General features: G+C 59.5%; 45 protein-coding genes, 2 tRNA genes and 1 pseudogene (2 of these 48 running past the window's edge). 17 read left to right on the top strand and 31 right to left on the bottom strand.

The window, feature by feature from the left end; genetic code table 11:
* The 6 genes from ACFQU0_RS08780 to ACFQU0_RS08755 all read right to left on the bottom strand — a co-directional run.
* Nucleotides 1-1,192 carry the 5' portion of an amidase gene (locus tag ACFQU0_RS08780; RefSeq protein WP_382199841.1) on the bottom strand. Its footprint begins 230 nt before the window's first position, so the window shows 1,192 of its 1,422 coding nt (coding positions 1-1,192); the start codon lies at nt 1,190-1,192; the stop codon falls past the left edge of the window.
* The gene (locus ACFQU0_RS08775; protein ID WP_382199840.1) at nt 1,189-2,700 is read right to left on the bottom strand and encodes a M81 family metallopeptidase; all 1,512 of its coding nucleotides are present in this window, start codon (nt 2,698-2,700) and stop codon (nt 1,189-1,191) included. Before ACFQU0_RS08775 ends, ACFQU0_RS08780 begins: the two co-directional genes overlap by 4 nt.
* Nucleotides 2,697-4,328 carry a dipeptide ABC transporter ATP-binding protein gene (locus ACFQU0_RS08770; RefSeq protein ID WP_382199838.1) on the bottom strand — a complete coding sequence of 544 codons (1,632 nt, stop codon included), beginning with the start codon at nt 4,326-4,328 and terminating at the stop codon, nt 2,697-2,699. Before ACFQU0_RS08770 ends, ACFQU0_RS08775 begins: the two co-directional genes overlap by 4 nt.
* A gap of 5 nt (nt 4,329-4,333) precedes the next feature.
* Nucleotides 4,334-5,206: an ABC transporter permease gene (locus tag ACFQU0_RS08765; protein ID WP_382199836.1), complete on the bottom strand. Its 873-nt coding sequence runs from the start codon at nt 5,204-5,206 to the stop codon at nt 4,334-4,336.
* Between the two features lies 1 nt (nt 5,207).
* Nucleotides 5,208-6,161 carry an ABC transporter permease gene (locus ACFQU0_RS08760; protein WP_382199835.1) on the bottom strand — a complete coding sequence of 318 codons (954 nt, stop codon included), beginning with the start codon at nt 6,159-6,161 and terminating at the stop codon, nt 5,208-5,210.
* 98 nt (nt 6,162-6,259) lie between these two features.
* Nucleotides 6,260-7,855 carry an ABC transporter substrate-binding protein gene (locus ACFQU0_RS08755; RefSeq protein WP_382199833.1) on the bottom strand — a complete coding sequence of 532 codons (1,596 nt, stop codon included), beginning with the start codon at nt 7,853-7,855 and terminating at the stop codon, nt 6,260-6,262.
* A gap of 82 nt (nt 7,856-7,937) precedes the next feature.
* On the opposite strand from ACFQU0_RS08755, the gene ACFQU0_RS08750 reads away from it, so the two are divergent.
* On the top strand, nt 7,938-9,377 hold the full coding sequence (locus ACFQU0_RS08750; RefSeq protein ID WP_382199995.1) for an amidase: 1,440 nt from the start codon (nt 7,938-7,940) through the stop codon (nt 9,375-9,377).
* Between the two features lie 295 nt (nt 9,378-9,672).
* Here the strand turns inward: ACFQU0_RS08750 and ACFQU0_RS08745 are convergent, their stop codons facing one another.
* Nucleotides 9,673-10,080, bottom strand: coding sequence for a rhodanese-like domain-containing protein (locus tag ACFQU0_RS08745; protein WP_382199993.1), 408 nt, complete (start codon nt 10,078-10,080; stop codon nt 9,673-9,675).
* 24 nt (nt 10,081-10,104) lie between these two features.
* Nucleotides 10,105-10,797 (bottom strand): annotated as a pseudogene (locus ACFQU0_RS08740) (MBL fold metallo-hydrolase); the annotation flags it as partial.
* A gap of 165 nt (nt 10,798-10,962) precedes the next feature.
* Here ACFQU0_RS08740 and icmF point away from each other — a divergent pair.
* Both icmF and ACFQU0_RS08730 read left to right on the top strand, forming a co-directional pair.
* Nucleotides 10,963-14,256, top strand: a complete 3,294-nt coding sequence (gene icmF / locus ACFQU0_RS08735) for a fused isobutyryl-CoA mutase/GTPase IcmF (RefSeq protein WP_382199831.1) — start codon at nt 10,963-10,965, stop codon at nt 14,254-14,256.
* An 83-nt stretch (nt 14,257-14,339) separates the two neighbouring features.
* Nucleotides 14,340-15,272 carry an exopolyphosphatase gene (locus tag ACFQU0_RS08730; RefSeq protein WP_382199828.1) on the top strand — a complete coding sequence of 311 codons (933 nt, stop codon included), beginning with the start codon at nt 14,340-14,342 and terminating at the stop codon, nt 15,270-15,272.
* 34 nt (nt 15,273-15,306) lie between these two features.
* On the opposite strand, the gene ACFQU0_RS08725 is transcribed toward ACFQU0_RS08730, so the two are convergent.
* The 5 genes from ACFQU0_RS08725 to ACFQU0_RS08705 form a co-directional block, all read right to left on the bottom strand.
* Nucleotides 15,307-18,087, bottom strand: coding sequence for a S8 family peptidase (locus tag ACFQU0_RS08725; protein ID WP_382199826.1), 2,781 nt, complete (start codon nt 18,085-18,087; stop codon nt 15,307-15,309).
* Between the two features lie 151 nt (nt 18,088-18,238).
* On the bottom strand, nt 18,239-19,342 hold the full coding sequence (locus ACFQU0_RS08720; protein WP_382199824.1) for an MraY family glycosyltransferase: 1,104 nt from the start codon (nt 19,340-19,342) through the stop codon (nt 18,239-18,241).
* Between the two features lie 30 nt (nt 19,343-19,372).
* Complete coding sequence (locus ACFQU0_RS08715) at nt 19,373-20,134, bottom strand: galactosyltransferase-related protein (protein WP_382199822.1); 762 nt, start codon at nt 20,132-20,134, stop codon at nt 19,373-19,375.
* Nucleotides 20,135-20,239: 105 nt separating this feature from the next.
* A tRNA-Thr gene (locus ACFQU0_RS08710) sits at nt 20,240-20,314 on the bottom strand.
* Nucleotides 20,315-20,331: 17 nt separating this feature from the next.
* Nucleotides 20,332-20,407 (bottom strand) — tRNA-Gly (locus tag ACFQU0_RS08705).
* Between the two features lie 371 nt (nt 20,408-20,778).
* Between ACFQU0_RS08705 and ACFQU0_RS08700 the strand changes: the two genes are divergently transcribed.
* From ACFQU0_RS08700 to ACFQU0_RS08675, 6 genes are all read left to right on the top strand, one after another.
* Nucleotides 20,779-21,858, top strand: a complete 1,080-nt coding sequence (locus ACFQU0_RS08700; protein WP_382199820.1) for a helix-turn-helix domain-containing protein — start codon at nt 20,779-20,781, stop codon at nt 21,856-21,858.
* Nucleotides 21,839-22,348: a PIN domain-containing protein gene (locus ACFQU0_RS08695; RefSeq protein ID WP_382199818.1), complete on the top strand. Its 510-nt coding sequence runs from the start codon at nt 21,839-21,841 to the stop codon at nt 22,346-22,348. Before ACFQU0_RS08700 ends, ACFQU0_RS08695 begins: the two co-directional genes overlap by 20 nt.
* Before the next feature lie 140 nt (nt 22,349-22,488).
* A complete protein-coding gene (locus ACFQU0_RS08690) occupies nt 22,489-22,932 on the top strand; it encodes a mediator of RNA polymerase II transcription subunit 7 (RefSeq protein ID WP_382199816.1) in 444 nt (147 codons plus the stop codon).
* Between the two features lie 181 nt (nt 22,933-23,113).
* The gene (locus ACFQU0_RS08685; protein ID WP_382199814.1) at nt 23,114-24,682 is read left to right on the top strand and encodes a recombinase family protein; all 1,569 of its coding nucleotides are present in this window, start codon (nt 23,114-23,116) and stop codon (nt 24,680-24,682) included.
* Nucleotides 24,679-25,581 (top strand): plasmid partitioning protein RepB C-terminal domain-containing protein, encoded by a 903-nt coding sequence (locus tag ACFQU0_RS08680; RefSeq protein WP_382199812.1) that lies wholly within the window; start codon nt 24,679-24,681, stop codon nt 25,579-25,581. The genes ACFQU0_RS08685 and ACFQU0_RS08680 overlap by 4 nt, the downstream gene beginning before the upstream one ends.
* Nucleotides 25,578-26,459, top strand: a complete 882-nt coding sequence (locus tag ACFQU0_RS08675) for a plasmid partitioning protein RepB C-terminal domain-containing protein (RefSeq protein ID WP_382199811.1) — start codon at nt 25,578-25,580, stop codon at nt 26,457-26,459. Before ACFQU0_RS08680 ends, ACFQU0_RS08675 begins: the two co-directional genes overlap by 4 nt.
* Before the next feature lie 340 nt (nt 26,460-26,799).
* On the opposite strand, the gene ACFQU0_RS08670 is transcribed toward ACFQU0_RS08675, so the two are convergent.
* Nucleotides 26,800-28,794, bottom strand: a complete 1,995-nt coding sequence (locus ACFQU0_RS08670) for a hypothetical protein (RefSeq protein ID WP_382199809.1) — start codon at nt 28,792-28,794, stop codon at nt 26,800-26,802.
* Between the two features lie 201 nt (nt 28,795-28,995).
* Complete coding sequence (locus ACFQU0_RS08665; RefSeq protein WP_382199807.1) at nt 28,996-32,328, bottom strand: hypothetical protein; 3,333 nt, start codon at nt 32,326-32,328, stop codon at nt 28,996-28,998.
* A 339-nt stretch (nt 32,329-32,667) separates the two neighbouring features.
* On the opposite strand from ACFQU0_RS08665, the gene ACFQU0_RS08660 reads away from it, so the two are divergent.
* The 8 genes from ACFQU0_RS08660 to ACFQU0_RS08625 all read left to right on the top strand — a co-directional run bounded on the left by ACFQU0_RS08660 (nt 32,668) and on the right by ACFQU0_RS08625 (nt 43,832).
* A complete protein-coding gene (locus tag ACFQU0_RS08660) occupies nt 32,668-33,573 on the top strand; it encodes a WYL domain-containing protein (RefSeq protein WP_382199805.1) in 906 nt (301 codons plus the stop codon).
* A gap of 1 nt (nt 33,574) precedes the next feature.
* Entirely contained in the window at nt 33,575-35,653 is a 2,079-nt protein-coding gene (locus tag ACFQU0_RS08655; RefSeq protein ID WP_382199803.1) for a RecQ family ATP-dependent DNA helicase, read from the top strand.
* A gap of 50 nt (nt 35,654-35,703) precedes the next feature.
* Nucleotides 35,704-37,053, top strand: a complete 1,350-nt coding sequence (locus tag ACFQU0_RS08650; protein WP_382199801.1) for a DNA-processing protein DprA — start codon at nt 35,704-35,706, stop codon at nt 37,051-37,053.
* Nucleotides 37,054-37,158: 105 nt separating this feature from the next.
* Nucleotides 37,159-38,907, top strand: coding sequence for a DUF262 domain-containing protein (locus ACFQU0_RS08645; protein WP_382199799.1), 1,749 nt, complete (start codon nt 37,159-37,161; stop codon nt 38,905-38,907).
* A 98-nt stretch (nt 38,908-39,005) separates the two neighbouring features.
* Nucleotides 39,006-40,913 carry a DEAD/DEAH box helicase gene (locus ACFQU0_RS08640; RefSeq protein ID WP_382199797.1) on the top strand — a complete coding sequence of 636 codons (1,908 nt, stop codon included), beginning with the start codon at nt 39,006-39,008 and terminating at the stop codon, nt 40,911-40,913.
* Entirely contained in the window at nt 40,910-41,335 is a 426-nt protein-coding gene (locus ACFQU0_RS08635; protein WP_382199796.1) for an EcoRII N-terminal effector-binding domain-containing protein, read from the top strand. The genes ACFQU0_RS08640 and ACFQU0_RS08635 overlap by 4 nt, the downstream gene beginning before the upstream one ends.
* Nucleotides 41,314-42,963 carry an ATP-binding protein gene (locus tag ACFQU0_RS08630; protein WP_382199794.1) on the top strand — a complete coding sequence of 550 codons (1,650 nt, stop codon included), beginning with the start codon at nt 41,314-41,316 and terminating at the stop codon, nt 42,961-42,963. The genes ACFQU0_RS08635 and ACFQU0_RS08630 overlap by 22 nt, the downstream gene beginning before the upstream one ends.
* The gene (locus tag ACFQU0_RS08625) at nt 42,963-43,832 is read left to right on the top strand and encodes an HNH endonuclease (RefSeq protein WP_382199792.1); all 870 of its coding nucleotides are present in this window, start codon (nt 42,963-42,965) and stop codon (nt 43,830-43,832) included. The genes ACFQU0_RS08630 and ACFQU0_RS08625 overlap by 1 nt, the downstream gene beginning before the upstream one ends.
* 51 nt (nt 43,833-43,883) lie before the next feature.
* On the opposite strand, the gene ACFQU0_RS08620 is transcribed toward ACFQU0_RS08625, so the two are convergent.
* From ACFQU0_RS08620 to ACFQU0_RS08545, 16 genes are all read right to left on the bottom strand, one after another.
* Nucleotides 43,884-44,312, bottom strand: coding sequence for a very short patch repair endonuclease (locus tag ACFQU0_RS08620; RefSeq protein WP_382199991.1), 429 nt, complete (start codon nt 44,310-44,312; stop codon nt 43,884-43,886).
* A gap of 31 nt (nt 44,313-44,343) precedes the next feature.
* Nucleotides 44,344-45,699 (bottom strand): DNA (cytosine-5-)-methyltransferase, encoded by a 1,356-nt coding sequence (gene dcm, locus ACFQU0_RS08615; protein ID WP_382199790.1) that lies wholly within the window; start codon nt 45,697-45,699, stop codon nt 44,344-44,346.
* A 45-nt stretch (nt 45,700-45,744) separates the two neighbouring features.
* The gene (locus ACFQU0_RS08610) at nt 45,745-46,230 is read right to left on the bottom strand and encodes a lysozyme (protein ID WP_382199989.1); all 486 of its coding nucleotides are present in this window, start codon (nt 46,228-46,230) and stop codon (nt 45,745-45,747) included.
* Entirely contained in the window at nt 46,230-46,706 is a 477-nt protein-coding gene (locus tag ACFQU0_RS08605) for a hypothetical protein (RefSeq protein WP_382199788.1), read from the bottom strand. Before ACFQU0_RS08605 ends, ACFQU0_RS08610 begins: the two co-directional genes overlap by 1 nt.
* Nucleotides 46,703-46,996 carry a DUF6127 family protein gene (locus tag ACFQU0_RS08600; protein ID WP_382199786.1) on the bottom strand — a complete coding sequence of 98 codons (294 nt, stop codon included), beginning with the start codon at nt 46,994-46,996 and terminating at the stop codon, nt 46,703-46,705. The genes ACFQU0_RS08605 and ACFQU0_RS08600 overlap by 4 nt, the downstream gene beginning before the upstream one ends.
* A gap of 67 nt (nt 46,997-47,063) precedes the next feature.
* Nucleotides 47,064-47,414 carry a DUF2793 domain-containing protein gene (locus tag ACFQU0_RS08595; RefSeq protein WP_382199784.1) on the bottom strand — a complete coding sequence of 117 codons (351 nt, stop codon included), beginning with the start codon at nt 47,412-47,414 and terminating at the stop codon, nt 47,064-47,066.
* Entirely contained in the window at nt 47,414-49,624 is a 2,211-nt protein-coding gene (locus ACFQU0_RS08590) for a phage tail protein (RefSeq protein ID WP_382199783.1), read from the bottom strand. Before ACFQU0_RS08590 ends, ACFQU0_RS08595 begins: the two co-directional genes overlap by 1 nt.
* Nucleotides 49,625-49,831 (bottom strand): hypothetical protein, encoded by a 207-nt coding sequence (locus tag ACFQU0_RS08585; RefSeq protein ID WP_382199781.1) that lies wholly within the window; start codon nt 49,829-49,831, stop codon nt 49,625-49,627.
* Nucleotides 49,828-50,067 (bottom strand): hypothetical protein, encoded by a 240-nt coding sequence (locus ACFQU0_RS08580; protein WP_382199779.1) that lies wholly within the window; start codon nt 50,065-50,067, stop codon nt 49,828-49,830. The genes ACFQU0_RS08585 and ACFQU0_RS08580 overlap by 4 nt, the downstream gene beginning before the upstream one ends.
* A 10-nt stretch (nt 50,068-50,077) precedes the next feature.
* Nucleotides 50,078-50,875 carry a phage BR0599 family protein gene (locus ACFQU0_RS08575; RefSeq protein WP_382199777.1) on the bottom strand — a complete coding sequence of 266 codons (798 nt, stop codon included), beginning with the start codon at nt 50,873-50,875 and terminating at the stop codon, nt 50,078-50,080.
* A 12-nt stretch (nt 50,876-50,887) separates the two neighbouring features.
* Nucleotides 50,888-52,576 carry a hypothetical protein gene (locus ACFQU0_RS08570; protein ID WP_382199775.1) on the bottom strand — a complete coding sequence of 563 codons (1,689 nt, stop codon included), beginning with the start codon at nt 52,574-52,576 and terminating at the stop codon, nt 50,888-50,890.
* Nucleotides 52,573-53,340 (bottom strand): hypothetical protein, encoded by a 768-nt coding sequence (locus ACFQU0_RS08565; protein WP_382199773.1) that lies wholly within the window; start codon nt 53,338-53,340, stop codon nt 52,573-52,575. Before ACFQU0_RS08565 ends, ACFQU0_RS08570 begins: the two co-directional genes overlap by 4 nt.
* An 8-nt stretch (nt 53,341-53,348) precedes the next feature.
* A complete protein-coding gene (locus ACFQU0_RS08560; protein ID WP_382199771.1) occupies nt 53,349-54,155 on the bottom strand; it encodes a hypothetical protein in 807 nt (268 codons plus the stop codon).
* Nucleotides 54,156-54,158: 3 nt separating this feature from the next.
* Nucleotides 54,159-56,747, bottom strand: a complete 2,589-nt coding sequence (locus ACFQU0_RS08555) for a phage tail protein (RefSeq protein ID WP_382199769.1) — start codon at nt 56,745-56,747, stop codon at nt 54,159-54,161.
* A 16-nt stretch (nt 56,748-56,763) separates the two neighbouring features.
* Nucleotides 56,764-57,414 (bottom strand): DUF6441 family protein, encoded by a 651-nt coding sequence (locus ACFQU0_RS08550; protein ID WP_382199767.1) that lies wholly within the window; start codon nt 57,412-57,414, stop codon nt 56,764-56,766.
* Between the two features lie 186 nt (nt 57,415-57,600).
* Nucleotides 57,601-57,671 carry the 3' end of a hypothetical protein gene (locus tag ACFQU0_RS08545; protein WP_382199765.1) on the bottom strand. The gene runs 319 nt beyond the window's last position, so the window shows 71 of its 390 coding nt (coding positions 320-390); its start codon lies beyond the right edge, outside the window; its stop codon occupies nt 57,601-57,603.

Genomic DNA, 57,671 nt, shown 5'->3' with positions numbered 1-57,671 from the left:
CCGGCTTCGCGTCAAAGGCCGGCACGGACACGGCTGGCGTCACCAGCAGATCAAAACGCTGCATGAACTGCCGCATGTGAGAACCCAAGGCGCCGCGCCTAAGGTTCAGTTGCTGCACCTGCAGCGCGCTGTAGCGGCCACCGATCTCGGCCTCGGCGCGGAAGTCGGGATCGGTCAGCGCCTGCTGCTCAGGGCTCAAGGTGTTCCACACTGTCCAGGCACCCAAAAACCACAGGCCGGTGCTGATGTCCAGCGGGTCGTCAAAGCCGGGGTCCACCTGCTCCACCACCGCGCCCAGGTCGGCCAGCTGCTTCACCGCAGCCTCAACGGCAGCGGCCACCTCGGGGTGCACGTTTTTGGCGTAACCCAGTGTGGGTGAGTACGCAATGCGCCAGCCTCGGATGCCGTCGTCGAGACCGTTCAGGTAGTCGGTGGTGTCGGGCGGCAACGATGTCCAGTCGCGCGCGTCCGGCTGCTTGATGACGTTCATCATCAGCGCCGCATCGCGCACGTTCATGGTATGTGGGCCCAGGTGGGCCACAGAGCCAAAGGGCGACAGCGGGTAGGCCGGCACACGGCCAAAGCTGGGCTTGAGGCCGAAGTTGCCGCAAAACGCCGCCGGAATGCGCACGCTGCCCGCGCCGTCGGTGCCCACGCTCAGCGGCCCCATGCCGGCGGCCACGGCCGCAGCGGTGCCTCCGGACGAGCCGCCGGGCGTTTTGGCCGGGTTCCAGGGGTTGCGGGTGATGCCGGTCAGCGGCGAATTGGTCTCGCCTTTGCAGCCAAACTCGGGCGTGGTGGTTTTGCCCAGCAACACCGCGCCGGCCTCGCGCAGGCGGGCGGTGGCGGGGGCGTCCACGTCCCAAGGCTGGTCGGGGTTCACGGTGCGGCTACCCCGCAGCGTGGGCCAGCCTTGGGTGAGGATGAGGTCCTTGATGGAGGTGGGCACGCCGTCCAGCGGGCCACAGGGCGCGCCTTGTTGCCAGCGCGCTTCGCTGGCGCGGGCGCTGGCCAGGGCGGCTTCGTGGTCGACCACACAAAAGGCGCGCAGTTCGGGGTTGTGGCGGTCGATGCGGGCCAGCACCGCCTGTGTGGCCGACACGGGAGAGGCCTGCCCGCTGCGGTACAGGTCGAGCAGTTGCGAGGCGGAGCAATCTGCGAGGTCTGAGGGCAAGGCGGTGGGCTGGCTCATGGCGTTCTCCGTGTGGTGGCGGGCAGCTTTTTCCAGGGCAGGTCGGCCGGATCGGCGGCCATGGGGCCGGCGGCCTTGGCCACGATCACGCGCGAAGCGATGGGCGTGAAATCGGCGCGGAAGTGGTTGGAGCTTTTGACCACGATGAGCTTCATGGCCTCGGGCGTGATGCCCACCAGGCGCAGCAGCTCGCGGTCCAGCAGTTGCATCTTGCCGCTGACCACCGCCACCAACACGCCATCGATCTCCAGGCAGGCGCTGGCGCCCAGCTCCACCGTGAGGCCGGTCATCATCGCGCCTTTGAGCACGCAGCGCCCGTCGCTGACCGCACGCACCGTGAAGCGGCCTTGCACCGGCGCATCGCTGGGCAAGCCGGTGTAGGTCGGCACGGCGCGGCCCAGGGCCAGGTCGATCTGCGCGCCCACGCCGGCCGCCACCGCCGCCTGTGCGGCCTCGGGATCGAACAACAGGCCCAGGGCCACCTGACCCGGGAAACGCTGGCCCGCGTGCTGCTGCAGCAAGGCGTGCAGCATGCCGGTGGTGTTGCTGTCGCCGCCGGCGCCAGGGTTGTCCTGGGTGTCGGCCAACACCACGGGTTTGTCGGCGCGGGCGGCCAGGTCCAACGCGGCCTCGACCGCCTCGCGGGCGTCCAACCAATCCGGGCGCCACTGCGTGGGCTCGGCCACGCGCTTGTAAAGCAGCTCGCCGGCCAGTTGGGCCTGCTCGCCATAGCCCCACACCACGGCCCCACATTCGGCGAAGTCGGCAGCGGGGAAGCCCATGCAGAAGCTCAGCATGGCACCGTGGTCATCATCCAACGCGCGCAGGTAGGCGTAGAGGGTTTGCGCCGGCTCCATCCAGGTGCTCTGGGCGTTGAGCGGAATGAGGAAGGGCAGGCGGCGCCAAAACAGCGCCTCGCGCCGGCCCAGGGCCAGGCGGCGTTGCAGCAGCTCGGCCGCCAAAGCGCCGGTGTCGGCCATGTCCACGTGCGGGTAGGTGCGGTAAGCCACCAGCGCGTCGGCCTCGTGCAGCATGCGTTCGGTCACATTGGCGTGCAAATCCAGGCTGGCGACGATGGGCACATCTGGCCCCACCAGGGCGCGCAGGCGGCCCAGCAGTTCACCTTCGCTGTCGTCGGCGTGTTCGGCCACGGCCGCGCCGTGCAGGTCGAGGTAGATCCCGTCCAGCCCATGCGGCAATGCCGCGCGCACATCGTCCAGGATGGCAGCGGCGATGCGCTCAAATGCGTCTTCAGTGACGTAGGACGAAGGCGTGGCCCCGGCCCAGGCCGAGGGCAGCAAGGTCCAGCCGTTGCGGCGTGCGGCCTGGATGAAACCACCCACGGGGATGTTGGCGTCGGCCAGCTGATCCGTCATGACCGGGCCGCGCACATAGGCGGGGAAGGTCTCGCCCGTCTGGAAGGCGGTCCAGTCGGCCAGACTGGGTGCGAAGGTGTTGGTCTCGTGCTGGTAGCCGGCGATCAGGATGCGGGTTGAACGGGGGGTCAAGGGGTGTCTCCGTGTACCACGGCGGGCTGTGCGAAGTTGTGGCCGGGCGCGGCCTCGAACAGGCGCCGTGTGTAGTCTTGTTGGGGGTTGGCGTACAGCTCGGCGGTGGGGCCTTCTTCCACGATCTGACCCTGGTGCATGACGATGACGCGGTCGCACAGTTGGGCGGCCACACGCAGGTCGTGGGTGATGAACAGCAGGCCCAGGCCCAACTCGGCCTGGATCTCGCGCAGCAGCGCCATGATTTGCGCCTGCACGCTCACATCGAGCGCGCTCACCGCCTCGTCGGCCACCAGCACCTGGGGTTTGCAAGCCAGGGCGCGGGCGATCGCAATGCGCTGGCGTTGGCCGCCCGAGAACTGGCTGGGGTAGCGCAACAGCCCTTCGCGCGGCAGGCGCACCTTGTCCATGAGATCGGCCGCAAGCGCTTCGGCGGCGGACCGGCTGGCGCCAAAGTTCATCGCTCCTTCGATGATGGCCTCCCCCACGGTGCGGCGCGGATTCAGCGAACGGTTGGGGTCCTGAAACACCACCTGCACCCGCGAGCGCAAAGGGCGCAGCCGGCTCTCCGGCAACTGGCAGACCTTGTCCTGTTCCCAGAACACCCGGCCCGTGCTTGGCTGAAGCAAGCGGATGAGGCAACGGGCCAGGGTGGATTTGCCTGAGCCCGATTCGCCCACCACCCCCACCGTCTCGCCAGGGCGCACGTCCAAGGTGGCATCCCGGAGCGCGACCGTCTCGCGCGCACGCCCCATCCAGTCGCGGCTGGCGTACACCATGCCCACCTTGTCACCGCGCAACAGGGGCTGGCCGGCCGCTTCGGGTCGGGGCGGCGGTGGCGTGATGGACGGCACCGCCGCCAGCAGCATGCGGGTGTAGTCGGCCTGGGGCCGGAACAACACGTCGTCGCGGCTGCCCTGCTCCACCGCGCAGCCTTTGTGCATGACCAGCACCTCGTCGGCAATGTCGGCCACCACACCCATGTCGTGGGTGATGAAGAGGACCGCGCTGCCCTGCTCTTCCTGCAACTGCTTGATCAGACGCAGGATCTCGCGTTGCGTGGTCACGTCCAGCGCGGTGGTGGGCTCGTCGCAGATGAGCAGCGCGGGCTTGAGGATGACCGCCATGGCGATCACGATGCGCTGACGCTGGCCACCGCTGAGCTGGTGCGGAAAGCTGCGCACCATGCGCTCGGGGTCGGGCAGTTTGACGCGGGCAAACATGTCGAGCACGGCCTGTCGGCGTTTGGCCGCCGACCAGTCGGTGTGGGTGCGCAGCAGCTCATCGACCTGGTCGCCGCAGGTCATCACCGGGTTGAGTGCGGTCATGGGTTCCTGGAACACCATGCCCATGGCCTGGCCGCGCAGCTGGCGCAGGCGCGCGGGCGGCGCGGCCAGCAGGTCTTCGCCCTTGAGCGCGATGCGCCCGCCGCCCACGCGCAGTTCGCGCGGCAGCAGGCCCATGACGGTGGTGGACATGACGGACTTGCCGGACCCGGATTCGCCCACCACACACAGGGTGCGACCAGCGGGGATGGACAGGCTCACGCCATCGACGGCGTGGGGTCGGTCGGCTCCGGGGGGCAGCGCCACTTGGAGGCCGTGGATTTCAAGAATGGGGGTGCTCATGGTGCTCAGACCCGTTTCGCGAATTTGGGGTCGAGCACGTCGCGCAAGCCATCGCCCAGCAGGTTGATGGCCAGCACCGTGGGCACCAGGAACATGGCCGGGAACAAGACGTTGCCCGGGTACTGGCTGAACTGCACCCGGCCCTCGGCCATGATGTTGCCCCAGGTGGGCACGTCGGCCGGCAAGCCCAGGCCCAAGAAGCTCAGGATGGCCTCGGTCAGCACCGCGCTGGCTGCGATGAAGGTGCCCTGCACGATCAGCGGGGCCAATGCGTTGGGCAAGATGTGCCGCCACAAGATAGTGGGTGTGGGCGTGGCCAGGGCCTTGGCGGCTTCCACGAAAGGCTCCTCGCGCAGGCTCAGCACCAGCGAGCGCACCAGACGGGTAACGCGCGGGATTTCAGGCACCGCAATCGCCACCACCACCGTCCACAGTTGGGCGCCCAAAGCGGCCACCAGCGCGATGGCGAGCAGGATGGCGGGAATGGCCATGAGCCCATCCATGAACCGCATCAGCACCGCATCCACCGCGCGAAAGTAGCCCGCCAACATGCCCAGGAGCGCCCCCATCAGCACCGCCACCGTGGCGGTGAACAGGCCCACCAGCAAGGACACACGCGTGCCATAGACGACACGGCTGTAGATGTCACGCCCGGCGTTGTCGCTGCCCATCCAGAAGGTGTGGGCCACGGTTTCGCCGCTGGGCAAGGCAAACTCGCCGCGCACACCCGAGGCGGTGTTGATGTGGCTGAAGTCCATGGCGGAGGGTTCGACCGTGCCCAGCCAGGGCGCGGCCGCTGCAATCGCCAGCAACAGGCCCAGCACCACGGTGCCGAAGCGGATGGCGTTGTTGCGCCAGAGTTTTTTGAGGATGTCCATGTCAGTACCTGATGCGGGGATCTAAAAAGAGGTAACTGAGATCGACCAGCAGGTTGATCAGCACATACAACACGCTGAACACCAGCACCAGGCCCTGGATGACGGGGAAGTCGCGGTTGAGCACCGCGTCCACCGTGAGCGAGCCCAGGCCCGGGATGGCGTAGACGGTTTCGGTGACGACCACACCCCCAATCAGCAGTGCGACACCAATGCCCACCACGGTGACGATGGGCACGGCCGCATTCGCCAGCGCGTGGCGCAGCAGCACAGCAGATTCGCGTATGCCCTTGGCGCGCGCGGTACGTATGTAGTCCTCGGTCAGCGCCTCCGACACACTGGCGCGCGTGACCCGCGCGATCAGCGCCACATAGATGGTGCACAGCGTGACCCAGGGCAGCACCAACTGCTGCGCCCAAGCCCCAACACCTTCGGACGATGGGCCGAACAGACGCCGGTAGCCTTGCACCGGCAGCCAGTTGAGCTGGATGGCGAACAGGTAGATGAGGATGTAGCCCACCACAAACACCGGCACCGAAAAACCCAGCACCGAGAAGCCCGACAGCAAACGATCAAGCCAGCCACCCATGCGCCAGGCCGCCAAGGTGCCCAGCGGCACCGCCACCAGCACCGCCAGCACGATGGTGCCAAAGGCCAGCGACAGCGTGGGCTCCACACGTTGCGCGATCAGTTCGGTGACGGGCTTGCCCAGGTAATAGGAATAGCCGAGGTCACCTTGCAGCACGCCGCCGATCCAGATACCGAACTGGGCCAGCAAAGAGCGGTTCAAACCCAACTGTTCGCGAATGCGTTCGATGTCGGCGTTGGTGGCGCTGTTGCCGGCAATCACCGCCGCCGGGTCGCCAGGGGTGAGGCGCAGGATCAGGAAAACCACCACGGCCACCACCAGCAAAACGGGCAGGATGGCGAGGAGGCGTTTGAGGAGGAATCTGAGCATCTGGGGTGGTCGGAAGGCTTCAAAGTGCGATGGCAAAGAACACAAGCCGGGCCGAGGCCCGGCTTGTGCCGGTATCCATCACGCGGGAAAAACCCTCGTCAGTTCTTCTTCACGTTCCAGTACACCTGTGCACCGGCCGGCACGATGCCGCTGACGTTGTCGCGCACGGCGGCCGGGTTGTTGTACTGGCCCAGGTGCACGTGCGAGGCGGTCTCGATGGCGCGCAGTTGCAGTTGTTCGGCCAGTTTTTTCTTCTCCGCATCGCTGCCGGCCTGGGCGAACTTGACCTTGAGCTCCTCGATCTGTTTGTCGTCCTGCCAGCCAAACCAGCCGTTGTCGCCGGCCGCATTCATCATGGCCATGGTCAGCGGGTTCTGGATGTCACCGGCGGTCCAGGCGGTCATGAAGGCGTTCCAGCCGCCAGCGGCGGGCGCGTCTTTTTTGGCACGGCGCGCCACCAGCGTGGCCCAGTCCATTTGTTGCATGTCCACCTTGAAGCCGGCGGCCTCCAGCTGCTGCTTGGCCACCAGGGGCAGCTTGGCGATGGAGGCCAGATCGGTGGGGCGCATCAGCAGCACCGGCTCGCCCTTGTAGCCCGCGTCCTTCAGCATCTGTGCGGCCTTTTTGGGGTCGGCGCTGCCGGTGTAGAAGCTGGTGTTGTCGCTGGCGTACGGCGTGCCACACGGGAACATGCTCTTGCAGAACTTGTACATGCCCGGCGTGCCCACCTGCGCCTTGAGGTGTTGCTCCTGCCCCAGCGCCACCATCGCGGCCTGGCGGATCTTCACGTTGTCAAACGGTGGGTGTTTGTGGTTGAAGCGGAAGATGTACTGCAGACCCGCTGGTTGTGCATCCACCAGCTGCACCCCTTTGGTGGCCTTGAGCGATGCGTACTGTTCGAAGGTGGGCTGCTCGACGATGTCCACCTCGCCAGCCACCAGGGCATTGAACTGGGTCTGCGGGTCGCGGATGATGACCCATTCGACGCGGTCCACAAACACCGGCTTGCCGCCGGTGGTGCCATTGGGCGCCTCGCTGCGCGACTTGTACTTGTCGTTCTTGACGTAGACCAGCTTTTCGCCCGGCTTGTACTCGGCCTGCACAAACTTGTAGGGGCCGGAGCCGATGTTGTCCTTGATCTGCTCACTGCCCGGTGTGGCAGCGATGCGCGCGGGCATGATGAAGGGCACGTTGCTGGACGGTTTGCCCAGGGCTTCGAGCATCACACCAAACGGTTGCTTGAGTTTGATGACAAAGGTTTTGGCATCGGGGGTGGCGTAGTCGGCCACACTTTTGGCAAGCACACCACCAAAGCTGTCGCGGCTGGCCCAGCGTTTGATGGAGGCCACCACGTCGGTGCTGGTGACGGGCGCGCCGTCATGGAACTCCAGGCCATCGCGCAGCGTGAAGGTCCAGGTCAGGTTGTCCTTGCTGACGTTCCACTTGTCCACCATCTGCGGCTTGACGGCGCCACTGGCGTCGGTGCCAAACAGCGTGTCGTAAATCATGTAGCCGTGGTTGCGGGTGACGAAGGCGGTGGACCAGATCGGGTCCAGAATGGTCACGTTGGCATGCGGCACGATGCGCAGGGTTTTGGCCTGGGCCTGGCCTTGGGCGTTGACGGCCAGGGGCATGACCATGGCTGCAGAAACAGCTGCCGCAGCAGCGATGGAAACCAGGGAACGACGCTTCATGAACACTCCAGTCAGAATGGGGTTTGGTTGAAACTTCAAATATCGACGGTCACACCTGCAATATAGCGCCAACATGAGCCAGATGCCCTCCGACCTGACCCTGATGACAGCCGATGTGCTGTCGCAAGCCATTCACCAAAAGCAAGTGTCGTGCCGCGAGGTGATGGCGGCGACGCTGGCGCGCATCGATCGGGTGAACCCCCATGTGAACGCGATCGTGAGCCTGCGCGACGCGGACGTGCTGCTGGCCGAAGCCGATGCACGCGACGCCCAGTTGGCGCGTGGCGAATCCATGGGCTGGATGCACGGCATGCCACAGGCCATCAAAGACCTGTCCAACACAGCCGGCCTGCGCACCACCTTGGGTTCACCACTGATGCGCGACTTCGTGCCGTCCGAGGACGGGCTGATGGCCGCGCGCATGAAAGCCGCCGGTTGCATCGTGATCGGCAAGACGAACACGCCCGAGTTCGGGCTGGGCTCGCACACCTTCAACGCCGTGTTTGGCGCCACGCGCAATGCCTTCGATCTGACCAAGTCGGCCGGCGGCAGCAGCGGGGGTGCTGCGGTGGCGCTGGCCCAGCGCCTGCTGCCAGTGGCCGACGGCTCGGACTTCATGGGCAGCCTGCGCAACCCGGCGGGCTGGAACCACGTGTTTGGGCTGCGCCCCTCACAAGGCCGTGTGCCCATGTGGCCGGCCAACGACGTGTGGCTGGCCCAACTGGGCACCGAAGGCCCCATGGGCCGCAGCGTGCGCGACGTGGCCATGCTGTTGTCCATCCAGGCCGGGCACGACCCGCGCACGCCGCTGAGCATTGCACAAGATGGGCGCGCTTTTGTCGCGCCCCTGGACAGCGACCCGACCGGCCAACGCATCGGCTGGCTGGGCGATCTGAAGGGGCATTTGCCCATGGAAGCGGGTGTGCTGGACGTGTGTGAATCGGCCCTGCACCGCTTCACCGACATGGGCTGCGAGGTGGACCACACCGCGCTGGGCATGGACCCTGCGGCGGTGTGGGACTGCTGGCTGGTGTGGCGTCAGGCGCTGGTGGGGCCGCGCATCGCGCCTTTTCTCATCAAACCCGACAACCGGGCGCACATCAAACCCGAGGCGCTTTGGGAGCACGACCAATCGCTCAAGCTCACTGGCGCGCAGTTGAACGCCGCCAGCGCGCAACGCACGCGTTTTTTGCAGCAGATGCTGGCGCTGTTTGACCGCTTTGACGTGTTGGCGCTGCCGGTGGCGCAGCTGTGGCCGTTTGATGTGGACATGCGCTGGCCCACGGAGATTGCGGGCCGCCCCATGGACACCTACCACCGCTGGATGGAGGTGGTGATTTACGCGACGCTGGCCGGCTTGCCGGCCATCAGCGTGCCGGCGGGCTTAAACGCGCAAGGCCTGCCCATGGGCTTGCAGTTGATTGGCAAGCCACAAGGGGAGTTGGCATTGCTGCAGTTGGCGCATGCCTATGAAAAGGCAGCGGCGGACTTGATGGCGGTTCGTCCACCGGCGCTTTCTTGAAGGCGCTCCCACTTGGTGTGCGAGATCGGTGCGACGGGGTGCGCTGCGCCGCTCGTGTCCTCCGCCGGCTGCGCCGGCTCCCCCTTTACCTCGCTCTGCAGCACACCCCGCCACACCGATCCGAGGCAGCGCTGGCACGTCACCGCAGGTTCACCTGCACTCGGGCGGAAAGCGCCGGGTGGCCCACGCAGTGAGGTAAAGGGGGAGCATCGCGCAGCGATGCGGAGGACACGAACGAAGTGGGCCACCCGGTGATTTCCGCCAGCGCCCACCACCGCCCAAGGCCAGCAAAAAATCAGTTCTGCCGCCAAGGAAGCCCGTGCAACCGCCAGCCCCCACGCCGCCCCCTGTGGGCATCCGCATCCGGGTCCCCTTCGAAGCCTTCCAGGATGTTGTAGGCCACCAACCCCAACTCGGTGGCCCGCTTGGCGGCCGCAATGGAACGCACACCACTGCGGCACAACAGCACCACCTTTTGGCCAGCAGGCACGGCCGCGCGCAAGCCCTCGTCAAAACCAGGGTTCATGGCCATGCCCGGCCACTGCTTCCAAGCCAACGGCACGGCGCCGGGCACAAAACCCACCCACTCGCGCTCAGCGTCGGTGCGCACATCCACCAGCACTGCCTCGCCAGCCTGCACCCAGTCCCACGCCAAGTGCGGCGACACGTCGCCGGCGTAGCCCGCAGCGCTACGCGGCTGCATCAGTTCGGCACCGTCGGCGTCGTGGCGAATGCCCGATGTGAGGTTGGCCGGCACGGCTTCGTCCATGCGCTTGGGGCGCGGCAGGTTGAGGGCGTTCATGATGGCAACGAACTCGTCGCGCGTCTTGCCGGCCACCCGGGCGTTGTTCGCTTTTTCCCAGCCGATGGTGGACTGGGTCTGGCCCTTGTAGTCGTGCCCCGGCCACACCGTGGTGTCGTCGGGCAACTTGAACAGCACCTCGGTCAGGCTGCGGTACAGGTCCTCGGCGCTGCCCGACTGGAAATCGCTGCGGCCACAGCCGTTGATGAGCAAGGTGTCGCCGGTGAACACGTGGTGTGCATCGCCGGTGGACCACACGAAGCTCATGCTGCCGGCGGTGTGGCCAGGCGTGTGCAGGGCGCGGATTTTTTGCTGCCCAAAGACCAACTCGTCGCCGTCCTTCAACTGCACCGACGCGGTGGTGATGCCACACCCTGCGGGCGCCGCCGTTTTGGCACCTGCGAGTTCGGCCAGTTGTCCGGCGCTGGTGATGTGATCTGCGTGGGCGTGGGTTTCCACCGTCCACGCCAGTTGCAGGCCGTGGTCCTTCAGGCAGGCCAGGTCGCGCTCGATCTGCTCGTCCACCGGGTCGATGATCAGGGCCTGGCGGGTAGCGGGATCGAACAACACATAGGTGTAGGTGCTGGAGGCGGCGTCGAAAAGCTGAATCGGCTTCATGGGTATTCCTGACAGGACACGGACAAATCGATGGTAATTCAGACACGCCAGACTGCGGAATTCCCGGGGTGACACCGGCAACGCTCTGCAGTACCATCGCGAATTGACGTTTACGTAAACGTCAATCAAGAACACCCCCGGCAGAGCCACCCACCCACCGACGCCATGACCGACCTGTCCGCCGAATTCAAAGCCCTGGCCAACTACCGCCCCACGCACAAGGTGCGTTTTGTCACCGCCGCCAGCCTGTTCGACGGCCACGACGCGGCCATCAACATCATGCGCCGCATCCTGCAGAGCATGGGTGCCGAGGTGATCCACCTGGGCCACAACCGCAGCGTGGACGACGTGGTGACCGCCGCCCTGCAGGAAGACGCACAGGGTATCGCCATCAGCTCCTACCAGGGCGGGCATGTGGAGTACTTCAAGTACATGGTGGACCTGCTTAAACAACGCGGCGGTGCCCACATCCAGGTGTTTGGCGGCGGTGGCGGCGTGATCGTGCCGCCCGAAATCCGCGAACTGCAGGCCTACGGCGTCTCGCGCATCTACAGCCCCGAAGACGGCCAGCGCATGGGCCTGGCCGGCATGATCGGCGAGATGGTGATGCGCTGCGACCAGGACCTGACGCCCTACGCGCCCACCTCGGTGGAGGCCATCCAGGGCCACGGCGAAATGAACTGGCGCGCGCTGGCGCAACTGATCACGGTGCTGGAAAACGGCAAAGCAGACGCCGCCCTGGTGGCCCAACTCCATGAAGCCGCCAAGGCCACTCAGGTGCCCGTGCTGGGCATCACCGGCACCGGCGGCGCCGGCAAATCGTCGCTCACCGACGAGCTGATCCGCCGTTTCCGGCTGGACCAGAACGATGGCCTGCGCGTGGCGGTGATCTCCATCGACCCCTCGCGCCGCAAGAGCGGTGGCGCGCTCTTGGGCGACCGCATCCGCATGAACGCCATCGGCCCCTGGCAGAACGGCCCGCGCGTGTTCATGCGCAGCCTGGCCACCCGCGACTTCGGCAGCGAGATCAGCGCCGCCCTGCCCGACGTGGTGGCAGCCTGCAAGGTGGCGGGCTTTGATCTGGTGATCGTGGAAACGTCGGGCATTGGCCAGGGCGATGCGGCCATCGTGCCGCACGTGGACGTGCCCATGTACGTGATGACGCCTGAATTTGGCGCCGCCAGCCAGCTCGAAAAAATCGACATGCTGGACTTTGCGGAATTTGTGGCAATCAACAAGTTCGACCGCAAGGGCGCGCTCGATGCCCTGCGCGACGTGAGCAAACAGGTGCAGCGCAACAAAGAAGCCTGGACCACCCCCACCGAACAAATGCCGGTGTTTGGCACCATGGCCGCCCGCTTCAACGACGACGGTGTGACCGCGCTCTACCAGGCGCTCAAGGGCCGGCTGGCCACGCTGGGCCTGAAGCTGGGCGAGGGCCGCCTGCCCGTGGTGGACGTGCGCCACAGCACCAACCAAACGCCGGTGGTGCCCGGCGCGCGCATCCGCTACCTGGCCGAAATCAGCGACACCGTGCGTGGCTACAAAAAACGCGCCCGCGCCCAGGCCCGCCTGGCACGCGAAATCCAGCAGTTGACTGAGGCCGCGCGCATGCTGGCCATCGACAAGCCGGAGCGGTCCAAGGCCGCCGAGGCCGCCATCGACCTGGCGCAGACCCGGGAGCTGCACCTGGACGCCGACGCGCGCAAGCTGCTCAAGCAGTGGCCCGAGATGCAAAAAGCCTACGCGGGCGACGAGTACGTGGTGAAAATCCGCGACAAGGAAATCCGCACCGCGCTGACCACCAAATCCCTGAGCGGCACCACCATCCGCAAGGTCAGCCTGCCGCAGTACGAGGACCACGGCGAGATCCTCAAGTGGCTGATGCTGGACAACGTGCCCGGCAGCTACCCCTACACCGCCGGCACCTTCGCCTTCAAGCGCGAGGGCGAAGACCCGACCCGCATGTTCGCCGGCGAAGGCGACCCCTTCCGCACCAACCGGCGCTTCAAGCTGGTGAGCGAAGGCATGCCGGCCAAGCGCCTGTCCACCGCCTTCGACTCGGTCACGCTCTACGGCAACGACCCCGACCTGCGTCCTGACATCTACGGCAAGATCGGCAACTCGGGCGTGAGCATTGCCACGCTGGACGACATGAAGGTGTTGTACGACGGCTTTGACCTCTGCAACCCCACCACCTCGGTGTCCATGACCATCAACGGTCCGGCGCCCACCATCCTGGCGATGTTCATGAACACCGCCATCGACCAGAACATCGAAAAGTTCAAGCGCGACAACGGCCGCGACCCCACCGACACCGAAATCGCCAAAATCCGCGAGTGGGCACAGGCCAACGTTCGCGGCACGGTGCAGGCCGACATCCTGAAAGAAGACCAGGGGCAGAACACCTGCATCTTCTCCACCGAGTTCAGCCTGAAGGTGATGGGCGACATCGCCGAGTACTTTGTGCACCACAACGTGCGCAACTTCTATTCGGTGTCCATCTCGGGTTACCACATCGCCGAGGCCGGGGCCAACCCCATCAGCCAGCTTGCGTTCACGCTGTCCAACGGCTTCACCTTCGTGGAGGCTTACCTGGCGCGCGGCATGCACATCGACGACTTCGCGCCCAACCTGAGCTTCTTCTTCAGCAACGGCATGGACCCGGAGTACACCGTGATGGGTCGCGTGGCGCGCCGCATCTGGGCCGTGGCCATGAAGGAAAAGTACGGCGCCAACGAACGCTCACAAAAGCTGAAGTACCACATCCAGACCAGCGGCCGCAGCCTGCACGCGCAGGAAATCCAGTTCAACGACATCCGGACCACGCTGCAGGCGCTGATCGCCATCTACGACAACTGCAACAGCCTGCACACCAACGCGTTTGACGAGGCCATCACCACGCCCACCGAAGACAGCGTGCGCCGGGCCATGGCCATCCAGCTCATCATCAACCGCGAGTGGGGGCTGGCCAAAAACGAGAACCCCAGCCAGGGCGCTTTCATCATCGAGGAACTGACCGAGCTGGTGGAAGAAGCGGTGCTGGCCGAGTTCGAGCGCATCGCCGAGCGTGGCGGGGTGCTGGGTGCGATGGAAACCGGCTACCAACGCGGCAAGATTCAAGACGAATCCATGCACTACGAGATGCTCAAGCACACCGGTGAGCTGCCCATCATCGGCGTCAACACCTTCCGCAACCCGCACGGCGACACCACGCCCGAGACGCTGGAGCTGGCGCGCTCCACCGAGGCAGAAAAACAAAGCCAGCTGCAGCGCCTGACCGACTTCCACACCCGCCATGCGGCCGAAGCGCCCGCCATGCTCAAGCGGCTGCAACAGGCCGTCATCGAGAACAAAAACGTGTTCGACGTGCTGATGGACGCGGTGCGCGTGTGCAGCCTGGGCCAGATCACCAACGCCTTGTTTGAGGTGGGTGGCCAGTACCGCAGAAACATGTAAATCAAAATTTCTGCGCTTGCCCGGCGGTGGTGGTTATGATTTTGTAACCATTCACCGCCTTTTGTTTTTGAGGACCCCGTTCCATGGCCGAGCAAAAATTCCGACTGGTCACCCGCAGCGACTTCGACGGTCTGGTCTGCGCCGTGCTGCTCAACGAGCTGGAGCTGATCGACGAGATCACCTTCGTCCACCCCAAGGACATGCAGGACGGCAAGGTGCCCATCACAGGGCGCGACATCACCACCAACCTGCCGTATGTGGCCGCCGCCCACCTGGCCTTTGACCACCACGAGTCCGAGACCATCCGCAACACCGGCGAGCGGGCCAACCACATCATTTCTGCCATTGCGCCCTCTGCCGCGCGTGTGGTGTACGACCACTACGGCGGCAAGGCCCGCTTCCCGCGCATCAGCGACGAGATGATGGACGCGGTGGACAAGGCCGACTCGGCCCAGTACAACCGCGACGAGGTGCTCAACCCCAGCGGTTGGACGCTGCTGAACTATCTGATGGATTCGCGCACGGGTCTGGGCCGTTTCCGCAACTTCCGCATCAGCAACTACCAGCTGATGATGGACCTCATCAAATACTGCCGCGACCACAGCATCGAGCAGATCCTGGCCCTGCCCGACGTCGTGGAACGGGTGGACATCTACCGCGAACACGCCGACAAGGCCAAGGCCCAGTTGCTCGCCAACACCACGGTGCACGGCAATCTGGCGGTGCTGGACCTGCGCAACGAAGAGACCATTTACGCGACCAACCGCTTCATGATCTACGCGCTGTTTCCGCAGACCAACATTTCCATCCACGTGTTGTGGGGCCTGCAGAAGCAGAACACGGTGTTTGCCACCGGCAAGTCCATCCTGGACCGCAGCAGCAAAACCAACGTGGGCGAGCTGATGCTGCAGTACGGCGGCGGCGGTCACCAGGCCGCCGGCACCTGCCAGGTGGACAACGACCGCGCGGCCGAGGTGCTGGCCGCGCTGATCAAACGCATCAACGCCGACGGCTGAAGCGCCCGCCCGGCCAACGCGCCGGGCTGCGCCTTCAGCGCATGGTGCCCAGTTGCCGCTGCCACTCGTTCAGCTGAGCGGCTGCGGCGCCAGTGGGCTTGCCCGTTCCGGCGTCGGCCGTGTGGGTGTTTTCCAGAGCGGCCTCCGTCAGCACACGTGCGGTCAAGGTCACCTGCAACATCGCTTCTTTGCTGCGGTCGCCCACGCCCCCCACCGACAGGGTGGGCCAGCTGTTCAACGCGCTGCCCGCCCCCGCCAGTGACGCGGCCGTGAACGGGTAACAGCCGCTCAAGCTTGCCAGGGCAATGTGGTAGTGGTGGTAGCAGCCCTGGAGCCTGCCATCGACCAGGTGAAAGCGGTAGAAATCGTCAAAAGCCATGCCGGGTGCGTACAGCGAATGGTTGGCGTAGCGGCTGCTCCAGCCGCCCACCATGCTGCCGCCCCACTGGTTGATGCCCCAGACGTTGTAGTCACCGGCATTCACCTCGCTGGGGCGCAGGTGGGCCAAGGTCCAACGCTCACTGAAACTGCGCCCCACCACGTAGTCGGCCCGCCAGATGCCCAGCAGGCTGGCCGACTGTTGGTGGGCTTCGGCCACATCGGCGTTCACACTCGCCCGCAAGGTGAGCTGGTGCCCATTCGGCAGGCGCAACCGCCCCTCGAATGACGACACCCACGCCCATTCGCCCTCCACGCCGGCTTGCGGCTGCAGCAGGTGGGGCAAGCCGCCCGAGGGTTGCTGCCACTGACCTCGAAACACGCCGTCCGCGCCACGGGTGAGCACCGCTTCAACCCAGGCCGGCTGTCCGTTGTCGGCAAACGCATGGACACCGATGCGCACCTGCGCGGCCTGCTGTTCGAGCAAGAAGCCCATGCCCGGCCGCTCGTCTGCCCACCACACACCGGTGCGCCCATCGGCTGATGCACTCGCAAAACCAAACCGATCGCGCACCAGGGCCCAGGTGCCCATGGGCGTGCGCAACTGCGTCGCCAATGCGTCCGTCTTGCGCCAGCGCACCTCGCCCATATCGGCCGCAGGTTGGGGCGCGCGGGCCGGGCCGTTCAGCCCGGCACCACCTTCGTAGGCAATCAAGCGCCCCACCCATTCGCCCGCCTCCGCGTCTGCCACCAGCCGCGCGTGGGCCCACAGGGGGCGGCCAGCGGCGTCGCGGAATTGCAAGCTCAACAACACCTCCTGGCCACGCACGTCCACAAACGCCTGGCGTGAAGCGTCGGCCGTGTCGCGCCACCAACCGGCCTCGGGTGCCACGCTGCCCAGGGTTTCAGCGGTCAGCCCCGTGCCGATCAGCGGCCGGTGCGCCGGGTACATCGCGGCCAGAGACACCGCTGCGGCCGCGTCCAGCACACCGGCACCACAGCGCTCGGGCACACAGTCGTTGCCTGTGCCCTGCGCAAACGGTCGCGCGGATGCACGCAACAGCGCCCCGACCTGGGTGGGCGTCAGGCCCGGGTTGGCGGCCAACATCAAAGACACCGTGCCCGCCACGTGGGGCGCTGCCATGCTGGTGCCACGTTTGCGCAGGTAGCTGCTGTCGCCCGTGGGGCCCTGTCTGCCGCTGTCGCCCAAGGACACGATGCCGGTGTCGCTGCCCGCATTGCCACCCGGCGCGGCGATCGCCACCCCAGCACCAAAGTTGGTGTACGAAGCCTGCTCGCCCCCTTTGCCCAGCGCGGCCGTCACCAGCACACGCTGGCAACTGGCCAACACGGTGCCCGCCACGTTTTGGGCTTGGTTGCCGGCGGAAGCGACCACCACAGTGCCGCGCGCCCACGCCTCGTCCAGGGCGCCCTGCATTTCGCTGGAGCAGTGACCGGCGGCCCCCAGGCTGAGGTTGGCCACCCGCGCCGGGGTGGGGTTGGCTGGCGCACCGGCCACCGGCGCACCCACGGCCCACCGCAAGCCATCGGCCACGTCGGAGATGTAGCCACCGCCACGCCCCAATACGCGAACCGGCAGCACCCGCGCCCGCGCATCGATGCCAGCCACACCCACGCCGTTGCCGCGCTGTGCGGCCACGATGCCGGCCACGTGGGTGCCATGCCAGCCGCTGTTGCGCGGGCTGGCACCTGACAGCCAGGGCTCGCTGCCATCCACCCAGTCACCCGGGTCGCTCGCATCGGGATCGCGACCATTGCCGTCGTTGGCATGCCCGACGTTGGACACAAAATCGTAGCCCGGCAACAGGCGCCCTTGCAGATCGGCGTGCGGCAGGATGCCAGTGTCAAGCACCGCCACCACCGTGGCCGGGCTGCCCAGGGTCAGTGTCCACGCGGCTTGTGCCTGGACCCCGGAGCGGACCACGGTGGCGGATGCCAGACTCCATTGGTCGGCCCATCGCGGATCATTGGGCGCCAGCGTGTCGGACCACACGCGCATGTCGGGCTCGGCGTGGGCCACGGCCTCGTTCGCCATCAGCCGCTGAACCACGGCCGTCACCTCGGCCTCGCCCATGGCCTTGGGCAAGGCCATCACCACACTGCCGCCGGCGGTGCGACGAACACTGCGCAAGGTCACGCCGCTGTGCAGGCTCAGGGTTCGGGCGTATTCGGCGGCGCGCTCCTCGAACTGCTGGCCGGCCAACTCCTCCACGAGCCGCACCAGCACCTGATCGGTTTGCGCCTCCACGGCACTGCTGTTGATCAACACGGTGTCGGCGGAACTGTCCACCGGCTCGCCCGCAGGCACCGGGCTGGTGGCGCCACCACCACAAGCGGCCAGCGCAGCGCAAAACCACACAGCGGCCAATGGCCACCACCACCCGTGCGCGCCGCAGCGCATGGACTGTTGAAACATGACACCCCCCAGAACCGTCAATTAATGTGAGACGGACTCAGGATATCACTGCTTATTGTTGAAACAAACCAATAACTGACACAATTTAACCATTAAATTGTAAATGTCAATTAATTATTGAATAGATTTTGCGATTTGGCGCACGATTCTTTCAATGTCGCAGCCAACGAGGCACACGGAACCGGACGATGGCACTGTAGGCCCAGAGGTAGCTGACCACAAACAGCACCGTCATCGCCATCAACACGCCGGTGTGGCGCCAGAACAGCACCGCTGGCGCGGCGGTGAGCAGGGTGAAGCCCCACAGATACGGCGAGGTGCGGTTGTTGCGCATCAACATGCGCCGCGACTCATCGTCGTGAAAGACGCCACGCACAATGCGGCGGTAGATCAGCTGGTGAAAATGCAGCGCATCGGCCACGCCGGGCGAGACGCCGCGCGCGGACTTGCGGAAGATGGAGAACAGCGTCTCCCAGACCGGGTAGATCAGCAGCAGCACCGGAAACCAGGGCGACACCAGCGGATGGCGCTGCACCAGCGTGATGCTGATCAGCGCGACCACCGTGCCCCAGAGGTAGGCCCCGCCGTCGCCCGCAAACAACAAGCCGCGCGGGTAGTTCCAGACCAGAAAACCCACCGTGGCGCCGGCCAGCGCCAGACTCAAGGTCATCATCTGCCGGTCGCCCACCTGAAGCGACACATAGGCCAGTGCGAGGCAGACCAACAAGGCCACGGTGCCCGCCAGACCGTTGTAGCCGTCAATCAGGTTGAAGGCGTGGGGCAGGCCAGCCACAGCAAACACAGCCAGGGCCACCCCCGGCCACACCGCTGCCGCCCACCAGCCATCCACCCAGGGCAAGCCCAGGCGCGGCACGGTCAGGTCCATGGCCCAGATGGCCACCACAGCGGCCATGGCGGTCAGTCCAAGACGGAACGCCACCGCGAGCCGCTGCGTGACGTCCTCGTACACCCCGGCGCCCGTGGACACACCCGTGGCAACGGCCCAGGCCAGCAGTTCAGCCGCGGTGAAGTTGGCACGGGGCGGCCAACCCATGGGACTGGCCACCCCAAGCCACACAAACGCCAGCAACAAGGCGCCTCCCATGGCCACACCGCCCACACGCGGCACATGGCCCCAGTGAAATCGCTGGGGCATGTCGCCGGTGTAGTGTTGTGTGTGGCCACGTGCGTAGCGAATCAACCACGCGCTGAAAAAAAACGAAAAGGCGGCGCAGAAGAACAGCAGAAAAGGCATGCCACCACCAAGGCTTGTTGAGTGGCGCGATTATCGCTGCCCGCGCAGCACCCGCTGTTGCAGCCAGTAACGCCAGAACGCAACACTGCACCACAGTCGCAACAGGCTGTGCACATGCCAGCCCAGCGCGTGCCAGCGGCGCAGGCTGTCACGCTGCGCGTGGTGTTGGGCGGTGCCGGGCACCCGCGTCAATCGCAGACCGGCCAACTGCAACCTGAGGCAAAAATCCACGTCCTCGCAATACATGTGGAAGCGCTCATCAAAGCCGCCCACAGCGCGGTAGGCCGACGACGGCATCAGGAGCAAGGCGGCGCTGTACCAATCGCCCCCCCGCTCCGGGCGACGCAGGACACGGCGGCGGAACAGCGCCCACGGCGTGACAAGGGCACGCTGGTTGTCCTGCACACTGCCGTCCGCGTTCAAGAGCGTGGCTGTCACCGCACCGACGCCCGGCAGGCTGGCCGCCGCCAACAGCTGTGGCCACAGCGCCGGGTCGGTCAATCGCATGTCGGGATTGAGCACGCAGAAAAACGGCGACGCCACATGGGCAAAGGCCTGGTTGTGGTTGGCCCCAAAACCCAATGGCCGGGGGTTGTGGATCTCGATCACCTCAAACGACAAACCGCCCACGGCCAGTGGCGAAGCAGGCAGGTTGTGTGTCACCACCACCCGACACAACAAGCCCGATGACACCGACGCCAGATCCTGCAGCAAGGGAGGCAACCACGCGTCATGCCCATGGCTGACCACGGACACGGTGATCGGCGGTGAAGTGGGGTGATCGGGAAACATGCAACTCCTGCGGGCTGCCCAGCGCAGCCACACCAGCACAAAGTGTAGGCCACACGTTCAAGGCAAACGGCCTGCTGGCCTGTTTGCTCGCGGAGCCGAGAAGGCTGGTGCCCATGGCGGGAATCGGACCCGCGACCTCTCCCTTACCAAGGGAGTGCTCTACCACTGAGCCACATGGGCCATCCATCAATAAAGGATGGAGCGGGAAACGAGATTCGAACTCGCGACCTCAACCTTGGCAAGGTTGCGCTCTACCAACTGAGCTATTCCCGCGTTTTTTGACCACATCGGGGGTCAAAGAAAAAGCCCACCAGCGGATGGGCTTTTTGAAATTTTGGTGGTGGAGAACCTCCACCTGAAGAACCAGCATCTTAAAGCATTTCGGGTTTTTTAGGAAGGATTGAGGCCTGCAGGGGCTTCTGAGGAGGCTTTTCGCACTTCTACCACCCCCGCCCACGCACCGAGCCGTAATCCAGCCAAGGGAAATGTCCGAGTTCGATTCCGCAAAACGCAATCGAACTCCAGACCACTTGAGCACAAGAAACTCGAAATGTTCATGCCTCAGCCCGGCACAGGGGGCTTCTCTTTGGTTTAAATTTTTGTTAGAATATCGACTTGTTTAAACCAAAACCAAGGGGGGCGTCATGATTGCAGATCGCATTCGTCAAGCACGCTTGGCAGCAGGACTGACGCTGGGTGGCTTAGGTGAACAGGTCGGCGTTTCGCACACCGCCATCCAGAAGTACGAGAAGGGCCTTCTGACCCCCTCGTCTTCCCAACTCCTCAAACTGGCCCGAGCCTGCGGCATCCGTACCGAGTATTTTTTCCGTAATCACACGGTTGAACTACTACAGCCAGAGTTCCGGAAGCTCTCAACCTTCGGCAAAACGGCACAGGATGCGCTGAAGATCAAAGTCGTCGAACTGGTGGAAAAGCGTGTTGAGCTACTCGGCGCATTTCCCGAGTCTCCCCTCTTGGCGTTCGCCCCTCCGGCCGGATTGCCCGAGCACGTGGAGTCGCTGGATGCGATCGAGGCATTCTCTGATCAGGTACGCAACGCATGGCAGTTGGGCATGAACCCAATTGCCGATCTCACCGACACTCTTGAAGGTCTGGGATTGCTGGTCATCGTGGTCGATGAGGAGAATCCTGGCTTTTCTGGCTTGACTGCAACGGCTCGCACCGAGGATGGACGCGAATATCCGGTGGTAGCGGTTTCCAAGCGCTGGCCTGGGGATCGGCAGCGGTTTACGCTAGCTCACGAACTTGGGCACCTGATGCTGGAGGGCCGCCTGGCCGACGGCATCAACGAAGAGAAAGCCTGCGACCGATTCGCGGGCGCTTTTCTGGCACCGCGTGTCGCGGTAACCCAACTGCTAGGGCAGCAACGTCATGCCCTGGAATGGCAAGAGCTTTATGTGCTCAAGCACGAGTTCGGCTTGTCGATGGCTGGCTGGCTGCACCGCGCAAAACAATGCGGTGTGATCACCGATGCCGCGCATCTGATGATGGTCAAGCGGTTTTCTGCCAAGGGCTGGCGCAAGGCTGAACCGGGCGATCCATTGCCGCAAGAACATCCACGACTTTTCGATCAACTGGTGTATCGCGCCTTGGCCGAGCAGTACATCTCAGAGGGCAAGGCGGCTGAACTGTTGGGCATCCCGATGATGCGCTTCCACAAAGAACGCCAGTTGGAGTCGTCGGATGCAGCTGCTCATCAGTGATGCCAACATATTGATCGACATGGAAGCCGGAGCGTTGATGGAAACGCTCTTTCAGCTTCCTGTGCAGCTTGGCATCCCCGATCTCCTGTACTACGAAGAAATCGAGCCAGGCAGTCCCGGCCTCGAGGATCTCGGCTTGAAGATCATGGAAGTCTCGGGTGACTCTGTGAAGTATGCCCAACAGTTGCCCAACCAGTACAACCACACGCTCCCGGCGAAGAATGGATCGAAACCCGGTCACAACGACTACCTGGCGCTCGCACTTGCGAAACAGGAATCTTGCACGTTGCTGACCGGCGACGCCAATCTTCGAATTGTTGCCAGCAAGGAACAAGTCACGGTCATGGGCACGATTGGGCTGCTGTGCACGATGATCGAAAACCAGCTGCTAACGGTAGACGATGCCTTCAACGCGCTCGACAAAATGAAAGAAGGCAAGCGTCGTCTCCCGTGGCCTGAGGCCGAAAAGATACTAAACGGGTTGCGCTAATCACGCGGTTTTCGTCGGCTGATCAAGATCGACCATCTGCTACTGGTTGAATCTGGTTTCCTCCGCCCAGTGATTCTCCAAGCATAGCCATCCATCTACGATGAGGGCGTTTCCATACAGTCTTTTTACTGGAGACTGGCATGGAGACAAAAACCTGCAATGCATGTGGCTGCACTTTCACCCCTCGGCCTCAAAACCCGAATCAGAAATACTGCACCAACTCGGAATGCCAACGCGAACGCCGTCGACGTTGGCAACAGCAAGCACGTCAGGGCGATTCCGATTACCGCGACAACGACATCCGTTCCAGCAAAACGTGGGCCGCCGAAAATCCTGAGTATTGGAAACGGTACCGCGATGAGAATCCTGCCTACGTTGAGCGCAACCGCAATCTACAGCAGCAACGCAATCAAAAACAGCGCACGACGGTGATTGCAAATGAGGACGTGTCACACGCGTTGATCACCCCGCCATCAGGCCGCTACCGAATGGCGCAAATCCTTGAGGATGGGGCGATTGGCGGCCAGACGTGGATTGTCGAAATCACCACGCTAACAATGGCTCGGGTCGATGAAGACGTGTGATTGCAAATGAGGACGTGATCGGCGGCACCGCTGCCGCCTGTTAACTTCTCGCATGTGCGTTCTCGAACCATTGAGCATCCGAATCCGACTCGACCCGTGTATGCCTTGACCAACCACTCGTCGCGAAGTGACGCCCGATGTTCGAGAGGCATCTTTTCGCATGTAAGGGAGCAGCGCGGCGATGCAAGAACAAGAAAACACAAATGGCGAGGGGCAAACCCAGGCATCCCTATTCCGGGCCGCTGAGTACGTGCGAATGTCCACCGAGCACCAGCAGTACTCGACGGAGAATCAGGCCGACAAGATTCGTGAATATGCGGCCCGACGCGGCATCGAAATCATCAGGACCTACGCTGATGCTGGCAAGAGTGGTCTGCGCATCGATGGCCGGCAGGCACTGCAACAGCTGATCAAGGATGTCGAAACCGGGGCGGCGGACTTCCAGGTCATCCTGGTCTACGACGTCAGCCGCTGGGGCCGCTTCCAGGACGCGGACGAAAGCGCCTACTACGAGTACATTTGCCGCCGCGCCGGCATTCAGGTCGCTTACTGCGCCGAGCAGTTCGAGAACGATGGCTCACCGGTCTCGACCATCGTCAAAGGCGTCAAACGGGCAATGGCTGGCGAATACAGCCGGGAACTATCGACCAAAGTGTTCGCTGGCCAATGCCGCCTGATCGAGCTTGGCTATCGTCAGGGCGGCCCGGCCGGCTATGGCCTGCGCCGCATCCTGGTCGATCAGAACGGATCCGTGAAAAGCGAGCTTGCGCGCGGCGAGCACAAAAGTTTGCAGACCGACCGCGTGATCCTGATGCCCGGCCCGGACGATGAGGTCCGCACCGTCAACCTGATCTACCAATGGTTTATCGATCACGGCATCTCGACCTCCGAGATCGCTGGCCGGCTCAACGCAATGAAGGTGAAAACCGACCTGGGTCGCGAATGGACCCGTGCCACCGTCCAGGAAATCCTGACCAATGAGAAGTACATCGGCAACAACGTCTATAACCGGATCTCCTTCAAGCTCAAGAAAACCCGGGTCGCCAATCCCAGGGAGATGTGGATCAAGAAGGAGGCGGCCTTCGAGCCCATCGTTCAACCTGACTTGTTCTACACGGCACAGGGCATTATCCGAGAACGAAATCGGCGCTACACCGACGAGGAGTTGATCGAGCGGCTGCGTGCCCTCTACGAAAATCGTGGACTCCTGTCAGGGTTGATCATCGACGAGACCGAAAACATGCCTTCGGCCGCTGTCTATATGAATCGCTTTGGCAGCCTGATACGTGCCTACCAGATGGTCGGCTTCACGCCCGACCGGGATTATCACTATCTGGAGGTCAATCGCCTCCTGCGCCGGGTGCATCCGGTCATCGTGGCAGATACAGAGGCGCAAATCAGCGAAATTGGCGGACTGGTCGTCCGCGATCCCGCGACCGATCTGCTGCGAGTCAACCAAGAGTTCAGCGTTTCAGTAGTGGTGGTTCGCTGCCACACCACCGAAGCTGGTGGTCATCGGTGGAAGGTCCGTTTCGATACCAGTCTGCGGCCGGACATCACAGTGGCGGTGCGCCTGGACCATTCCAACCAAACCGCCCTCGACTACTACCTCCTGCCGCAACTGGATTTCGGCCAGCCACGCATCAGCTTGGCTGAACACAATGGGATCGAGTTCGAGAGTTACCGGTTCGACAGCATGGATTTCCTCTATGGCATGGCCGAACGCACACGGGTTAGGAGAGCAGCATGAAAAAAGAGCCCCCCTCCAGCAACTTGCAAATGATTCCGATCGACAAGATCGAGGTACTCAACTCGCGTGACCGTAATGGCAAAGTCTTCGCCGAGATCGTGGGCAATATCAAGGATATCGGCCTGAAAAAGCCCATCACCGTGACACCGCGAACCGACGCGGATGGCAATGAAAAGTTCATGCTGATTTGCGGTGAAGGCAGGCTCAATGCATTCAAATCACTGGGCGAAACGACGATTCCAGCGATGGTGGTCGATGTAAGTGATGAGGACGCCTTCATTATGAGCCTGGCGGAAAACATTGCTCGCCGCCAAGGACGCACTCTGGAACTGCTGGCAGGCATTGAAAAATTGCGTGACCAGGGTTACGACAAAAAAGCGATCGCGCTGAAAACGGGCCTCGGAGAGGACTACGTCTATGGCATTTTGCAACTACTCAAGAATGGTGAAGAGCGGCTGCTGATTGCGGTGGAAAAAGGACGCATTCCACTCAATGCCGCCTTGACCATTGCAGGCGCCGGCAGCAACGATAAGGATATTCAAGCGGCTTTGCAGGAGGCGTATGAGAGCGGGCAACTGCGTGGAAATCACCTGATTCAGGCGCGCAAGGTCATCGAGAAGCGTAGGTCTCTGGGACGGACAATTGCCCGAGGGACGCCTCGGAAAGTTCCGGATGTCACCTCTTCAAGCCTGGTGCGCACCTACCAAAAGGAGGTCGAGCGCCAAAAGCTCATGGTCAAAAAGGCGGAGTTTGCCCAGCAGCGATTGCTGTTTGTGGTGGAAGCGATGCGCCATCTCTTAGCTGATGAGAACTTCACCAATTTGCTGCGTGCTGAAGGGCTGGAAACATTGCCCAAACACATTGCCGAACGTGTCTGGCCCGGGGGGAGCACCACATGACTGAGATGCACCTTGGATTTATTCCTGACCCAATAACGGTTGCTTTTGACAAACTGCTGCCATCACGTAAGCCTCCAGACGGTCTTGCCAACTCCAGGAAATTCAAACAGATCATTTCTTCCATCGATGCAATCGGGCTGATCGAACCCCTGACCATCGCCAAGGCGGACAAGGCCACCGGCATGCACCTGCTGTTGGATGGGCATATCCGAATGTTAGCGATGCAGCAATTAGGGTTCAGCGAAGCCCTGTGCCTGATCGCCAAGGACGATGAGAGCTACACCTACAACAACCGAATCAACCGGCTATCGACCATTCAGGAACATTTCATGATCCGTCGCGCCGTGGAGCGTGGAGTCACGCCAGCACGCCTGGCGAAATCGCTGGAACTGGACATTGAGCACATCACCAAGAAAATCAATCTGCTGGACGGCATCTGTGCAGAGGCCGTTCGACTACTCAAGGACAAGATTTTCTCCGCCAATTTGAGCCCAGTACTGCGCAAATTGAAACCGACCCGGCAGGTGGAGTGCGTGGAACTGATGGTGGCCACCAACAACATCACCGTGTCTTACGCCCAAGCGCTGCTGGCGGCAACGCCCGGCAACATGCTGGTGAATGAAGGTGTGCCAAAGAAGCTAAAGGGTGTTACGGCCGATCAAATGGCAAAGATGGAGCGCGAAATGGCGAATCTCGAGGGGCAGTTCAAATTGGTCGAGCAGTCCTATGGTCAGGACGTTCTCAATCTGGTACTTGCCAAGGGTTACTTGACCAAGTTGCTGGACAACGAAGCGGTGATCCGCTTCTTGTCCCAAAACCACCCTGAAATTCTGCGCGAGTTTTCCGGCATCGTACAAACGACGTCACTGGATAAATAGTGAATGCACTCTGACGCCAGACGCGCACTCGATCAATAACCAGCTTGAAAATCCCTCCGTGTAGAGGGTCGTAGTGCTGCCCGTGTGGGCTATATGTGGATCTTTAACAATCCGGATGCAATAGGGCCGTCGTCCCTGAAACGGATGTCCTGTTTCTGCCCGTGATCCGGGGGACGGCTGACAGGCTTGCCGCTGGCCTGCTCGTTCGTCAATGGTGGGAACGCATGAGCGAACAGCGGCACTCCGAATTCATCGAGAAGTTCACGGTTATCTGTCAGCTATATACGCTTACTTTTACACTGACTATATTGTTGGCCTCCCTCATTGCCTTGACCGCCATTCACCTCCTGGTGGTCTTTCCAGCCGGGCTGCTCAACCACGCTTTGGCCGCTTCTGGATGGCGTTGAGCCCATTCGGAAAAGGCCCTGCCACGCAAGAATGCGTCATTCGAATTCACGAACTGGGCTGGCGGTGGCTCCGGCAAATCCTCCGTTGCGTCGTAATCCTTTTCGAGAATCTGTAGTGGCGTGCCGAAGGGATTGTTCAGCGCTGACCGCATCTCAGGAAACAGCAGTCCGAGCAATCGGTCGTAGACGGTGTCACGCACATACGCCGGCTCTTCATTTTCGATGCTGGACTTCACTGTCTCCCGCCATTTTGCAACTTTCTGCTCCTGCTCACTGGTTAATGTTGGGGGGTAAGTACGCACGGCGATCAGGTACAAGGTGTGCCACTTCAACGAGGACTCGCCCCGGTCGCAGCGGATGGCGTTAATGACGGCCCACGCATTGTCGAATTTGTACTCAACCCCGGTACCACAGCGAATCGACAAGAGCCTTGCGATGATGGTTCGCAGTGGGTTTTCGTCCATCAATGGGGCAATAAGGTACCCATGAGTCTCGAGGGCGTTTGCCGCCGCCAATAGCGCATCCTGTGCTTTCTGCCATGCTTCGCCGCCATTTATGTCATCGCTGGCAGCTAATTGTTCCTGCCAACGCTGCTGCAATGCCTGGAGATATCGTAGTCCCCAATCCGCCGCTGGAATATTCAATATTTCTTGCCGCTTGCGCGCCGCTACGTCCAGCTCATCTGATTCGCGCTTCATATCCGCGAGCAGGTGTCCCTCTTCCTCATCTAGAGTTGGGTGATAGAGCCAACGCTTGCCGGCAATTTCGTCAACGACCAGACGCGAGAATTCCTCACGTGTCACCTTGCCTCCCATGCGCCCGATGTCGATCTCAAGGACCGGAAAACCGAACGACGACAAGCGATCGATCCGCTCCTCTCCAATCGGGTTCGTCACCGTTACCTCGATCAAAATGGAATGCGTCCAGCGATCGTCATCTACCCAGGTCGCGATCACGTCCGGCACCGAGCAACCGAGATGCACTTCGAGTTCAACAGAGGTCAGTTCAACTTCGGAGGCCGGCTCAGACCATGTCCTCCGATCAACGAAGCCATTGCTGCGCCGCCACTGCGCTTCGACATGCAGACCCGGTAAGCAAATCCGCTTTTCGCGCTCCAGAATCGCTTTTACCTCCCGATGCAGCAGAGTCTCGCGTCGTTCCGCCGGCCCCTGGCTATTTGGCAAATCCGTCTGTTCAAGCCAGTCGAGCGCTTCAGCCGCGCTGGCACGTGCTTTCGCCTCCGCGTCACGATCCAGATCGGCATCCACCCAATGCTGTGCCCAACACGCGCCAGACCAGGCAAGCTCTAAGCGCTCAAAGATTTCCTCGGGCGACATCATCGCAATCGCCGGGTCATCGACCTCGAGTTCGATCCGCGCCAGCAATGACTCATCGCCTTCCAGGTGCGAAACCTCACCATGCCCAACGAGCCGGACTACCAACCGGCGCCCGTCATCAAGGGTCAAAATGGCCGTCGCCTCGTCCCGGAACGTGCATTCGTTGATGCGGACTGATTCCGATGGTCGCTCAACCCAAGCATCAAAATAGCGGCCGCTCAACCCCTCGACGTTCCGCGAACGACGCCGGCGCGGCAGAACAATGCGGTCCTGTTGGCCAAAAATTTCAGTCAGTGCCTTACGCGCAGCAACGATAACGCACCGCTCGCGTGCCGCACCTTCAGGGTGGCGAAAATGCGGGCGCTTCTGAAACACTGCTTTCGCTGCGTTGACCGCAACAAGGGGCAAATCACAACTCGGGCATTTGCAGTTGGACTTGCCACCACGATGTGCGGCATCCAGCTGAAGGATGTACCGGGGCTGGTCAGTATCCTGATCGACTGCCCAGGCCATAACCAGATCATGTGAAGATGGCACTCGGAGCGATCGTTCGGAGGACTTGATCACCTCCGTTTTGTGCTGAAGGCTCATGAAGTCAAATCCACATCGCCAGCCAGCAGCTTTGTGCCATTCCGATTGCCGACAGTTCAAGCGGAAAGAAACGCGTCGTATCGGTCGCGTCGGCACGTGGCGCAGGGCCAGTGACCGGCAAAAAGTGCAGTCGCCTCATCAAGAAAGAACTATTCCATGTAATTGTCGGCATCTATGACTTCACGTTTGATGTCCTTGAATTCAATCAGATACGTGATCTTCATAGCGGATGCGCACGATACTCGGAAACTCCACATCGACAGCTCGCTCGAATGAAAGCCTCAGGTCAACCAATGTTTTCGACTCAGCCACTTCCACCGTTTCAGCTTTTACGAAAACCGCTTTGCGGTACTCTCTGAAGCCGACGCAGGAGAACGTCTCACGTGCAAGAAGTAGCGATCCTCCGGGTACCACCGGCCCAGAAAAAACTTGAATATCGTTCAGGTCGCAGATGTACCCGTCACCGCGCCCGTCTTTTTCTTGCCGAATAGCAATATCTGCTGGTCGAGGATAGGCTCCATCCATTTCCGGGTATTGCCATTCCCATACCCAATCAGGCCGTGTGGGGTTATCGAGAATCAGAAGTGGCGTAAGTCCTTGGTCAGTGAGGTGACGAGCTTCGTCTTTCAATGCTGCCCAGTAGGCGTTCGCGTCTGGAGCAATAACATCTCTAATTTTGCACTGACGAACGACATCAGATAGCAGCAACGCGCCAACGTGGTTTGCAATGGTCTTCGCGTAATACTCGTCTTCATTAACTGCACGTTGCGCCATCTCGATCTCGGTAAACTCGCCTTTCCGCTGCTTGGAAATGGTCAGCGTGAATGCCTCTCTGGAAACGGAATCGTGAATGACGTCTTTAAAAAGCTGAATAGGGAACTCGCCTGTTGCTGCATCGAATCCTTGTTTTGAAGCGGCATCTTCAATTTCCCTAAGCCTTTGAGCACTGACCTGTGCGCTTGCAACGGCATCGCTCTGGAGTCCTGCAATCTCATCCAGCAGAGCATTGATGCCACCTTTTGCTCTGGCAACACCTTGGATTCTGGTGTGTGCTTTATTGGTTCTTTGAAGCATGCGATCGACCAGCTCCGCACAAAGCCCATCGCCGACTTCATCTAGGCGCGACTTCATCGCGGATGCCCGGCTCTTCAGGATCTCTGTGCTAGTGAAACTGGATGATATCCAGGTGGCCAGCTGACGCCGCAGCGATTCGCCTGGTTTCCAATCTGCTGAAGAGAGTACCGCAATGAGGACAAGCTGAGCTTCCTGAAGCGACTCGACGTCGTCTGCCCCCGAGTACGAGTAGATACGGCCCGGCACCATATCCGGGCGGAGGATATCCTTTGCGCTGTCCACGAAGCTGTCCAGTCGGGCAATGTATCCCTGTCGGTAGGTACTGTCCGCCGCGTGCTGCCTAGCTTTCGCGGCAAGGTAACCGGACGCGGAGAACGCGCTCAACGAGTCATCGGTACGTCCCCCTGCTCGCCAATGCCGTCCACTCAGGAGGCCGGCCGCAACGTAAAGTGCAAGCGAGGACTCGTCGAGGTTCTCGTCTTCGCTCGCAGCCCAAGACAGCAGAATCTCAATCGTCAGGAGGCTGATATCCCGCCAGTAGTTTCTGATCGCAGCAAGAAAAACGTGCCGCTGCAAACCGCTCTGGTCATTACGGATGAAGCGATAGTCATTTTCGTCAAGACCGAGTGACTGTTCGATGATGGACCACTGCTGCTTGACGGATTCAATGGTAATGAAATCCGACTTCCCATAAAGTACAAATGGCTCATGGTCATAGTGTGATGCGTTGGCCCACCACTTTGACAGTACATCGGCCATCCACTCAGCAGCTGCTTGGTCACCCCGCGCTACGGCCTTGAGCAGCATCAGCCCAGTTTGGTTAATGTGCCTCATGTTGAGTTCCAACGGGGCCTTTGCCTCTGACCAAGCGAACTGTTCATCTCGGTCAGGAAGGGATGCAAGGGTCGCTCTTGCTGAATCCCAGCCACCCACGAAATGCACGAGCGTTTCTTCGTATGCCCCCTGTAGCGGGGGACGAAGTAGCGCCATCCGATTTTGCCCGTGCTCCATAACTCCCTGTTCCTCTAGTCGTTGAGACCACCACTTCTCAAGTGCATACATAAGCCGAGGAGGCAGAAGCATAAGATCGTCACGAATCTCCACCGGGGATTCGTGAACGAACGGACCATCAAGGTGCTGGACGACATGGCACAACCGTTTCAGAGGTCGCGATTCCTTTGGTAGAAGGCTTACTGCAGCATCGAAGATCGATCGGTACGTATTTGTCCAGTGTGTGTGGAGCGGGCGATCGGCAAATCTGTGAACGTCAGGAATCAGAGCCCAACTACCTGTTTCGCCCTCATCGGACTTTGCAAGGCTGGCACCGAGTAGTGACGTGTGCATTGTCGTGACGTTCTCATATGCATCCTCGAAGGCCGACACATCTCCGTTTGCCGCCGAGACACGTGCATCTGTCTCAAGCTCTGCAAGGATGTCTGCGGAACTGACATGCCGCCGCTCAGCCCGGATTGGCGTGAATCGGAAGCTCATACTTACGAGTAAGCGTTGCAACCTCGATAACTGTGGTCCGCCATCCACTCGAGCCAATGCGATAGGAGTTTCATAGACGCCACCTGGCACCACTGGCAGAATTAGCAGGGCAGACTTCGGCTTGTCCAGAATGCTTCCATTTCCTGACACGAAACTCTTCTGAGCAGTCTTGAGCCAGCCGCTAACCGCGATCCGAAGTGGCCAATAGAGCACATTCGAAAGGCGCGAGCGTTCGTGCAAGCGCATCTCAACAGCCGGCGCGCCCATGCGAAGCCCAAAGGAACGCATGAGCACTTGTGGTTTGCCTTCGGCCTCATCGTCCAGATAATCAGGGCCGAGGATCCATCCATTCTTCTGAGCGTTCGCAAAAAGCTGAAATCTTAGTAAGTTCGCCACCTCGCGGGGTAGCGCGACATTGATCGCGTAGCGCTTCACCACCTCCATCTGGAAGTCGGTGCGGAGAAACTCAACGGTGCGGAACAGAAACCAGATGGTCAGAACTACGTTATAGAAAAACCAGACAGAATTGACCGCAACCCATGTCACCGCATATCCGAGCGAGTACCTAGCAAGCAAAACGTACTCAAAAGTCATCGACAAAACAAGAAAGAGAGAACTCAGCCCAGCGACCAACGCACCAGAATCGATAAGATATATCTGCAGAAAGGCTTTTGAGGCCGGTCGCCGTTGTAGAAGCAGAGTGACGAAAGAAATCACAAACGGATATACCAACGCAGCAATAGTGGCTTGGATTCCCCAGAGGGTAGTGAAATAGCTCAGCTGCTCTGCCGGGCCCCATGATGACCAGCGGCCAACAAACCAGTTCTCAGGAATAAGATATCCATTGGCAACAATAAGAACGAGAAGACTGACCAGTGATATCGCATACCGAAGTGGTTGTTCGGTCCCCTTGAGTATCTCTCGACCAAACCAGCCGTAACGCATACGTCGGCGAAGGTCGTTGCTCATAAACCATTCCCGCTCTTCTTGACGAAGCAGAGATGCTATGGACCACGGTCGTTTTGGTTGAGGTGTTTTGTTAGATCGTTCTGTCATTATTAATCCGTTCGTCCGGAAGCATGCGGCAGCGTCAATGAGTCAATGTGCGCGAGGTATGTCGGGGGTGGTCTTGCCTGCTTTCATCATGCTCAATAGTCCTGACGATCATCTGCTACCGCCTTTGCTTTTGGTAATCACAATGCGACGCATAGCGGATACAAATAGAGTGATGGACACATTCTAGTACGTCTAATATACTGTGCGCAACAATCTTCATACACCATCATTCACCCTTACTGGCAAGCCAGGATGTCGAACGATCAGATTTCAGACTTGACCCAACCGCAACGTGACCGACTCGCTTTTGTCGAGTTGCGGGTGCGATTCATTGGGGAGATTCGCCGTCAAGATTTGGTGTCGAGGTTTGGCATCCAGTCGGCGGCAGCTACGCGCGATCTCGCCCTCTACAAGGACTTAGCACCTGGCAACATTGACTACGACTCCAAGGGAAAGACCTACGTCACCGGCAATGACTTCCGCCCAGTATTCGACTTCCCTCCAGAGCGGGTGTTGGCTTGGCTGTCCCAAGGGTTCGGTGACGGGGAACCGGCACAGCTTAAAGCTTGGATAGCCAGCGAGATTCCGTCGCGGATCACGCACCCTGACCTGGTTACCTTGGCCTGCGTCACAAGGGCAATTCATCAGAAAAGTCCTCTTAAGATCCGCTACCACTCTATATCCAGTGGCCGTTCAGATCGCGAGATCGTACCTTTTGCTCTGCTCGATAATGGATTGCGCTGGCACGTCCGCGCCTTTGACCGCAAAAGCCAAGAGTTCCGTGATTTCGTGATTACTCGGATCAAAAGCCCGGTGGTGATGAAAGGTGCAGAGGTGCAGCTTCATGAGCGAAGCGACCAGGATATTCAATGGACTCGTATCGTTGAGCTGGAATTGGTGCCTCATCCCGACCAGCCCCGTCCCGAGATCACGGAAATGGACTACAGCATGGATGGCGGGGTCCTGCGCATGAAGCTTCGGGCCGCCACTGCCGGCTACATCCTGCGCCAGTGGAGTGTGGACTGTTCACCGGATCACAGCCTGCGCGGCCATGAGTATCGCTTGTGGCTGCAAGATCCTCTGGCACTGTATGGCGTGAAAAACGCCCTGTTGGCGCCGGGGTATCGCTCGCCCGACCAAAACAAGGGAGAGAAATAACGTGGCCTACGATCCAAAACGCGCACGTGAACTTCTCCGGATCGGCTCCGGACGTGCAGACGCCATCTTCCGTGACGGCCAAGAGGACGCCATTCGTCACATCGTCGAAGGCAAAGGCCGCTTGCTCGTCGTGCAAAAAACTGGATGGGGCAAGAGTTTCGTCTACTTCATCGCGACCAAGCTGCTGCGCGATGAAGGCAATGGCCCTGCGTTGTTGATCTCGCCGCTACTCGCGCTGATGCGGAATCAGATCGCCGCAGCCGAGCGAATGGGAGTTCGCGCCGCCACGATCAACTCCGACAACGTGGATGACTGGACGGCAGTCGAGGGCAAACTGGCCAAGGGGAAAATCGACATTTTGTTGATCTCGCCAGAGCGCCTGGCAAACGAGCGCTTCCGCACCCAGGTGTTGGCGGGTATTGCCGCACAGATTTCCATGCTGGTCATCGACGAAGCGCATTGCATTTCCGATTGGGGACATGACTTCCGTCCTCACTACCGACTGCTGGAACGCATCGTCAAGACGCTGCCACCCAACCTTCGACTCCTCGCCACTACGGCAACGGCGAACAACAGGGTGATGGACGATCTCGCTGCTGTTCTTGGGCCAAAGCTTGATGTGTCGCGGGGCGATCTCAATCGCACCTCACTCTCTTTGCAGACCATCCGCCTGCCCAGCCAAGCCGAACGCCTTGCATGGCTGGCGGAGCAACTCGCCACGTTGCAAGGCCACGGAATCATCTACACGCTGACGGTACGCGACGCCAACCAAGTCGCCGAATGGTTGAAGACCCAAGGCTTCAACGTAGAGGCCTACACCGGAGAAACAGGCGACCGCCGAGAGCAATTGGAACAAGCACTGCTCGATAACCAGGTCAAGGCGCTGGTTGCGACAACGGCTTTGGGCATGGGCTACGACAAGCCCGATCTGGCATTCGTGATTCATTACCAGATGCCTGGATCGGTTGTTGCCTACTACCAGCAGGTTGGCCGTGCTGGACGAGCCTTGGATTCTGCCTATGGCGTACTGCTCAGCGGCCAGGAAGAGGGAGACATCACAGATTGGTTTATTCGCAGCGCCTTTCCAACCCGGCAGGAGGTAGCCGATGTCCTGGAAGCGCTTGAGGAAGAACCTAGCGGCCTGTCGGTCCCTGAACTACTGAGTCGAGTCAATCTTAGCAAAGGCCGAGTCGACAAAACAATCGCTCTACTTTCACTCGAAGCACCGGCTCCTATCGCCAAGCAGGGCAGCAAATGGCAGCTCACAGCGGCAAAACTGAGTGAAGGTTTCTGGGCGCGTGCGGAACGTCTCACTGCGCTACGGCGGGACGAACACCAGCAAATGCAGGACTACGTCAGCCTACCATTTGGTCAGCACATGGGCTTCCTGATCAGCGCTCTTGACGGCGACCCAAATGTTGTCACTCAGCCCGCCCTGCATCCTCTGCCCGCCACCGTGAATGCCGAACTGGTTAAAGAGGCCATTGCGTTCTTATGCAGAACCAGCCTGCCCATCGAGCCGCGAAAAAAATGGCCCGATGGCGGCATGCCTCACTACAGCGTCAAAGGATTCATTGCACCAGACTACCGAGCTCAACCCGGAAAAGCTCTTTGCGTTTGGGGAGATGCCGGCTGGGGTGGCTTGGTGAGACAAGGCAAGTATCACGACAGCAAGTTCGCTGATGATCTGGTGACGGCCTGCGTGAAAATGATTAATGAATGGAACCCGCAGCCAAAGCCGACATGGGTGACGTGCGTTCCGTCCCTGCGGCATCCTAATCTCGTACCAAACTTTGCAAAGCGCTTGGCTGCGGCGCTCGGTTTATCGTTTCATCTGGTCATCGCAAAAACAGACGAAAGGCCAGAACAGAAAACAATGGCAAACAGTACCCAACAAGCACGCAACATCGATGGCTCGCTCGCGCTCAATGACAACCCGGTTCCCAAAGGACCCGTACTCTTGGTCGATGACATGGTGGACTCACGCTGGACGCTGACCGTTTCAGCTTGGCTCCTGCGGCAGGCCGGGAGTGGCGAAGTTTGGCCAATGGCGCTTTCGCAGACGGGGCACGACGAATGACACCAGCCCTTTCACCTAACACCCAAGCGATTCTGCTACTGACAGCCCCCTTGATCGCAGGACGCGGCCCCTCGTCACCAGATCTACTTACACCCGGCGAATACAAGCGACTTGCCCGGCATTTACGAGAGATCCAGCGCCAGCCGGCAGATCTTGTATCTCCGGATGCGAACGATCTCCTGCGTGCATGCCAGCCAGTGATTGACGAGGGTCGGCTGCAGCGATTATTGGGACGTGGCTTCCTGCTGAGTCAAGTCATTGAGCGTTGGCAAGCTCGTGCCATTTGGGTAATTAGCCGTGCAGATCCTGAATACCCCAAGCGCCTAAAAGTCCGACTGCGAGAAGACGCTCCGGCCGTTCTCTACGGTTGTGGTGATATCAGCCTGCTGGAATCTGGCGGACTAGCTGTGGTCGGTTCGCGCAATGTGGACGACTCACTAATCGACTACACGATGGCTGTCGGCCGGCTGGCGGCACGCGCCAGAAGGACGCTCGTATCAGGCGGTGCTAAAGGTATCGACCAAGCAGCCATGCGTGGCGCTCTGGAGGCCGGGGGAAACGTCAGCGGTGTGCTCGCAGATAGCCTTGAAAAAACGACCATGAACCGCGAGCACCGCAATCTGCTGATCGACGGCCAACTCACCCTGATTTCCCCCTACGACCCCAATGCAGGCTTCAATGTCGGCAATGCCATGCAGCGCAACAAGCTGATCTACGCGCTTGCGGATGCGTCCTTGGTGGTGAGCTCGGATCTCAACAAGGGCGGCACATGGGCCGGTGCAGTCGAACAGCTCGACAAACTCAAATTTGTGCCCGTTTACGTACGGTCCACAGGTGAGCAATCAACTGGGTTAGATGCCTTGCATAAAAAGGGGGCGTTACCGTGGCCAAGCCCACAAGATGTGGATTCGTTTGAAGCCGTGTTCGACGTGGCTGCACCTACCAATGAACCATCTCCGCAGTCTGGCCTTTCGCTGTTTTCCGGCGAGGAGTCGCCAGCTGTGGCAGCCACATCGCCAAAGGTTCCAGAGACACCACAGGCTGTCGAAGTGCCGGCGAAGCCAGAGCCGGCACCAGCTTCTGTAAAGATTGACGATCCAGTTGAACTGGATGCAGCGCGAGTGCCATCCGTAGCGCCGACACATAGAGCCGAGACCGAAAAAGCTGGCCCCGAAGTGCGGGCGGCATCAACACCTGCGGACACCCTATTTGCGGCGGTTCGAGAAGTGGCCCTGCTACTTCTAAAAACGCCGATGAAGGATGCCGATGTTGCTGCTGCGCTAGACATTTCAAACGCACAAGCCAAGGCATGGTTGCAACGCATGGTCGACGAAGGTGTGTTGGAAAAGCAGAAAAAACCAGCGGGCTACATCGTCAAGCAAGAGAGACTGTTCGAGTAACCGATGATTCACAAACAAGGGAATTGGTCGCAGCCGAATGGCGTCCATTAAAGAGGATTGTCGGCCCCGCCAGATTAGACGAGAAGATAGACGGAAAGAACAATAATGGCAAAGACACTAGAAGCGCATGACAAGCTGATCAGGGAGATCTTCGAGGGCAGCTACCAGTTCGAGATTCCGGACTACCAGCGTCCATACGCCTGGACAACGGAGCAGGCGGAAGAGCTCTTCAATGACCTCGTGTCAGCGATGCAGGATGCCCGGACATCAGGGGCGACAAGTCAATACTTTCTTGGCAGCATCGTGCTCATCAAGAACGACCGGGAACCCAAGTCATCCGTTGTCGATGGTCAGCAACGCATCAGTACGCTGACAATGCTTTTCGCCGTGCTGCGGTCAGTGATGCCCGAGGCGGCAGATGACATCACCGACTTTCTCTACAAGAAGGGCAAGGTCAGTCTTGGCGAGACCAATGAGTACCGGCTGATTGCCCGCGAGGAGGATATCGATTTCTTCCGCACATTCATTCAGGAGCCGGGTGGCATCACACGTCTAGTGGCCAGCACCGATAAGCTCGAAGACAGTCGTCTGCGTTTTCGTGAAAACGCTACGCTGCTTTTGGAAAAGGCCAGTGCACTCTCAAGTGCGGAGCGCGAAGCGCTGTGGAAATTCCTCGCCAATGACTGCTCATTGGTCGTTATTTCGACGCCCGACCTTGAAGCCGCATATCGCATCTTCTCGGTGCTGAATAACCGTGGGCTTGACCTCGCCCCTATCGACATTCTAAAAGCGGCAGTGTTGGGCTCGATCCGCACCATTGCGGGTGACGCTAAGAGCCGGGCCTACGCCAAACAGTGGAGCCAAATCGAGAGCGCCCTCGGGCGTGATGCCTTTGGCGACCTCTTTGTCCACATTCGAACCATCTACGCCAAGCAGAAGCAAAGGGCGACACTCGTCAAAGAGTTTCAAGACTACGTCACCGAATATAAAGCCCCGATTGACTTGGTCGACAAGGTCATAAAGCCATATGCCGAGGTCTGGGATTTTGTACGTGATTCCGACTTCGAAGCGACAGAATATGCCGAGGTGGTCAACGACTATCTGTCTTGGTTGAATCGCGTCGACTTCAAGGACTGGGTGCCACCTGCGTTGGTCTATTTCAAACGGTTCCGGCAACAGCCATCTTTGTTAGCCTCATTCTTCAAATCACTCGAACGCCTGACCTATTTCCTGCTGGTTACAAAGGTAGGCATCAATGAGCGCATTGACACCTATGCCGCCCTCACCAAAGAAATTGAAGTAGAAACGTTCGATGGTGACGCAGCTGTCCTCAAGACCTTAGACCTTACCGACAAGCAGAAGCGCGAGTTCCTCGAAGCACTGGACGGTGATATTTACCGCCGCTTGCCCAAGGCCCGTATGGCTTTGATGCTCAGGCTTGAGGCCTTGGTGAGTGATGGAAGCAAGAAGCAGGCATTTGCCCATCTGTCCCTTGAACACGTTCTGCCGCAGACCCCGCCAAACGGGTCCGAATGGATGACGTGGTTCCCTGACGATGATGCGCGCGACTCCTGGACGCATCGGCTGGCCAACTTGGTTCCCTTACACGTCCGCAAGAACCCCGCCGCCAGCAACTACGACTTCGTCACCAAGAGAAATGTTTACTTTAGTGGCAAGGGTACGAGCTCACCTTTCATCCTGACCAATGAAGTGCGCGGCCTCTCCGACTGGACACCGGCACTGCTCGGCACACGACAGCAGCGCCTCGTAGGCGTTCTCAGCAAGCACTGGAGCCTCGGCGTTTCCGGTGCTGGCTCAGATAGTCAAGTTGCAACGGCTGCAGCTCAAGGATAAGCAGATGACTCGGGGCGATATGTACCAAAATGGCGGCGATGCTGACAATCTTGCAGCGGCTCAAATGCTCACTACATCCAAATCGAAACGAGGCTGAGATGCATCAAGCGGAATGGGTTATCGATGAGGGGCGGCTAAAAATAAAGGATCGGTCTGGGGGCCAATTCTTCCCGAGCGCCATGCAAGTTTATTCGGCCGTTTTTTCTAGTTTGACCGAAATAGAGGGGCGAACTCTTGATTGCTTGCTGCCGGATGCGTGCCCGAACCTCAGCTTTTCCCGCTTTCCCGCCGAGCCTGCGGTCTGGATCAAGAATACGAATCCAAGTTCAATTGTTGTGACTACTGGGGTTTCCACCGACCTTGGATATTGCGATGTCCCGGATGGAGCTGACCAGGTAATTAGTGGAGGGAAATGGTACCCCGTCAACCTTGAAGCACTGCAGGCCGCCAAAGTTTGGATCGCAGGGCTAGGGGTAACCGAGGGCAATCCGATTTCATTCGGACAGTTGATTGCACTGCGCAGTGCGCATGATGTTCCTGCAAAGCTTATCGATGATTCCCTTTTGGTTGCTTCAGATATTGCAACGAGCGCTGGAAAGGCTTTTTGCGACGTACCCGGGCTAAATGCAGAGCTTTATCCATACCAAAAAGATGGCGTGGCCTTTTTGCGGTTAATTGCCCAGCAGGAAATTGGATGCGTATTGGCAGACGAAATGGGCTTGGGAAAAACTTTGCAAGTCATCGGCCTTCTTCAGTCAGAACACAACCGGTGCAGCGTGCCATCGTTAGTTATTGCGCCAGCTACTATTGTCGAGAACTGGAGGCGAGAACTCGCACAGTTCTCACCGCTACTCAAGGTTCACGTTCATGCAGGAGCGGGAAGAGCCGGGATTGCGGAGCGCCTTAGCCCGTTTGATGTCGTGATCACATCTTTCGACACCGCCATACGAGATGAGCCGCTACTTTCTTCGATAGAGTGGAACTTGCTCGTTCTTGATGAGGCGCAGGCAATAAAGAATCCTGACGCACAGAGGACTCAGGCGGTTAAACGAATTCCGCGTCGGGTGTCACTAGCAGTAACCGGCACTCCTGTGGAAAACCGGCTCGATGATCTTTGGTCGCTTGCAGATTTCGCACTTCCTGGGTTGCTTGGGTCTGTTAGTGAATTTCGAGCAAGCTTTTCCGATGACATCAACGATGCAAGCCGACTCGGGCCAATTGTTTCGCCTATTCTTCTGAGGCGAAAGGTGGCTGATGTGGCCAAGGATCTGCCCCCAAAGATAGAAATCCCCCAGCCGATAAAGATGACCGAGGGGCTTGCTGAAGCGTATGAAGCCCTGCGACGACAGACGCTAGAAGAATACGGACCGGCAGCAGCAATGGTTGCCACTTCCCGCCTTCGAATGTTTTGCACTCATCCCTATCTTATAGATAACGGCAGCGGCGACCCGTCTGTCGACATGCCGAAATATGCTCGTCTATTGGAGCTTCTCGCCGAGATATTTGAATCCAATGAGAAGGCTCTGGTATTTACAACCTACCAAGGAATGGCAGATCTGTTGATGCGGGATATTCCTCAGAGGTGGCCGAAAGGGTTCTTCCGATTCATTGATGGTCGTGTGCCGGTTGCAACCCGGCAACCAACAGTTGATCAGTTCTATGACTTCAAAGGATTCGGTGCGCTGTTCTTAAATCCTAAAGCAGCTGGTGCAGGGCTGAATATAACGGCAGCCAATCACGTGATCCATTTCAACCCAGAATGGAATCCAGCTCTCACTGATCAGGCATCTGGGAGAGCGTATCGGAGGAAGCAATTGCTACCTGTGACAATTCACTATCTCTACTTCGTTGACAGTGTTGAAGAGGTAATGCTGGACCGCGCCCAATTCAAGCGTGGCTTAGCCGGTGAAGCTGTCATTGGCCACGAAGGTGAGATTGATCCATCAATAATTGTCCGGGCGCTTCAAATTTCGCCCCTTTCAAAATTTCAGGAACACGGAAAATGACGACCACAATTTCAAAGAAGCTTAGTGCCAATGATGTTGGTGCAACGGGCGGCCACCAAGCAGGAATTCTCGTGCCTAAAGCTAAAGAGATTCTTTCGTTTTTTCCTCAGTTGAATCCAAGTATTAAGAATCCGCGAATAACACTTTTGGTTCGGGAGCGCGCTGATGGATCGAAATGGGAATTCAATTTCATTTATTACAACAACGCACTCTTCGACGGCACGCGCAATGAGTACCGCCTTACATGCATGACCAAGTACCTGCGCGCAATTGACGCAAAAATTGGGGACGACCTAATCTTTTCCAAAGACGAAAATGGCTCCGTGTATGTGGAATGTGTTCGCGCAGGCGGTACTGCTGCAAGACTCAACGATGATGGCGTTCTCATCCTGAGTGGCGGTTGGAAAATTATCAATTCTTGAAATTAAAGGGGGGAATGACTATGTCGCAAATAGAAACTATTGAGGTGCCACCAGACGTAGCCCGAGTCAGTGAGGGGCTGCGCGACACGGGTTATGAATTCAACACCGCAGTAGCGGACGTTATCGATAACTCTATCGCTGCTGGTGCGACTGTCGTTGACGTTCGGGTTGGTGCTGACTTCATTGGAAACATTGCTGTATCAGTCGCGGATGACGGTTGCGGCATGGACAGGGATGGACTCATCAATGCGATGAAGTATGGATCCAAGAAACGAGCTGATCCCGCCAGCCTAGGAAAATTCGGACTGGGGCTGAAAACTGCTTCAACAGCTTTTTGTAAACGACTGGCATTAATTTCGCGCCCGGATGGTCAGGCGGCACCACTGCGCGCTGCATGGGATCTTGATTTTTTGGGACAGTCGAATAGTTGGGGTCTTGAACTTGGCCCAGCTGCGTCGCACGAAGCGCAGCTACTCAATGAAAGCGCGAAAGGCAAATCCGGAACGGTAGTCATCTGGGAGAAAGTTGACCGGCTCCTTTCCGACTATACAAAACCAGATGGAAAGCCACTGAAGAATGCGCTCAAACGATTAGAAGAGTCATTGCGGGAACACATCGCAACTGTTTACCAACGATTCCTTGACCCCTCAGACAAACGTTCACGGACGCTCAGCATTAAGTTGAACGGTTTTGCGGTCGCTGCGTGGGACCCCTTTTGTGTGGCAGAGGTTAACACTCCGGTCGTTGACAAGACTATCCCGGTTCAATTACCCAGCGGGCAAACAACTTCATTTTCCATTCGGGCTTTCATCCTTCCAAGAAAAGAAGAGTTCTCGTCGTCTGAGAATCGAATCGCGGCCAAGATTTCCAACGAACGCCAAGGGGTCTATGTCTATAGAGAAAACCGACTTATTCATGGGCCGGATTGGCTTGGCATGTACAAGCAGGAACCACACTTTTCGCTCCTGCGTGTAGAGCTGTCTTTTGACCACAAACTGGATGACGCTTTTCAGGTGGACATCAAGAAGTCAAGGATTCTTCTGAATGAGCAGCTTTACGAGTGGTTGAGGGACACTTTTCTTGCAGCGCCGCGCCGCGAAGCGGAAACTCGCTACAGGAAGGGCGCTGCTGGGGCAGTGAAAGGAGCCGCTGCCTTGCTGCACACCGCCTCCGGCAATGCAATTCATCAGAAGGTTGGAGCGCTGAAGGTAGCAACGGTAACCGATGTCAATTCAGCGAATGGCGAGGTTGGGATAACGAACAACTCTGGTCATTCCACGACAAAGCTCAAGATCGTTACGACCGACGAGCCTAGTCTGGTTCACATATCAACCAGTGAAACGCTTGACAATGGCGTGCTTTGGGAACCGGCCCTCGTCAACGGCGCGTTTGGCGTTACGCTAAACACGGGGCACCCCTTCTATCCAAAGGCATATCTGCCAAACAAAGGCGACAGTGTTGTAGTTCAGGCACTCGACTTTATGCTCTGGGCGTTGGCTCAAGCCGAATTAAACAACGTTAACGACGAGAACCGGGACGCGTTCGAGGAATTTCGGATTGAGGTGTCACGCAATCTTAAAAAGCTAGTTGCTGATTTGCCCGATCCGCCGGAGTCTGGAGCTGAGTAATGACAATGCTCGACGCGACCGCCTTGGCTCAAAGGCTTCAGGCGCGATTTGGTCTTGGGCTTTTTGGGGGGCTTGAGGACGTTGACGGCGGTACGTTTGTCGTTCTGCGACCTGTTGATCTTCCGCGCCCAAATGGGTTTGGCATTGTTTTGGCGCGCACACCACGCCAGGTGGAAGCAAGTTTTAGGGCGGATGCCTTTTCCAGAACCCTGTTACGACATATGGCAGAGGCAGACGAAACTGCAAGGACAACGTTTTCGACTTTGGCCAGAAAAGCTGCGTTGGATGGCTTTCGTTTAAGCATTAGCGTGAATGGAAATCCCGTTGATGCTGCAGATGACCTGCCACACGGTGAATGGGCAAAATTTGAACTTGACTGCGACAAAAGGGTAGTGAGCGGAAAGCTGTCAGGTGATCAGTCCCATGATTTCGTCCTCGAAGCTGCCTCGACCTGTCTGGGTATGGCGCTGGCCCTCTTACCATTGGAAGAAGTGATCGACACGGTTCCGGGTTTTGAAGTTGGACTACCGGAGGGTGCGAAAATTCAAGTGGAGGTCAACAAGTACGAAAGAAGTCCCGTTAACCGTGCAGCGTGCATCGCCCACTTCGGTACGACTTGCAATGTCTGTGGCTTTGATTTTGGCGTTCATTATGGTGATCTTGGCCAAGATTTCATTGAAGTTCATCACCGAGTTCCGGTGTCGTCAATGGGGGGGGCGTATCGGGTTGACCCAGTGAGGGATTTGGTGCCTGTCTGTGGGAACTGTCACGCGATGCTACACAGAACGAATCCGCCACTTTCTACTGATGACCTTAAAACTCTGATCGCAGAAGCTGTGTCGAAACGGCTAAAAATAGCTGGGGGATAGACATGCCGCCACGCCAAATTGTAGGGACGTCATGATTGCTTTGAGACATTGCTATTGACTACTTACGTGCGCAGGCGGGATCTCAATGGAGGTTCGGGCCGATTTCAACCAGTCTGATAGCCGTAGGGTTAAGCTGAGTTGATCTTCATTCGGCCTTCTGCAAATTTCGCATTCCCAGACGACCGCAACGCGCCAGCCTGAGGAAACTAGCGCTTCGAATGCTCTTGCATCGTTGATTCTGTTTTTCTCTATCTTGGCACGCCAGAACTCAGTTCGGGTTGACGGCAGTTTGAAAAACTTACAGTCGTGTCCGTGCCAGAAACACCCATGAATCAAAATGGCGGCATGAAATTTTGAAAAAACGATATCCGGCTTACCTGGCATGCCAAGTACATGGAGCCGGTAACGGAATCCTGCTGCATGAAGGGCACGCCTGACCAAAATTTCTGGTTTGGTGTTTTTTGAGCGTATTGCCCGCATGTTTTTTGAGCGGATGTCGGGGCTATGAACATCAGCCATTTTTGGGGCGAATTTTCGTTTTAAGGATGGCCTCCTTGATTCTAGGCTTCATCAATTTTGCAACTGCTGCAAAAACAGGCACAGCAACTGAGTTACCAAACTGCTTGTAGGCCTGCATATCTGAGACCGGGATCTTGAATGATGGATTATCAATCTCGTCATAACCCATCAGCCTTGCGCACTCACGAGGGGTTAGTCTGCGAGGCCTGTTCTTTTGATTCTTGGCAGTGTAGAAATCCTTATCTGGATTAAAACCTCGATCTATCAGAATCTCTGAGCCATCTTTGTAGTATCGCGCCGAAAGAGTCCGAGTTACATCTCCTTCACCCACTAAACCATAACCGAATCCATTGCCCTTTGCCTTGTGCTTGATCGCATAGTTAAACAAATACTCCCAGAGCCTCGGTGTAAGAATGTATTTCTCATCTACACTTTTTTCAAGAATATCTCCGAGGACAGGTTTCTTTTTTGGGTAGTGCTTCCTTATATCTTTTAGGGTAAAGCCGTCATGCACGTTCAGGTCTCGCCTAAAGCCTACGAGCACAATTCGTTCTCTGTGCTGCGGAACAAAGTTCTGAGCATCAATGACTTTGGGATCTGATGACCCTACAGCATCCACATCTGCAACCCAATAGCCCAATTCATTCAAGGTTTCCATGATGACCTTGAAAGTTCTTCCTTTATCGTGACTCTTCAGGTTTTTGACGTTTTCCAGTAGAAATGCTGCTGGCCGTTTCACCTTAATAATCCGCGCCACATCAAAGAATAGCGTGCCTTGGGTTTTACATTCGAATCCGTGCGCTCGGCCGAGGGCATTTTTCTTTGATACTCCGGCGATCGAGAATGGTTGACAAGGAAAGCCAGCCAAAAGGACATCATGGTCTGGGATCAGTCTGTGGATATTTGCAGCGACCACTTTCTCTGAGACGTCTTCCTGCTCACTGAGCGTCACCTTGCGAATATCGTCATTGAAACTATGCGCCACAGGGTCAGCATAGTGATTCGCCTTGTATGTTCTGATCGCGTAATCGTTCCATTCGCTTGTAAAGACACACCTGCCTCCAGCATGTTCAAATCCGCGTCGTATGCCGCCGATGCCCGCGAAAAGGTCAATAAAGTCGAACTCGTAATCTGGGTGATTTGGAGGGGGAGCTGGCAGGAGCGTGCACAAAGCATCATGTTCGCGATGGCTAAGTCGTGGCGATGCTTTCCCTTTTAGCCAACGATTGATGGTTTCTCTACACCATTGCCCAGGTGAAACTCTGTTCAAGTACTCACCGAGATACTTCTGATCGTAGATCTCCAAGAGTTTTTTGATGAGATCAAGATCTTCCAATTCAGCTGCCATGTATTTTTTGTTCTGGGTTAATTGTGTGACGTATTGTCACTCATTTTACCCAGAGCGTCCAGTCCTAAGTTCGTCGGAACACAGCATCAATTGCACCTCTGCCTCACGTCTTGTCATCAATCCCTGCAGCACCCGACCGCCTCCATAGACCCACCGCTGCAGCTCCATTGCAGCACCCGACCAGTCGCGCTGATTGATCCGCCGTCGGAGCGTCGATGTCTGGAGCCGCCCTGCACCGAGATTGAAGGTGAAGTCCACGATGGCGGCGAGCCGTCCTTCGGGCTCGGTGGCCAGCACCGGGCAGTGCCGCAACGTGGCGTTCAACGCTTTCACGAGGTCTTGCGCCAGATAGGCTTCGGCCTCGTCCTGAGTGATTGGCGGGTGATCCTGCGCGCAAAGGTGGCCGTAACCAATCGTCCAGAATCCTGCCGGGCAGACGTAGGGGACGGCGGAGATCTCCGTGCCGCGCTTCACTCGCTTTTCAAAGCCCTCAAAGCGCTTGGCCAGTTCGATTGCTGACTGCGGCACCATCACGACCGCACCCGGTCGAACACGCGCCCCAGGAACCAGAAATTCAGCACCCCGGCCCATAAGGCTTGGTCTGCCTCCGTCCACGCGTGCAGGATTGCGACGCCATAACCAGCGCCAGCGGTCACGGCAGCCACAAACGCAGCGGTTTTGGCAGCGCAGTACAGCGCCATGAACCAGTAGGTGATCACGGGCCGCACACTGCTTGAGAGCGCATCGGCCCAGCGCACGCCAGTTTTCTCACCTTGGGTGCGCACGGCATCGCGCAGAGTTTCGATGGCACCGACGTTCCACGCGGCATCAGCGCCTGCGCCGATCTCGTCCATTCGTTGCGCACCGCGAATCTTCTCGAATTCCAGCGCTTTGTCCTGCATCGCCAGCTCGTGGCCACGTTCGCCATTGCGGTCCAGCCATTTGAGGATTTCCGGAGCGAGGCGAAACGCGCCGCCCAGTAAGCCGCCAAGCAGTGTCTCGATCATTGCGCACCTCCGAACAGTTTGAGTTTTACGAACGCGCCAGCGAGCAGCGCCATCACCAAGCCCGTAACCAGCATCTTCACCATGGTCAGGCCGGCGGTTTTCTTGGCCTCCGTGAAGGCGTCCAGAAGTCCACGCAACTCATGGATATCGCGTGCGGCATCCGGTCCATCAAGGCCAACTTCCGACAGTGCATGCCGGGCACCGCGCTCGGCGGCGCGCTCCAGGATTTCCTCGAAATCTTCCTGCGGCAGTGTCACCATCTTGCGCCGCTCGATTTGTGCTTCGCTCATGTTTTCAGTCCTCCAGAAATGCGAAACCCGCCTCGAGGGCGGGTTCGGTGGTTGCATAGTTTTCAGTTCAGATCCCGATGCCAGCACTCCATCCGGCGACCTTGTAGGCAGATAGAACTGCCTCGTCCTCGACAAAACAGAGCCAGCCAACTTTGGGGACGTAATATTCCCAGGCATTCGCCACACGGACGGCGATCTGGTTGCTCTTACCGACCCAGACGCCGGTGGCGGCGGCCGGAACGATGTAGCGATCACCGTCGACGGGGCTCGCCGGGGGCGTGGTCAGATCCCGATCCTTGACCGAGAGTCCGACCACCGCGCCAAGCCGTTTCAGGTTGGAGTCCATGCTGGTGTTCCAGCCCGATTCGCCCAATGTCCAGCCGTAGGTGAGTCCAAGATTGGGATCAGTATTTGCCATCAGGTGCCTCCATAGTATTTGCCATAGTTCAGCCCGTAGCCTGCGCGGTCGACGCTGCGCGTCTGCTTCTGCCAACTGGTGTAGCCGGCGCGCACGGCTTCGATTTCAATCTTGAACTTGCCGTTGATGCGGCCCAGCCCGCTATCGGTCGCCTCGTCCGTGGTGAGATACGTCCAGGCTGTCGTAGAGAGGCCCGTGACGGTTTTTTGCAACCCATTGTTCTCGTTGTAAACGCGTACCGTGTAAGTGGTGCCTGCTTCGGGGCCGATGTTGGCTTCCGTTTGCGTGACCAGATAGACCGTCTGCTGCATCCGGTCGCGGTGAGACCAAGTCAAAGCAATCTGGCCAAGAGTCACCGTCGGCCACATCACGTTATTCACCTTGACGTTCCCCGGCGGATAGGGACGAATCATTCGGCTGGCGAATGTGTAGTTGTCCGCCGGTGATGCAGATTCCGCCAGCCGCCCAAGGCCTGTCGCGGGCAGCATTTTGACCTGCAGCGACTCGCCAGAGAGGTATTGCTCGGTGACCAGTGCCTCCAACGCATCAGCGAACCAGATGCGCGCTGCGGCCAGGTGCGGCACTGGAACGGTATCGAGTACGCCACGCTCCACCGTCACCGTGCCGGCCACCAGGTTGATCGCCTTGATCGCTACGATCTCGTTGTCGAGATAGGCAAAGATGTCGAGTTTCACCACGTCCAAGTCTTGGCCATTGCCGATGGTCAGTACCGTAGCCTGCTCGTCGATGGTATTGGTGACTGTTGCGTTGGGTGTAAAGCCCATCGTTTCCACTTCGGCGTAGGCGGCACTACCCTGGCGCGTCAGCAGTTTGACGTTGAGCGAATCGCCAGAGGGGCGGCTGGCGCAGACGATTAGCAAGCCGCCTTGAGGATCCAGTTCATCCCTGGCCGTCTGCGATTCGCCGACCACTCGTTTGACGACCGTCCACCACGGCGCTTCATTCAACCGTCGATACGGAACGGGGGCTGGCGAGGTCAGCGGCGAAACCCATGACGTCGGCGTCGGAGAAACATAGGAGGCCGAAGGCAAACCAAAAATATCCTCTACGCACTCAATGCGCACCCGGCCATCTGTGAGCGTGCCGTAGGACACACGCACCACCCGCATCACTAATTGGGCGATGCCCAACTCTGGCCAGGTGAACTTGAACACTTCGCCGATGTTGAGGTTGGAGGCCTGCCGGTTGGCGATCAGCGTGGCTTTGGCGAGCGGCACCGATAGTTGCTTGAGATCGCCCAGCGCGACCCGCGAAGCCAGACTGCCATTACTGACACCTGGGTAGTCGACCGTCACCGATGACACCACGCCGCCGGCCAGTTCCAGTGCGGCCAGGTCATGCACCGTGATGGCCGCATCCTTGTCGGTGGATCGGTCGCGGTAGCGCACGGTGATCTGATTGACCAGTTCCGATTCGGCCGGTCGCGAGAAACTCTCCAGTTCCAGGATGTTCGATGCATCGAGCACCAATAAGCTGGAAACGGTGTAGTCCGCCCGCGCCAGTTTCAGAACGAACTTGCCGGTACGGGGATGCACGTAGAGCGTGCCATCGGTATGGCGCAGCACCTCGGCGATGAATTCCTCCAAAGGTTGTTCGCGATCCCACAAGATCGACAAGCCATATTGTTCCGAGGCCAACGTGTTGGCCGCCGCCTGGAAACTGGGCGCATCGATCTCGCTCGCCGCGTAGCCCAAGCCCCACGTGGCGTTGTTCAGGCACTCGTAAATAATATGCGCCGGGTTGGCGTCCCCATTGATATAGCCACTCCCCAGTGCTGCCGGGGCGGGAATGCGCCGCGCTTCGACGCTCCACGGTTTGACGTAGGGATTCATGGCCGACAGCAAGCATTGCTGGGCAATGAGCGACACCACGCCACGAAAGGCGGGAATGACGGCTCCGAGTTTCTGCTGCAGGTAACCGGAAACCGTTTCGGTCGCGCCCCCCATCTTGACCTCGACGTAGCCTTGGACGCCGCCCTCGCGCGATTCCCCGCCGAAGAGTTCGGGTGCGTTGATGTAAATCGTCTGTGAGGACGTGATGCTGCCACTCCAGGCCGTGCGCTCGCCGACGATGATGCGCGTTACTGCATCCACTGGCCCGTGGCATAGCGCCAAATGGAGCCCGGCGTAATAGCGATGGCCGACGACATAGGTGGATGAACCGCCGCCGCTCTTACCACCGCCGCCCATTTACGCTATCTCCTGTTGCTGTGCGCGTTGTTGCTCAATCGCATCGGCCAACCGGCTGGCCATTGCATCGCCGGTGGCGCGCAACCAGTCGGTCGTCACACCTTGCTGCCGAAAGTCGTCAAAGGTGACGCCCTCACGCGGGAACCACTTGCGCAGACCTGCATTGCAATAGCCGAAGGCTTTGGCATCGTCATGCGTCACGATCATTTCTTGCCTCCGCTACCCGACGATTGGCGAATCTCGGTGGTTTTGACGTCGCCATACCAGACCACGTTGGGCTGGTTGATGACGCGCGTTCCGAATAGCACCGGAATGGCTTTGCCGGATTCAGCGACCGGCACATCGAGATGTCCAAGCGTCGCGGCCGCCGGTTTCGGCGGCTTGGGCGTAAGCAGCATGCCGATGACCGTCGTGATGACCCAGATCGCAATCTGTACCCACATGATTCAGTCCTCAGACAATGGAGTCGCCCGCGAACGGGTTCTTGACGGGGATCCACGGAAACCCTCCGAAATTAAGACTGTTGCCGAACTTGCTCTGGCAGGTGGCGAACGTCCGGTCACAGCCGGCAAAGGCTTCGAAGGGCACACCCAATGCCAGCCCCGGCAGCACAGCGGAGAGCGTGATGGTGTCGCCGGAGTGATTGGTGATCATGCGCGGCACACCGGCGACCCGGAGATAGCCCCCGGTCAGCCACGCGGACGCCTGCGAGAGAAATGCGCTGGAGGTGACGTTCAAGCCGGAGAGCGCACTCACCGTGCCGACGACCTTGTACGCCTGGTTGTTCATGCCGCAACCGGGATCGAAAAGCGCATGGCGGCACCCGGTCTGGTAGTGAGCGCGCAAGCCCGGCCGCTTCAGCGCCGTGAAGATCGACTCGCAGCGGATCTTCGCGGTACTGCCACTGAACACCACAGAGGCCACGCGCCCCTTCCACCAGGTGATGTACTCCGAGTCACCGAGATGGTTGCGAAAGAGCGTGATTGACACGACGCCATTGGGCCGCGCCGCTGCGAAGAGTTGTGCCACGGCGAAATCGCGGGCGCACTCGAGGTCGATGCCGTTCCTCGCAAATTCCGGCGACTGCTCGACGGCAGAGCGCCTAATCACGGCGGGTACATAACTTTCAACCTGATAGGTGATCGCTTCCCGGCCACTGGTCACTGTCCACACTTGCTGGCCAAGGACGAAGCGATAGAGTTCGACCGGCTGACCGGCGGCCGCCGATATTTCCTGCGTGTTGTAGCTCATGAAGGTTTCCGGTCAGGATTTCACGGAGAGCATCGGCAGCGAGACTTCCGCGACACTGTCGGTTTGCCAGTTGATCTCGATCTGGTCAGCGTCGAGTCGGGTCTTTTCCAAAAAGTAGACCGCGAGCCAGTCCTCGGGGTTGGCGTCGAAGCCGAAGGACTGATTGATCGTCATCACTTCTTCATCACCGATTGTTCCTGCGCCGAAACTCAAGATCGTGCGGAAATACCAGGTGCCATTTTTGTGCAGGAACGCGGCTTCGGTGCGACCCGGCATCGGGTTGAAATACAGCGCGTAGCCGCGCGAGGCGACCGTCATCACCGTCTGGTTCGAGAGGATTTTCTTGACCGGGACGATGGAAGCTTCCCAGGTCGGATGCCAGAACGCGGTCAAGCGGCCCTGGCGGGCGGCAAGCCACGCCTTGAAGGCAGCGACTTCGGTGCGGTTCTTGAACAGGTAGTCGAAGGAACGGCGCACGAAGGGGCGTGCGGCATGGTCATCCACTGCCGTGATACCGGTGTCGAAATCCAGGACTTCGGCCAGCCGCTGATAATCACTCTCCACGTCACGCACCCGGTTCGGGCGTGTGATCCAGACTGGGGTCGAGTTGAAGGTCGTGATCGAGTCCTGCTTGGTAATCGCCGTGGTGCCAGCGATATCGAACACCAGTCGGGCGGTTGCGATGGCGTCCGTCACCCGCGAAACCGCCTGGGTTATGCGCAGCCGAGCCGTGCGTGCCGGCGTCACAAACGCGCCTGCCGGCCAGGGTTGTAGCAAAGGCTGCTTCAAGGACACGGCATTACTGGCGATTGAAAGTACTTCGGCCGCTTCGGTGTTGCGGCTGTCCGTACCGATCACCAGGAGTCCGTCGGCCTCGTATTCGAGATTGGTGGTAGTCAGCGGTATCACCGTACTGCCTGCTGCGATGGCTGTCGTCAGCACTCCCTTGTCGGGCCAGATCGGGAGGGCATAGACCCGCGATTGCCAGGCCGACAGCAGCACGTCGAGAAGCGCTGCATCCGCACTGCCTACAAGGATTGAGAACTCCAAGGACCGGCGCGGCTTAGCCCGCAAACCGACCCGCTGCTCGGTACCGTCGCGCGCAGTGAGGACATCAGTCGCCCACATCAAGCGCTCCAGCCAGCCGTTTGCCCAGTTTGGTTTGAGCCCAAAAACCACGACGCGCCGACCAGAGATCGACAGCGTCGGCGCTTCATCCGGAAACTGGAAGGTGAAATCCGCTTCGATTACCGGCGGTCCGTCGAGGCTCACCGATACATTGTGCAGGCGCGATTCCAGCATGCCGTAGGTCGTTGGCGGATTGGCCGGGGCCGCAAGCGTAATGCCGCCATCGTTTTCCCCGACAACCGCCGACAAGGTCTTGGGGGCGAAGTGGGCGTTCCACACTTCGACCTGGCGCATTTGCGTCGACAGCAGATTGCCCAGTGCGATCTTAGCCGGCAGCAGGTGGACATGGTGATACCAGTCCTGCTCGAACTGGCGAATGATCGTTCCCGAAAAGCCAATCACGATCTCGGCAACCGGGAGGTTGTTGGCCATCGCCCCCGCATTGGGCGGGTTACTGGCCAATGCGCCCGGAAAAGGCAAGGTCAAGGCGGCTGGCAAGAACTTGTAAGCAGCGCCATAGGCGGGATCAGACGGCAATCCGGAGGGCAGGATGGCTCCAGCGTAAGTCGTCATTTCAGGAAACCGTAACCGCCGTAACTCATACTGAAAACCATCCAGTCGCTACCGCCGAGCGTGACGATGTCTTTGTTTACATACTGACCATTCATGCGCAGCAAGCGCACGCCGGGGGCATAACCCATCATCGAGCAAAAATAACTGGGCGTCGGACGACCGACTTCGATCGTCGCCGGATAGAGTGGCGTCACGCCGTTAAAAGCAATGGGCGAATAACCATCCAACTGGCGCGTGGTCGCCGAATAGAACGCTTTAACGGTTTCCTCACCAGAAGAGTAGTAGCTCCCCGATTTCCACTTGTTGGTGTTGCCGTCGATGTCGGCCCGCACATTGGTGCTGTAGGTGTCCGACAGGAAGGCGCCACCGGTAAATGTGCAGGCCTTGGTGATCGTCCCAAAGATGAGGGGCCCATAAGTTGTACTGGCCGTCTGCACGATGCAGTAACACCATCCGTCGCCGCCAAAAAGGAAATACTCGGCGCTGCCTGACATCTGCGACACGGAGAACGAACCCGAGGCGACGATTTGTGAACTGTAGGCCAGCCCACTGTTAAAACTCGTCGATCCGTACCAGGCGATGTAACCCGCGTAGGAATGCAGGTTGACGAACTGGCCACTGACGGCGTGCTGCAGGTGTAAGCGGTAGTAGCCAGCGTCGGCCTGATGCAACAACTGTGTATAGCCGCAGGACCCGATGGCAAAGAGGCGGATCTTGTCGAGGAGGTCGTTCGGCGACGTGGTAATGCCGGATTGAAATGCCATCGCTTACCTCACGCGAGCTTCAAGGCCCAATAGTCGCTGTAGCCGGTACGGAACACGTCCTGTACCACCAGATGATCGATGCCGCCGACGCTGATAATGTTCTCTGCCGCATTGTTGAATCCCGGCACCGCATAGCAGCCATCCATTTCTCCAAGTCCGTTCAGAATGAATGGCAGCAGCGGGTAGGAGCCATCCGGGCATTCGCGCGTGTTGTTGCCCCAACTGCTCGGCCACATCGGCGGCACACCCGTCCATACGCCGGTCGGCGCGTAGAACGCCCCCGAGTAGCCCTGTGACTTGGGCAGATGATTTCGGTAGGTGTAGCTGTTGCTCCAGCGCGTCGACCCGTTGTAGGTTCCGCCCACCAGCAGTGGATACGGATACTGCCCCGGCGTGGCATAAGGCAGGAACAACCCCAGGTGCATCATTTCGTAATAGGTGCCGGTCTTGGCGACCATGACGATGCGTCGACCGTTGGCCACGATCCAATACGGCATGGCCGATGCCATGAGCAGCGCGTAGAACGTCCCGCTCGGGTTGTACTGGCCGTCGAAGGACTGCGCCGGATTCCAGCCGACGAAACCACGCAGTTTCCAGTTGCCGTAGTCCGCACCGGCCTCGGACAGGATGCCGACGTTGATCTGATCGGTGCCGGCAAGACCGGGCCCCTGTAACACCAATTCTGCCGGGGGCCCAGGCACCCAGCGCAGCACCGACCAGCGCTCGCCGGCAGGCAGCATGTCCTGCGTGACGAACTGTTTGAGGCGATTCAGTAGATCGAGATAGTCGGTGGCGGTGCCGCTGGTAAATGCCATGGCTTACCTCAGCAATTCGCGCACGGCAGAGCCATTGCGAGAGAGAACATTGAGAATGGTTTTTTCTCCGGCGGCCGAATTGAGATAGTCGGCCGCCATGCCGGGATCAATGACGTTGACGATGCGCACTGATTGCGACGGTGCAGCGGCGGTTGCAGGCGATACCGCCGGCACTAAACCACCGTCGGCAAAGGCCAGTCGCTGCCCACTCCAACGCGGCGTGAACAAGCCACCGTTCAAGGCGTGCAGGAACTCGATGCCGACGCGGCGCACGGCATCCGCCCGCAGCACATATTCACCAGCAGAGAGCCGAGCCGGGATGGAGTCACTGGTTCCGGTTCCGGGGCCAGTGACATAACCACCCGAAGCGAAACCTGCAGATTGAAAGAGGCCGGAGATCAAGCCCCCCAATCCACCACTACCGCCCTTGGTCATGCTGCCAAAGAGTCCCTCGGCGATCTTTTGCGCCGCGATGCGATTGATCGCCGAGAGCACGGATCGAGCAAAATCCCCAAACGCGTCGGAGGCCGATTTCGCGCCTGATCCGATCTGTTCGAACATCGTCGTGAAGGCGTTCTCCACATCGCCGTTGATGCGCGTGGCCACGTCATCCGCCACAGTCTTGAGGCCCGCCACTTCCACCTTAAGCCGGGCCACCCGGTTGATGGCTTCCTCCGATCCGGTAGCAGTGGCGAGTGCCTGCATTTTCGGGATCATCCCGTCCACTTCGGTGGCCGTCTGCTGATGCAAGGCCAGCACTTCGCGCCGCATCTGCGCCTCGGAAATCATCCCGGCATCTTTCTGCACCTGGAGTTCCCGTTCGCGGATGCTCATACGGTCGGTGACGTTCTGATACTGGCGTTCGAGTTTCGCCAGTTCCGCCATGTCTGCTTCAACGTTGATCAGACGGCCGACATCGGCAGCGCCGGTGGTGTCTCCCATCAGTTGCAGTTTTTCGATCAGGGGTTGGTATTCGCGCTCGAGCCGTGCCCGGGTGACATCGCCGCCAGCCCCACCACGGATTTCGGCCATGCGGTCGCGCACGCGAGCCAGTTCGTCTGCCAGTTCCTTTTCGGCCTTGGCGGCGGCATGCGCGTTGATAATCTCGACGTCGCCGCGCTTCATGTTGAGCACGATGATCTCGCCTTCGAGCTTCTTCACCTCGGCCTTGGCGCGCAAGCGCTGCGCTTCATCCTTGCCGCCGACCGCCACCGTCGATTGCGCCCTCAGTTCCTGCTGCTTGGCGGCAAGCTCCTGGTCGATGGCTTGCTGCTCAATTTGTGTCTTGCGTGCGTAGTAGTCGCGCACGGACACCAGGCGGTCGTCGAGGGAACGGTCCAGTGCTGTTTTTTGCAGATCGAGACTTTCCTTCAGCACTTTGAATTCGGACTCGGCTTGCGCCTTGACCACGGCGAGTTGTGCACCGGTCGTGTCCTTTTCGGTTCCGCCTGTGGCTTTCTTTTCGCACTTGCCATTGACCCATTGCCCTCCCGACACCACGCAGGCGATCCGCTGCATGTCCTCGGTCGGCTTGCCCGTCGGGGTCTTTTCTTCGGGGCGCTTCGGACTGGTCAGGTCGTCCAATCGCTTCTTGGCCCCCGCCAGTTCCTGCTCCCACTGGGCGAGATTCTTGCGCAGGGTCGCCATCGCACCCTCGTTGAACTTGACGTCAAAAGGCATAAACGGCACAGGGGCCTTGCCGGAGTCGACCTTCGTCCGCGTCGAATCGACCAGTTCCTGAATGCGTTTGATCTCGTCTCGTGCCTGCTTGATCTCGGTGCCGTTGAAGATCAGATTGCCGACTCCACCCAGACCGACCCACAAGGCCTTCAGCGTTCCTGCCTCGTTAGCGGCCTCGCGCATGGCGTTGGTGATGTTGGTCAGTTCCGGCAGGAAATCGCGGGCCAAAGCGATGCCTAGCGAAGAGCTTGAAGCCTTGAGCGCCGTGAGGTTGTCGTTGAACGCCTCAGCGGAGCGTGCCGTCTCTGTGGTGAGCTTGAGGCCTAGCCGCTCGGCCTCGGCGGTCAGTTGATTGATGCCAGCCGCCCCCTGATTCAGGAACGGGATCATGTCCATGCCGCTCTTGCCGAACAGCTTTACGGCGAGCGCCGTTTTGACCGCGCCATCCTCCAGGTTGGCGAAGACATCGGCCATCTGAAGCAGCACGGCTTCGGTGGACTTCATGCTGCCATCGGCGTTCTTGACGGAAATTCCCAGGGCATCGAACACCTGCGCCCCGTCGCCGATGCCGGTATTGGCTTCGGCGATGTTCTGTGACAGCCCCTTGATGCCCTTCTGCAAAGTCTCCAGGCTCACATCCGACAGTTGCGCTGCAAAGCGCAGCGTCGACAGGGCTTCGACCGAGATGCCAATCTTCTGCGACAACTTGTTCAGCTGATCGGCCGCATCGATGGCGTTCTTGATCATGGCAGCGAAGCCGGCCACAGACAGCGAAACGCCCAGGCCCGCCAGGAGTCCTTTGACCCGGTTCGATTCATTCCCAAGCTTGGCGAGATTGCCGCGAATCGAGTCGAAGGCCGAGCGGGTCTGGTCGACGGCGGTAATCAGCAGTTGGGCACGATCCTGAGTCACGACGAGTTCATCTCTCTCAAATCTTGTTCAGTTGCTTCTCAATGGCACGGGCCAGGACGGGCAACTGGCCGCGCACCGTGCCTTCCAGATCGAAGCGACGCTTCATGGTTATGTTCGGTACCAGCACGGCAATGGGAATCTCCGTGCCGCGCTTGATCGACTTCGTGCCGGTGCGCTGGCGTTCCGCGCGCTTGAACCGGGTCAGGGCCGAGGCGTTCTCTCGGAGGTTTTCTGCCATCAGAATGGCTTGGCCGTTTTTACGGATGAAATACGCGTTGCCCGAGCGAATCAGCGTGTCGATGACCCGCTTGAAAGCTCGACGACCGATGCGGCGACCTTCCTCGGTCAATGGAATCAGCATTCGGCCAGAAAGGGTTCCGCCGCGGACATGGATACCCAGCCAGGGAATCTTCGAGCCGATGAGAACCGCCGGCAATTTGTCGGGGTTGCGGTCATAGACCCTGGCTCGCAACGAATTCACGAAGGCTGCTTTCTTCACCGTGAAATCCGACTTCATTTTGCTGCGCACGAGATCGGCCACCGACTTGCCGCCAGCCTGCATGCCCGTGGCCACAGCCTTGTGAATGGCGGCCTGCTTTTGTCGCGTCCAGGCCTCGAGCGTGGATTTGTCGAGCAGGCCGGAAGTGGTCAGGGAAATCTTAAGCATCAAGGCGCCTCATGAACTTCTTGATGGCATCACTGCTGCCCTGTGCCCCAACACTCACGACCGACAACAGATTCGCTAGTCGCCGCGACTCCTGCCGATCGATCGCGGCGATGAAGGCATCGACCTGCGCCAGGGTGTAATTCAGGATGCTGGCGTAGGCATGCCCGGCATCGATCAGGCGCTGGACTACATCGCTCCAGGGATCCTGGCTCTCAGGGTTTGGCTTACCCGCGTCGCAGCCTCGGTCAGGCTCGGCA

The organism is Hydrogenophaga defluvii, assembly GCF_042665235.1.
Lineage (GTDB): Bacteria > Pseudomonadota > Gammaproteobacteria > Burkholderiales > Burkholderiaceae_C > Hydrogenophaga > Hydrogenophaga defluvii_A.
The sequence above is the reverse complement of the archived record's forward strand: the minus strand, read 5'-3'. Positions and strand labels throughout refer to the sequence as shown.

Excerpts from the sequence above, each read along its gene's own strand:
- ACFQU0_RS08620 (WP_382199991.1), bottom strand. The coding sequence starts at position 44,312 with ATGCGGGCAATACGCTCAAAAAACACCAAACCAGAAATTTTGGTCAGG.
- ACFQU0_RS08600 (WP_382199786.1), bottom strand. The coding sequence starts at position 46,996 with ATGAGCGAAGCACAAATCGAGCGGCGCAAGATGGTGACACTGCCGCAG.
- ACFQU0_RS08605 (WP_382199788.1), bottom strand. The coding sequence starts at position 46,706 with ATGATCGAGACACTGCTTGGCGGCTTACTGGGCGGCGCGTTTCGCCTC.
- ACFQU0_RS08580 (WP_382199779.1), bottom strand. The coding sequence starts at position 50,067 with ATGTGGGTACAGATTGCGATCTGGGTCATCACGACGGTCATCGGCATG.
- ACFQU0_RS08720 (WP_382199824.1), bottom strand. The coding sequence starts at position 19,342 with ATGCCTTTTCTGCTGTTCTTCTGCGCCGCCTTTTCGTTTTTTTTCAGC.
- ACFQU0_RS08755 (WP_382199833.1), bottom strand. The coding sequence starts at position 7,855 with ATGAAGCGTCGTTCCCTGGTTTCCATCGCTGCTGCGGCAGCTGTTTCT.
- ACFQU0_RS08680 (WP_382199812.1), top strand. The coding sequence starts at position 24,679 with ATGAAAAAAGAGCCCCCCTCCAGCAACTTGCAAATGATTCCGATCGAC.
- ACFQU0_RS08565 (WP_382199773.1), bottom strand. The coding sequence starts at position 53,340 with ATGGCATTTCAATCCGGCATTACCACGTCGCCGAACGACCTCCTCGAC.
- ACFQU0_RS08610 (WP_382199989.1), bottom strand. The coding sequence starts at position 46,230 with ATGGTGCCGCAGTCAGCAATCGAACTGGCCAAGCGCTTTGAGGGCTTT.
- ACFQU0_RS08750 (WP_382199995.1), top strand. The coding sequence starts at position 7,938 with ATGCCCTCCGACCTGACCCTGATGACAGCCGATGTGCTGTCGCAAGCC.
- ACFQU0_RS08635 (WP_382199796.1), top strand. The coding sequence starts at position 40,910 with ATGACGACCACAATTTCAAAGAAGCTTAGTGCCAATGATGTTGGTGCA.
- dcm (WP_382199790.1), bottom strand. The coding sequence starts at position 45,699 with ATGGCAGCTGAATTGGAAGATCTTGATCTCATCAAAAAACTCTTGGAG.
- ACFQU0_RS08745 (WP_382199993.1), bottom strand. The coding sequence starts at position 10,080 with ATGCAGCCGCGTAGCGCTGCGGGCTACGCCGGCGACGTGTCGCCGCAC.
- ACFQU0_RS08760 (WP_382199835.1), bottom strand. The coding sequence starts at position 6,161 with ATGCTCAGATTCCTCCTCAAACGCCTCCTCGCCATCCTGCCCGTTTTG.
- ACFQU0_RS08640 (WP_382199797.1), top strand. The coding sequence starts at position 39,006 with ATGCATCAAGCGGAATGGGTTATCGATGAGGGGCGGCTAAAAATAAAG.
- ACFQU0_RS08665 (WP_382199807.1), bottom strand. The coding sequence starts at position 32,328 with ATGAGCAACGACCTTCGCCGACGTATGCGTTACGGCTGGTTTGGTCGA.
- ACFQU0_RS08690 (WP_382199816.1), top strand. The coding sequence starts at position 22,489 with ATGGAGACAAAAACCTGCAATGCATGTGGCTGCACTTTCACCCCTCGG.
- ACFQU0_RS08725 (WP_382199826.1), bottom strand. The coding sequence starts at position 18,087 with ATGTTTCAACAGTCCATGCGCTGCGGCGCGCACGGGTGGTGGTGGCCA.
- ACFQU0_RS08645 (WP_382199799.1), top strand. The coding sequence starts at position 37,159 with ATGGCAAAGACACTAGAAGCGCATGACAAGCTGATCAGGGAGATCTTC.
- ACFQU0_RS08550 (WP_382199767.1), bottom strand. The coding sequence starts at position 57,414 with ATGCTTAAGATTTCCCTGACCACTTCCGGCCTGCTCGACAAATCCACG.
- ACFQU0_RS08560 (WP_382199771.1), bottom strand. The coding sequence starts at position 54,155 with ATGGCATTTACCAGCGGCACCGCCACCGACTATCTCGATCTACTGAAT.
- ACFQU0_RS08765 (WP_382199836.1), bottom strand. The coding sequence starts at position 5,206 with ATGGACATCCTCAAAAAACTCTGGCGCAACAACGCCATCCGCTTCGGC.
- ACFQU0_RS08595 (WP_382199784.1), bottom strand. The coding sequence starts at position 47,414 with ATGGCAAATACTGATCCCAATCTTGGACTCACCTACGGCTGGACATTG.
- ACFQU0_RS08695 (WP_382199818.1), top strand. The coding sequence starts at position 21,839 with ATGCAGCTGCTCATCAGTGATGCCAACATATTGATCGACATGGAAGCC.
- ACFQU0_RS08675 (WP_382199811.1), top strand. The coding sequence starts at position 25,578 with ATGACTGAGATGCACCTTGGATTTATTCCTGACCCAATAACGGTTGCT.
- ACFQU0_RS08715 (WP_382199822.1), bottom strand. The coding sequence starts at position 20,134 with ATGTTTCCCGATCACCCCACTTCACCGCCGATCACCGTGTCCGTGGTC.
- ACFQU0_RS08575 (WP_382199777.1), bottom strand. The coding sequence starts at position 50,875 with ATGAGCTACAACACGCAGGAAATATCGGCGGCCGCCGGTCAGCCGGTC.
- ACFQU0_RS08585 (WP_382199781.1), bottom strand. The coding sequence starts at position 49,831 with ATGATCGTGACGCATGACGATGCCAAAGCCTTCGGCTATTGCAATGCA.
- ACFQU0_RS08670 (WP_382199809.1), bottom strand. The coding sequence starts at position 28,794 with ATGAGCCTTCAGCACAAAACGGAGGTGATCAAGTCCTCCGAACGATCG.
- ACFQU0_RS08660 (WP_382199805.1), top strand. The coding sequence starts at position 32,668 with ATGTCGAACGATCAGATTTCAGACTTGACCCAACCGCAACGTGACCGA.
- ACFQU0_RS08625 (WP_382199792.1), top strand. The coding sequence starts at position 42,963 with ATGACAATGCTCGACGCGACCGCCTTGGCTCAAAGGCTTCAGGCGCGA.
- icmF (WP_382199831.1), top strand. The coding sequence starts at position 10,963 with ATGACCGACCTGTCCGCCGAATTCAAAGCCCTGGCCAACTACCGCCCC.
- ACFQU0_RS08730 (WP_382199828.1), top strand. The coding sequence starts at position 14,340 with ATGGCCGAGCAAAAATTCCGACTGGTCACCCGCAGCGACTTCGACGGT.
- ACFQU0_RS08770 (WP_382199838.1), bottom strand. The coding sequence starts at position 4,328 with ATGAGCACCCCCATTCTTGAAATCCACGGCCTCCAAGTGGCGCTGCCC.
- ACFQU0_RS08700 (WP_382199820.1), top strand. The coding sequence starts at position 20,779 with ATGATTGCAGATCGCATTCGTCAAGCACGCTTGGCAGCAGGACTGACG.
- ACFQU0_RS08685 (WP_382199814.1), top strand. The coding sequence starts at position 23,114 with ATGCAAGAACAAGAAAACACAAATGGCGAGGGGCAAACCCAGGCATCC.
- ACFQU0_RS08590 (WP_382199783.1), bottom strand. The coding sequence starts at position 49,624 with ATGGGCGGCGGTGGTAAGAGCGGCGGCGGTTCATCCACCTATGTCGTC.
- ACFQU0_RS08570 (WP_382199775.1), bottom strand. The coding sequence starts at position 52,576 with ATGACGACTTACGCTGGAGCCATCCTGCCCTCCGGATTGCCGTCTGAT.